The sequence below is a fragment of the Lentzea waywayandensis genome (assembly GCF_900115955.1).
Taxonomy (GTDB): Bacteria; Actinomycetota; Actinomycetes; order Mycobacteriales; family Pseudonocardiaceae; genus Lentzea; species Lentzea waywayandensis.
Map to the genome: position 1 here is coordinate 851,979 of NZ_FOYL01000004.1, position 52,831 is coordinate 904,809.

Genomic DNA, 52,831 nt, shown 5'->3' on the forward strand with positions numbered 1-52,831 from the left:
CGGAGTTCGCGCACCTCGACGAGCGGGCGCTGCTCGACGCCCTCCGTGTAGTCGGGGGCGAGCACCCGGTCGATTCGGCGGCGCCCGCCAGGACGCACCTCGATCACGTGTCCATCCTGCGGTAGATCCTCCTCACCCGCCAACACATCCCATGCACCAAACTTGTCTCAAATGTGCACGCCCAGCAGCTTTCGCGCCTCATCAGGTGTCAAAGCGGGTCGCTGGGCGATCTTGGAGAGACCTGCGGCACGTGCCACGAGCTGTGCGTTGTCCCGCACCGGCACCCCCCGCGAGTAGCTGATGGTGTCCTCCATACCCACTCGGAGGTGGCCACCCGCACCCAAAGCGGTGAACATCACGGGCAGGGTGGTCCGGCCGATCCCGGTGGCGGAGAACGTTGCCCCGTCCGGCAGAGCGTTGACCGCGGCGACCAGCGTCGCCGCGTCACCGGGCATGCCGCCGGGCACGCCCATCACGAAGTCGACGTGCACGTGGCCGCCCGCGGGCAGGCCGTGCTGGTCGAGCAGGCGCTTCAACGACGCGAGCTGCCCGATGTCGAAGATCTCGTACTCCGGGACGATCGAGCGCTCCTGCATGCCCTTGTGCAGGGAGACGATGAACTCCCAGCGGTTCATGAACACGTCGTCACCGAAGTTGACGGTGCCCATCGTGCAGGACGCCGAGTCCGGCATCGCCTCCAGCACGCGCAGCCGGTCCGCCTCGGGGTCGTGCACCGACCCGCCGGTGGAGAGCTGCACGACGAGGCTGGTTTCAGAGCGCAGCGCCTCGACGGTGGCCTTCAACCGGCCGAGGTCCAGCGACGGCTTCGCGTCCTCGCCACGGATGTGGACGTGGATCATCGCCGCGCCGACCTGCTCGCAGCTCTGCGCCGTCGAGACCAGCTCTTCCAGGGTCACCGGAAGCTGCGGGACGTCGGCTTTCGCGTGCTCCGCTCCTGTTGGAGCGACAGTGATCAGCGTGCCCAGGGACATAGGCGCGACTCTAGGGGGTCATCCCCGCAGGTTGCGAACGGCTTCCCGGCCCAGACCGGGCGTGTCCGCGGGCACCGAGTCGGGGTCGATTCGTGCCGGAACCTCCCGTTCGGGGGCACCGGCGATGAGCTCGGCCTCGACCGGTACAGAACGCTTGACCAGCGCCAACGCGATCGCGCCGAGTTCGTGGTGAAGGGTCACGGTGCCCACCCGGCCGACCACGCGCCCGTCCAGCGTCACCGGGTCACCGGTCTCCGGCTGGGCGTCGGCAGAACCATCCAGGTGGAGTAGGAGCATTCGCCTGGGCGGGCGTCCCACGTTGTGGACCTTCGCGACCGTCTCCTGGCCGCGGTAGCACCCCTTGCTCAGGTGCACGGCCGGGTCGATCAGGCCGACCTCGTGCGGGATCGTGCGCTCGTCGGTGTCGATGCCCTGACGGGCCCGCAGCGACTCGACCCGCAGCGCCTCGAACGCGTAGCTGCCGGCCGGGCGCGCGCCCGCGTCCGTGATGCGCTGCCACCAGTCCGCCCGCTCGGAGCGCGGGACCAGCAGGTCGACCGCGTTCTGACCGGGCCACGACGTCCTGCGCACGAAACCCTCGCCGAGCGCGTCCACGTCCGACGGCACCGGGATGCCGAGCTTCTCCAGCAGCGCGGGCGTGTCCGGGCCGACGAGCGTCAGCAGCGCGAACTCCTCGGTGGCGTCACGCGGCTCCACCTTGGACCAGAACACCATCTTCTTCAGGTACGCCAGCAGGTCGTCGACCTTCTCGACGTCGAGGAACACCGTGCCGCCGACGTTCGCGACGACCATGTGGTGCTCCAGGCGGCCCTGGGCGTCGAGGATCAGCGCCTCGGTGGCCGCGCCCTCGCCCAGGTGCTCGAAGTGCTGGCTCGTCAGCTGGTGCAGCCACGTGAGCCGGTCCTCGCCCGGGATCGCGATCACACCGCGGTTCGAGCGGTCGAAGACGACCGCGGAACGGGCGGCGGAGCGTTGCTCGGCGAACGGGTCGCCGTAGTGCCAGGCAACGCCCGCGTCGGTGGAATCGTCGGGCGGCGGGACGGCTCCGGGGAGGGTCACTCGGTCTCCTGCTCCTGCGTCAAACAGTCGCGGCAAGTGCCGGACAGCGCGAGATGGCTTGCATCAAGTTCGAACCCGTCGCGCTCCCGCAATGTTCCGACCAGGGGGTCGAGAAGCTCACACGGGATTTCCTGGATCGAGCCGCAGACGTGGCACACCAGGTGAACGTGCTGGTGGTCGTCGACCGAGTAGCTCGGCGCCCCATGGCCCAGGTGCGTGTGCCGCACGAGCCCGAGCCGGTCGAGCAGGTCGAGCGTGCGGTAGATCGTCGTGATGTTGACCGTCGGCGCCGTCTCCTGGACGCGCTGACAGATCTGCTCCGGCGTCGCGTGTTCGAGCGACCTGACCGCGTCCAGCACGAGCTGACGCTGCGGCGTCATCCTCATGCCGCGGTCGTGCAGGGTTTTGCGCAGCCCTCTTGCGGTCTCCACATCAGTGATGTTAGTAGGCTCGTTCCATGCGCGTGCTGGCACTGCTCGACGGAACCCTCGCTGACCCCGACTCGCCGCAGATCCGCGTCGAGGACCTCGGACTCATGCGCGGTGACGGTGTGTTCGAAACGATCCTCGTGGTCGACGGGAAACCCCGCGAACTCACGCCCCATCTCGACCGGCTCGACCGGTCCGCGGCCATGCTCGACATGCAGCCGCCTCCCCGTGCGGAGTTCGAGCGCGCGGTCGAGCTCGTCATCGGCAACTGGGCCGGTGGCAAGGAGTTCGCCCTCAAGCTCGTCTACACCCGCGGCGTCGAGGGCGGTGACGGCACGCCCACCGGTTTCGCGCTCGGCATGGAGATCGGCGCGAAGGTGCTCAAGCAGCGCGCCGAGGGCCTGTCCGCGGTGACCCTGGACCGCGGCATCGACGCGAACCTCGCCGACCGCGCGCCGTGGCTGCTGCTGGGCGCGAAGTCCCTGTCGTACGCGATCAACATGGCCGCCCTGCGCGAGGCCGAGCGCCGCGGTGCCGCGGAGGTCGTCTTCACCACGTCGGACGGTTCGGTGCTCGAAGGCCCGACCTCGACGCTGATCCTGGTGCGCGGCAAGACCCTGGTCACGCCGCCGTCCAAGCTCGGCATCCTGCCCGGCACCACCCAGTACGCGCTGTTCCGCGCCGCCGAGCGCGCCGGCTGGACCGTGCTCGTGGAGCCGATCCAGACCGGCGAGCTCTACGACGCCGAGGGCGTGTTCCTCGCGTCCAGCGTCCGCAAGATCACGCGGGTGAACGTGCTGGACGGCAAGCAGCTGCCCGACTCGGCGGCCCTGCTGACCGAGCTGCAGGGCCTGTACGAGTCCGAGTACTGATCCTTACCTGAGTTACCCGAGTTACCCGAGTTACCCGAGTTACCCGAGTTACCCGAGTTACCTGAGTCCGGCGTCGACCGCGGCCATCAACGGGCCGCGGTCGCCCGACATCTCCCAGAACATCGCGCCCAGCAGGTTCTTCGACTTGAGCCACGCGGTCTTCTTCTGGATCGACCAGGCGTCGTCGAAGGTCCACCACTGGTTGCCGGTGTAGCAGGACGTCGCCACGGCGACTTCGTCGTGGTAGACGGTGCAGTTCGGCACGGACGCGACGAGGTTGGCGTACCCGCGCGTGCCCGACTCCTCCGGGAACTGCCCCGGCGCCGCACCACCCGCGGTCTGCCACTCCCCGTTCTTGCCGCCGTTGGCCACGTTCTGCCAGCCGCGGCCGTAGAACGCGAGCCCGAGCGTGATCTTGCGGGACGGCACTCCGGCGTCGAGGTAGGCCTGAACCGTGCTCTCCACGCTGAACTTCGTCGTGTAGGGGTCGTCCGGGTCCGGGTAGAGGTTGCCCTGGTGGCCGGTCCGGTTCGGCTCCCACGAGTTGTCGCTGCCGGAGCCGTGGAAGTCGTAGCCCTGGACGTTGAAGATGTCCATCGACTGCGCGACCCGCCCGAGCTCCCAGCCCGCCGCGATCTTGCCGGGGTCGGCCGGAGTGAACGCCGTGAGCTGGTAGCGCTTGCCCGTGGTGGTGCTGTACGCGTCCATCTGCCGGCGGAACTCCTCGATCAACAGGGTGTTGTTGACCTTGTCCTGCGGGCCGAAGTGGTTGCCCGCGTGGCCTTCCGCACCCGGCCACTCCCAGTCGAGGTCGAAGCCGTCGAAGATGCCCGCCGCGGTGCCGGGGCCGCCGGCGCCGTTGTACACAGGCAGGTTTCCCTTGAGGTAGACGTCGATGCACGACGACACGAACTTCTTGCGCGCCGCGTCCGTCGCCGCCACGTCGGAGAAGTACTTGGAGTACGTCCAACCACCGAGCGAGATCAGGACCTTGAGGTTGGGGTAGCGGGCCTTGAGCTTCTTGAGCTGGTTGTAGTTGCCGCGCAACGGTTCCCAGCCGCTGTCCGCGACGCCGTCGACGGACTGCGCCGCGCTCATCGGCCTGCTGTAGTCCGCTTCCGCGTCGCCCGCGCCGTCACCCTGGTTCGGGTCCTGCGGGTTCGGGCTCGTGCCCTTCGTGACGCCGTGCAGACACGTCAGGTTGACCGGGTCGATGTTGCCGAACGCGTAGTTGACGTGCGTCATCTTCGCGGCGTCCATGTCCTTCACGAAGTACTGGCGCCCGTAGATGCCCCACTGCACGAAGTACCCGACACGGGCATATCCGCCGACGATGTCACCAGTGCGCTCGTTCAGCGCGTTGCTCGCCGCGGACACGTTGTCGTAGAGGTCCCGTGCTTTGACGGTGAAGGTGTAGTTGGTGGACGGCGAGAGGCCGCTGACGACCGCTGTGGTGCCGGAGACCGTCTGTTTCACGGTCGAGCCCACGTAGACGTCGTAGTTCGCGATCCCGCTGTTGTCCGTGGAGGCGTTCCACGCCAGTGTGACGCTGCCCGCGTCCTTCGCCGTCGAACGCAGGTTGCCCGGTGCGGTCGGGGGCGTGGTGTCGTTGGCGGGGTTGTTGGTGGTGACGCTCAGCGCGGCGCTGGGGGCGCTTTGCGTTCCCTTGGTGTCCTTGGCCCGCACCGTGAAGGAGTACGCGGTGTTCGGGTTCAGGCCGGTGATGATCGTGGACGTCGTGGTGGAGCTGCCGGCGAGGTTCGAGCCGTTGTAGACGTCGTAGCCGGCGATCGGCAGCGAACCCGGCGTGGAGGCGTTCCACTGCAACGTCACCGTGCGCGTGGTCTTCGTCGGTGCGGCGAGACCCGTTGGCGTGCTCGGCGGAGTGTCCGCGCTGCCGTCGCAGTTCGCGTTGTTGATCCGGCAAGTCACCGGCTCGACGTTCTGGCTGATCGAGAACGTCGGGCTGTACGGCTCGGTGCTACCCCCAGCCGCGACGGTCTTGTTGTAGTGCGCAGGGGTGATCGTGACCTGGTTGCCGTTCTGGGCGACCGTGCCGTTCTGGCCGTTGCTCGCCGTCACGCCGTTGGGCAGCGTGAAGGAGATCGACCAGTCGGAGACTGCGGCGGTGGAGTGGTTGCGGACGACGAACTTCGCCGCGCCACCGGCCACCGAGTACTCGGCGGTCAGCCCGGTCGGCGCCGGCGGCGCGGTGCCGCTGCCGTCGCACGCCATGTTGTTGATCGTGCAGGTGGTCGGGTCGGCCGCGGCGCTCAGCGTGAACGTCGGGCTGTAGGGCTCGGTGTTGCGTCCGGCGGGAAGGTTGTTGATGTAGAAGGCAGGAGTGAGCGTGACTCTCGTGCCGTTCTGGGTGATCGTCGCGTTCTGGGGGCTGCTCGCCGTGACACCGGCGGGCAGGTCGAACTTGACCGACCAGCCGTTGAGCGCGGTCGTGCTCGCGTTGGCGACCACGAACTTGCCGGTCGTACCGGTGCGGGAGAAGGTCGCGGTGATGCCCGTGGCGGCCTGTGCAGGGACCGCCAGAGCTAACGCAGCTATCAGAACTGCTAGGAGGGCAGGGATCCGGCGCATGCGGAACTCCAGTTTGGTAGAGATTCCGCGGCGGCTGGGAGTTACGGTATTTGGTCTGGACCACTTCCGTCAACGGCGTGATCCTCAGTCGATCGGGCGGAACCTGACCTTCGTGCCGGGCCGAGCCTGCCCGAGAAACCGCAGGTAATCGTTGTCCACCACACCGATGACGGGGTAGCCGCCGGTCGTCGGATGGTCGTTGAGGAAGACCACGGGCTGCCCGTCCGGCGGCACCTGAACCGCGCCGGTGATCATTCCCTCGCTGGGAATCTCCCCGTCACGACGATTCAGTGCCGTGCCCTGAAGTCGCGCGCCCACCCGGTTGCTGCGGTCCGACACCGTCCAGGACCCTTGCCGCAGCTGGGTTTCCGCCTGCTCGAACCAGTCGTCGCGCGGCCCGAGCCGGATCGGGATGACCAACGTTTGCAGCGCGCGGATCGGCGGCACGACATCTGCGCCATTGGGCAGGTTCGGCGCCCCAAGATGCAGGACGTCGTTGTCCCGCAACGGATCTGGACCGATTCCGGAGAGCAGGTCGGTGGAGCGGCTGCCGAGTTCCTCCGGTACCGCGATGCCACCGGAGATGGCGAGATAGCTGCGCAGGCCGGTCTGCGGGGTGCCGATCTCCAGAAGTTGGCCGGGGCTGAGGTGGATCGGCTGGTGGGAGTCGGCAAGCCTGCCGTCGACCTTGAGTTCAGTTGACGGCCCGGTGACGGCGATCGTGCAGCTCGTGTCGGCCTTGAGCGCGAGGCCGCCGAGCAGGAGTTCCAGCCCGGCCGCTTCCTCGGCGTTGCCGACGAGGCGGTTGGCGAGCTTGAGCGAGTCCTGGTCCAGCGCGCCGGACGGAGGTACGCCGAGGTGTGCGTTGCCCGGCCGGCCGAGGTCCTGGACCAGTGCCTGCGGGCCGGTTCTGATGATCGTGACGCTGCGGTTCGTGTGGTTCACGCGACCACGAACCTGACCTGGTCGCCCGGCTGCAACAGTGCGGGGGTCTCGGCCTTGGCGTCGAACAGCGTGATCCCGGTGCGGCCGATCAGCCGCCAGCCGCCCGGTGTCGGCCTGGGGTAGGCGGCGGTGAACTCGCCCGCGATGCCGACCGAGCCCTGCGGGACCTTCGTCCGCGGCGAGTCGAGCCTGGGCTGCTGGAGGTTCTGCGGGAGGCCGGTGAGGTAGGCGAAGCCCGGTGCGAAGCCGCAGAACGCGACCTCGTAGGTGGCCTCGGTGTGGAGTTTGATCACCTCGTCCGGGGTGATGCCGGCTGTCTCGGCGACGAGGCTCAGGTCCGGGCCGTCGTAGCTGACGGGGATGGTGATCTCGCGCGGGTGGGTCGCGGGAGCCTTGGTCAGGTCGATGGTCTTCAGCGCGTCCCTGACCTGGTTCAGTGCGCCCTTGACCAGCACCGTCCGGGCGGCCGGGACGAGCTCCTCGATGCCGTCGAGTCGTGCGAGGGCGGCGCGGACGGCCGCGACCTCGCTCAGTGAGTCGACCTCGACCAGGAGCGCGTCGGTTCCGCAGCGCCGCAGAAGCATGCGTCCATGCTACGGGGAATCGTGGGATTGTTGAACAATCCGACACGCGAATCGTTCAACAATCCTGCGATCCAGCAGGCTGGTGGTCGGATTGTTCAACGATCCGACGATGCAGCAACCCGACGATGCAGCAACCCGACGATGCAGCAACCCGACGAGTCGACAATCCGACAATCCAACGATCCGGCCGGATCGTTCAACGATCCTGCGATGCTCCTGACGGATCGTTCAACGATCCTCGCGTTGGATCGTTCAACGATCCAGTCAGCCGACGATGCGCTTGAGGTGCGCCGACGCGTGCGGCTGCATCTCCTGGCCCATCATGGCGCGCTCCTCGACGTACGCGAGGTCGCCGTTCACCACGCCGTACAGCCGCTGCGCGCCCTTGACCTCCTTGGCCGTGGCGGAGCGGATGATCGCGTCCGTCTCGAACTCCCAGGAAGTCTGCGTGCGCACCTGGCCGTAGTACAGCTCCACGATGCCCGTGTTGTGCGTCAGCAGGAGCTCGATCGTGTCGTCTTCCTTCGGGCGCCAGAAACCCTGCTCCCTGGCCGCCGGGCGGATGACCTCGCCTGCCTCGTTGAGCAGCCACGACCGCGCCTCGTAGACGAGGAACGGACGGCCGTCGTGGGCGAAGGTGATCTGCTGGCCGAAGCGGAACGGGCCGTCGATCGTCGGGTAGACGATCTCGCCCTCGCCTCGCCACACGCCCACCAGCGGGAGGACGCCCAGGAGAGCGTCGTTCAGGTCAGCGCCCTCTCTCAGGTTCGCCGTGTCCGCCGGGATCGGCATGTCGGTGAACTGGGGGAGGTTGCGCTGCTTCGTGGCCGCCGCTCGTTCCTCGGCCAGGCGGATGGCCTCGTCGCCGCTGGTCATCGCTGGTCGGAGTAGAGGCGGTAGACGACGTAGCCGGCGAACCACATTACGGCGATCGTCACTAGCACCAGGAGTCCGGTGAAGATGTGTTCCACGGTGGAGAGGATATCTCCCTGGTCGGGACGTGCAGGGTTGTGGTGGTGGAGGACACCGGGGGCCTCGCCTTCGGCCTCGAGGGTGCGCGTTCGTTGCGTAGGTCGTCCCCCTGGTTCGTTGGCGGGTGCCTGTTGCGTCGTCCGTAGGTGGTCACCTTGCGGGCGTGACCTTGCGCTGCTTCCTGGGGCTCCGCCCCAGACCCCGCCAATCTGATCCAAAACCGGGGCCTACGCCATACGCGGGTTGATGGCACGCCTGGTGCGTTGGGCGGAGGCGCGTTGCTTAGTGGGGCGCGTTGGTGGGGTGGCTTCGTCACGAGCCGTACCAAGAGCGGGCCACATCAGGGAAGGGGTGTCAAGCGGGCGAAAAGCGTGCCCGCTTGACACCCCTTCCCTGATGCAGCAAGAGCTATGGCACGACTCGTGACGAAACCACCCCACCCGGACCGCACGGTAAGGACGGCTCGCCTTCGGCTTCGCGGATGATCAGGCGCTTGCCGTGATTACGCGCTCGGGCTGTCCGCCCTCACCCTTCGTCCGTCTAGCCCGCCCCGTCCGCTGCCTCCGCCCGCTGTCCGAGACGTGGAAGGCCCCGGCGGTGTGCACCGCCGGGGCCCTCGTCTTTCCAACCAGGTCTTGCCTGCCTACGCGACCGCGATCTCCACCGCGTGCACGCCCGGACCGGAGGCCGACACGGCCGCCTGGCCGTTGCCGGTGCGGTGCAGGGCTCGGACGGTCCAGCTGCCCGGTGCCGCGAAGAAGCGGAAGTCGCCCTCCGGGGAGGTGACCACCTCGGCGGTGAACTCGCCGGTCGAGTCGAGCAGGCGGACGAACGCGCCGCCTACCGGGGTGCCCTCGGAGAGGACTTTGCCCTCCAGGACGGTTTCCGTCGTCGAAGCGTCGATCGTGCCGCCCTGAGCAGGGGCGCCGCAGCCGTTGGTCATGATGATCAGGCCTCCTTGCCGGAACCGAGCTCGATCGGCACGCCGATCAGCGAGCCGTACTCCGTCCAAGAACCGTCGTAGTTCTTGACGTCTTCGTGGCCGAGCAGTTCGCGCAGGGCGAACCAGGTGTGCGAGGAGCGCTCGCCGATGCGGCAGTACGCGATGGTCTTGCGGCTGCCGTCGAAGCCTGCCTCGGCGTAGAGCTCGCGGAGCTCCTCGTCGGACTTGAACGTGCCGTCCTCGTTGGCCGCCTTGGACCACGGGACGTTCACCGCGGACGGGATGTGGCCGCCGCGCTGGGCCTGCTCCTGCGGGAGGTGGGCCGGGGCGAGGAGCTTGCCGGAGAACTCGTCGGGGGAGCGCACGTCGACGAGGTTCTTGTTGCCGATCGAGTCGACGACCTCGTCGCGGAAGGCGCGGATCGAGAGGTCCTGCTCCTGGGCGGAGTAGGTCGTCGCGTCGCGGGTGACCTCCTCCTTGTCCAGGGGGCGGCCGTCGAGTTCCCACTTCTTGCGGCCGCCGTCGAGGAGCTTGACGTTGGTGTGGCCGTAGAGCTTGAAGTACCAGTACGCGTAGGCCGCGAACCAGTTGTTGTTGCCGCCGTAGAGGACGACGGTGTCGTCGTTGGAGATGCCCTTGGCCGAGAGCAGCTTCTCGAAGCCCTCGCGGTCCACGAAGTCGCGGCGGACCGGGTCCTGGAGGTCGTTCTTCCAGTCGATCTTCACGGCACCGGGGATGTGTCCGCCGTCGTACGCGGTGGTGTCCTCGTCGACCTCCGCGAACACGACGCCGGGCGCCTGGAGGTTTTCCTCGGACCAGGCGGCCGAGACCAGCACGTTCTCACGGCTCATGGGAAGTTGCTCCTGTGTTTTAGTGCGTGTGCTTGTCGTTATTGCGGACGTGCGAGGGCGGGTGCGTACCGGCGCAGCACCAGGTACATCTCGCACCCGAGGCACAGGCCCAGCGCCGCGTTGAGCAGTGCTGCCACCAGTGCGAAGCCGGTTGCCACCATGCCGAGCGTGGTGAGGCCCGTGGCGTAACCGAGGGTGCCGATCAGAGCGAAGATGAAGCCGACTCCTTGCGCGAACCGCAGCGGGGCGGCTTCCTCGCGTTCGGTGGTCGGGGTCAGGCGAGGCTGGATCGCGTAGCGGTAGACGTGACCCCACGGGTTCAACTTCAGCGAGATGAACGCGCACATCGCGAAGAGCACCGTCTGGGCGGCGAGGAGACGCCACCAGCCGGTGAGCAACACGATCGCGAGGATGACCGTGGTCATCCAGGCGGAGAAGCGCGGTCCGCGCGGGTCAACAGGGCGGTCTTTGGGCACGACGACCTCCGGGCAAACGGACGAGGGGATTCAGTCCGGCAGAGGTAGCTGATGGGCGTCAAGCAGCCCAGTTCAGCTCGTCGTGCGACACAGGCTGCTGCGCGTGCGGCACAGGTCAACCGCGCGTCGCTTCGTGAGCAGCAAGGTCATGCCAGCGAGGGTAGCCCTCAATCCCTCGGTGCGGGAGGTATGTCCATCTGGTGGAACAACGCAGGTTCACCCGACCGGATTAGGGCAAATGCGGGCGCAGGGCCTCGATCAACGAGTCGCGTTTCGGCACTCCGCCGACTCGCAGAACCTCGGTTCCGTCGGCCGTGAGGGCGAGCGTCGTCGGGGTGCGCATGACGCCGAGTTTGGTGGCGACGTCCGGGAGGTTCGTGACGTCGAGCTCGGCGTGCGTGAGGCCGTCCGTGCGGTCGGCGAGGTCGCGCAGGATCACCTTCGCGTGCCGGCACGGCGCGCAGAACGTGGTGGAGAGCTGGACCAGCGTCACCCCCGGCGCGAGCAGGTCGCGCACGGGGGCGGGCAGGTCGGCTGAAGCTGCACGACGAGAGATGCGGCCCTCGCGGACCTTGAGCAGCACACCGATCGCGCCGGCCACGGCCAGCGCGCCCAGCAGCGCCCACACACCAGTCATCGTTGGACCAACGGTACATCCGCGATCTGGCCGCTGAGCTTGAACGAACCGCTCTCCACCTCGACGGCGGTGGGCGTGGCGTTGAACGGCAGCGTGCCGGGGTCGATCTTGATCGCGAGCGCCTGGCGCAGCTGCGGGATGATCTGCTTGAGCGAGGCGTCGTCCAGCTCGATGTCATCGATGTTGATCTGGATGGCACCGCTGACCAGCGCGATCTGGCCGTACGCGGTGAGCGTGATGACCTTGCCGGCGACGTTGGTCTGGCCGGAGAGCTTGATCGCGGCGGTCGTCTTGGGCACCTTGGGGTCGACCGGCGTCTGGGTGGCGGCGCGGTTGTCCGGCTCGATCGAGAGCTTGTCGAACGGCGTCACCTGGTTCGCGAGGCGGTTCAGGTCCGGCGCCTTGATCCGGACGCTGCCCTCGACGGTGTCGATGGTCGCCTTGGAGACGTTGCCCGCGAGCAGGTCGGCCAGCTCGACGCGGGTGTGCCGCAGGTCGGCGCCGACGTCGAGGTCGCGCAGGTCGACGCCCTGCTGCTCGTCCTTGATCGGCACGCCGTACGCGTCGATCCGGACGTGCGTGTAGTCACCGCGGATCGCCTGCAGGATGAACGGGAACCCGTTGATGCGCACCGACGGGTCCTCGTTGAGCTGGAGCTTCTCCCTCATCCGCTGGGCGATCTGGTACTCGCCAGCCGCCGCCAGCGCGAAGTCGGCCGCCACGAGCAGCACGCCCAGCACGATCACCGCGATGACGAGGAACTTCCCGCGCCGCGACTTCTTCTTCGGCTTGGCGCGCGCCGGGTTCTGCCCGGAATAGCCTGCAGTCATTCCTCGTCCTCGATCTTGGCGACGATCCATGCCGCCATCCGGTCTACCAGGTCTGGAGTCGCGGCCGATTCGGCGTGCCGCATGCCGGGCTCGATCCACAACTCGGCATGTCCTGAGGACGCGCGGTGCAGCGACCTGGCGTGGTCCACGGAGAAATAGTGGTCCAGGTCACCGTGCACGATCAGCAGTGGGGTGGGCGTGATCCGTCCGACCACCTCCAGCGGACTCTCCGGCGCTTGTACCCAGCTGCCGCCGAGCCGAACCCCGAGCGCCCGTGCCGCGAGCTTGCCGTGCGGCTGCTCCAGCAACCAGTGCACCCGGCGCATGGGAGCGGTCTCTCGTGACCACCACCGGGCCGGTCCGCTGACGGAGACCACGGCGTCCGGCCTGGACTCCCCCAGCACCGCGTGCCGCAGGACGATCGAGGCACCCATCGAGAACCCGACCGTGGCGATCTTCGAGTAACCGAGCTCGCGGGCCTTCAGAACGGCCGCCTCGATGTCGTGGATCTCGTCCGCGCCGACCGTGGAACGGCCTTCCGAACGTCCGTGGCCGCGGAAGTCGAACGCGACGACACCGGCTTTCCTGGCCATTCGGGCAAGTACTCGGGAGACGTACGGCCGCCGCACGTTGTTCGTGAACCCGTGTCCCACAACGAAAGCGAGGTCGCTTTCACTCTTGTAGTGGACGCCGTGCAGACGCACTCCGTCATGTGACATGGATGTAACAGGCATGACGCTTGTGGAAACAAGTGTGAGCACGGCTTCTTGACCTGGGACTTTCTCGGGGTGCACCGGTATTGTCTCCGTCATCCGCAGGCAACGGGGCCCGGTCACCGTACGCCGCTGGTCTGGTCCAGGTGACCGACCACGGCCGATTTGGAGGGCGCCGCGATGAGCATCGACGTGCTTCTGCTGACGACAGACCCGGACCCGGAGGCCGTGCTTCCGGCGCTGGCTCTGCTTCCCCACGCCGTACGCCCCTTGCGTCCCGAGGTCTCCGCGCTTCTCGAAGCCGGACCGCACGACATCGTGCTGATCGACGCTCGCACGGACCTGGTCGGCGCGCGTTCGCTGTGCCGGCTGCTGGACTCGTCCGGTGTGGACGTACCCGTGGTGGCCGTGGTCACCGAGGGAGGACTGGTCGCGGTCAACTCCGACTGGTCGGTCGACGAGATCCTGCTGCCGAACTCCGGTCCCGCCGAGGTCGACGCACGCCTGCGGCTGGTCCGCTCGCGCCGCGGCACGACCCAGCCCGGTGGCGACGGCGCGATCCAGCTCGGCGACCTCGTGATCGACGAGGCCACCTACACCGCGCGCCTCAAGGGCCGCCCGCTCGACCTCACCTACAAGGAGTTCGAGCTGCTCAAGTACCTCGCGCAGCACGCGGGCCGGGTCTTCACCCGCGCCCAGCTGCTGCAGGAGGTCTGGGGCTACGACTTCTTCGGTGGCACGCGCACGGTCGACGTCCACGTGCGACGGCTGCGCGCCAAGCTCGGCCCCGAGCACGAGGCTCTCATCGGCACGGTCCGCAACGTGGGCTACAAGTTCGTCCGCCCGCCGCGTCCCGGATCGTCCCGCCGCCCCGACCTGGCCGAGGTGGAGATCGACGACTCCGCCCACGTCCTGGATGAGCGTTTGATCGCGCGGTAGGTTCGCCTGTGTGGCGCAACTGAGCTGGTTCGAGGAGCTGACGGCCGACCAGGCCGCCGAGGTGACCGGGGTGCTGGAGGCTGCCCAGGGCACCGACGGCGTGGCCCCGGTCGGCGAGGCCGTGCGACTGCGGATGCGCCCAGGCGCGACCGGCAGCAGGCACCTCCTCGCGCGTCTGAACGGCGAGCTGGCCGGGTACGCGCACGTCGACCTGATCGGTGACTCCGGCGGTAACAAGGTCGCCGAACTCGCCGTGCACCCGAAGTACCGCCATCAGGGCGTCGGCGAGGCGCTGGTGAAAGCGCTCCCGCAGGAGTCGCTGCGGATCTGGGCGCACGGCGGCCACCCGGACGCCGAGAAGCTCGCCGAGAAGCTCGGCTTCCGCAAGGTGCGCGAGCTTCTGCGGATGCGGCTGCGCGTCGAGAACGACCTTCCGGAGCCGTCGGTGCCCGAGGGGATCACCATCCGGCCGTTCGTGCCGGGCAGGGACGAGGCCGCGGTCGTCTACGTGAACCACCGCGCGTTCGACTGGCACCCGGAGCAGGGCGCGATGTCGATCGAGGACGTCCGCGCGAAGGAAGAAGAGGACTGGTTCGACCCCGAGGGCTTCCTGCTCGCGTTCGACGCGGACGAGAAGCTGGCGGGCTTCCACTGGACCAAGGTGCACACGCCCGACCTGGGCGAGGTCTACGTCGTGGGCGTCGACCCGGACCGTCAGGGCGGTGGCCTGGGCAAGGTGCTGACCCTGGCCGGCCTGCGTCACCTGCGCGAACAGGGCGTCAAGGAAGTCATGCTCTACGTCGAGTCGGACAACACCGCGGCGGTCCGCGTCTACACGAAGCTCGGATTCACTCTTTGGGACGCCGACGTCCAGTACGCCCGGTAGTCAACGTACCGTCACAAAACGCATACGCGCTGGTCACGCGGTCACTCTTTTGGCCGTGTGACCCGTCACTTCCCGTTCGGTGTTCACCTCCCGTTCACCCTGACTAGGTGGGCTGTCCATTCTGGCTACCTACCTTCCGTAGCGAGCGGCGGCGTCCGTCGCGAACCGCTAATGCTTTCCGCAAGGTGGAGGACCAAGGTGAAGATCCAGCGGCACGGTGCCGTTCTCGGCCTCGTCGCGGCCAGCGCGCTGCTGCTCGGTGCGTGTGGTAGCGACAACAACGCGCCGACGGGTGGCACGAACACTTCGTCGAACGCTGCCTCCGTCCCGGTCGAGTGTGGCGGCAAGACCAAGCTCAACGCTGAGGGCTCCTCCGCGCAGAAGAACGCGGTCGACGCGTTCGTGCAGGCCTACCAGGCTGCCTGCCCCGGTGTGGACCTCGCGTACAACCCCTCCGGCTCCGGTGCGGGCGTGAAGAACTTCAACGCCGGCCAGGTCGACTTCGGTGGCTCCGACTCCGCGCTCAAGGAAGGCGCCGAGACCGAGGCGGCCGCCAAGCGCTGCCAGACCAACCCGGCCTGGAACCTGCCGCTGGTCTTCGGCCCCGTCGCCGTCGGCTACAAGGTCTCCGGTGTGGACAACCTCGTGCTGGACGCCAAGACCACCGCCGCGATCTTCTCCGGTGCGGTCAAGAAGTGGAACGACCCGGCCATCAAGGCGCTGAACGGCTCCGCGACCCTGCCGGACAAGGACATCTCGGTCATCTACCGCTCGGACGAGTCCGGCACGACCGACAACTTCCAGAAGTACCTGAAGGTCGCCGGTGGCTGGACCAAGGGTGACGGCAAGCAGTTCAAGGGTGGTGTCGGCGAGGGCAAGGAGAAGTCCGCCGGTGTCGCGCAGGCCGTCGGCTCCATCGACGGTGCCATCACCTACGTCGAGTGGTCGTTCGCGCAGGACAACAAGCTCTCGATCGCCAAGATCGACTCTGGTGCCGGCGCTGTCGAGCTGACCGCCGAGTCGGCCGGCAAGGCCATCGACGGTGCGAAGATCAAGGGCGAGGGCAACAACCTGGTCCTCGACCTCGACTCGATCTACGGCTCCAAGGCCGCCGGTGCGTACCCGCTGCTGCTCGCGACCTACGAGATCGTGTGCTCGAAGGGCTACGACGCCGACACCGCGAAGGCCGTCAAGGCGTTCCTCACGGTTGCCGCCACCACCGGTCAGGCGCAGCTCGCCGACGCCGGTTACGTGCCGCTGCCCAAGGCGTTCCAGGACAAGCTCCTGACCGCCGTGAAGGCGATCGCCTGAGGTTGATGCGAGACTTCGACAAACGCTGACGCGATGAATGATCCCGTCGTGGCCAAGCGCCCCGCCGGCTCCGGTGCAGCCGGAGCCGAGCGGGGCGTTGCGGCTGCTCCCACCGCCTCGGAGGCTCCGATTCCCCCGACACCGGAAGCTCCAGTAACGACCAAGGCACCTCACGTCCGGCCTGGCGACCGCATCTTCCGTGGCCTGGCGACGGGGTCCGGTGTCTTCATCGTCGTCCTCATCGGCGCGATCGGCCTGTTCCTGATCCTGCAGGCCATCCCGTCGCTCGGGCTGGACAACGTCAACTTCCTGACCAGCCGTGAGTGGAACACCACCGACCCGACGAACCTGCGGTTCGGCATCCTCGACCTGACGCTCGTCACGGTCGTGGTCGCGCTGGTGGCCCTGCTGATCGCCATGCCGATCGCGCTGGGCATCGCGCTGTTCCTCACCCAGTACGCGCCGCGCAACCTCGCCCGGCCGTTCGCCTACGTCATCGACCTGCTCGCGGCCGTGCCGTCGATCGTCTTCGGCCTCTGGGGCCTGTTCGTCCTCGGCCCGGTGCTCTTCCCGTTCTCCGAGTGGGTGATCGAGAACCTCGGCTGGATCCCGATCTTCGCCAAGGGCAACGTGAACGTGCAGCTCGGCGGCACCATCTTCACCGCGGGCATCGTCGTCGCGGTGATGATCCTGCCGATCATCACGGCCGTCAGCCGTGAGGTCTTCGAGCGCACGCCCACGATGCACGTCGAGGGCGCCATCGCGCTCGGCGCGACCAAGTGGGAGGTCGTGCGCACGACCGTCCTGCCGTTCGGCAAGGCCGGTTACGTCAGCGCCTCGATGCTCGGCCTCGGGCGTGCACTCGGTGAGACCATCGCCGTCGCGATCATCCTGAGCACCGCCACCAGTTCGTTCGGCTGGTCGCTCTTCGACGGTGGTTCGACGTTCGCCTCGAAGATCGCGCTGGCCGCGCCCGAGTTCAACGACGCGCGCTCGGCCGGTGCCTACATCGCCGCCGGTCTGGTGCTGTTCGTGCTGACCTTCGTCGTGAACGCCATCGCGCGCTCGATCGTCGCCGGCCACAAGGAGTACGAGTGAGCACGAATCTCGCGGATCCTCAGCGCCTCGCGACGCCGCCGACGTTCCAGGCGGTCAGCCTCTCCCGCAGGATCAAGAACGGCATCGCCACCGGACTGGTCTGGGGCGCGTTCCTGATCGCGATCATCCCGCTGGTGTGGGTGCTCTACACCGTGATCCAGCGCGGCTTCCCGGTCATCCTCGACGGTGACTGGTGGCAGAAGTCGATGTCGGGTCTGCTGGCCCGTCAGCAGGGCGGCGGCGCGTACCACGCGATCTACGGCACCCTGGTCCAGGGCCTCGTCTGCGCCGTGATCTCCGTGCCCATCGGCATCATGATCGCGATCTACCTCGTCGAGTACGGCGGCCGTTCGAAGCTCTCGAAGGCCACGACGTTCATGGTCGACATCCTGACCGGTGTCCCGTCGATCGTCGCGGCGCTGTTCGTCTACACGGTCTGGATCACGACCTTCGGTCTCGGCCGCAGCGCGTTCGCCGTGTCGCTCGCGCTGGTGCTGCTGATGGTGCCGGTCATCGTGCGCACCACCGAGGAAATGCTCAAGATCGTCCCGGACGAGCTGCGCGAGGCCTCCTACGCGCTGGGCATCCCGAAGTGGAAGACGATCGTCAAGATCGTCATCCCGACCGCGCTGTCCGGCATCCTGACCGGCATCATGCTGGCGCTCGCCCGCGTCATGGGTGAGACCGCTCCGGTGCTGGTGCTCGCGGCGTACGCCCCGTTCATCAACTACAACCTGTTCGACGGCCCCATGGCCTCGCTGCCGTTGATGATGGTGAACGAGCGCAACAACCCGACGGCGGCGGGCTTCGACCGCATCTGGGGAGCGGCGATCACGCTCGTCGTCCTCATCACCCTGTTCAACCTCCTGGCGACCGTGATCTCGCGGGCGCTGGCGCCGAAGACGAAGTGAGCGGGCGGACATGGCCAAGCGACTCGACATCAAGGACCTGAACCTCTTCTACGGCAAGTTCCACGCCGTCGAGAACGTCTCGCTCGCGGTGCCGCCGAAGAACGTGACCGCGTTCATCGGCCCCTCCGGTTGCGGCAAGTCGACCGTGCTGCGGTCGCTCAACCGCATGCACGAGGTCGCCCCCGGCGCGCGCGTCGAAGGCAAGGTGCTGCTCGACGGCGAGGACATCTACACGTCCACTGTGGACCCGGTCGAGGTGCGCCGCACCATCGGCATGGTGTTCCAGCGGCCGAACCCGTTCCCCACGATGTCCATTCGCGACAACGTGGTGGCCGGCCTGCGGCTCTCGGGCATGAAGGACAAGAAGAAGCTCGACGAGGTGGCGGAGCGCTCGCTGCGCGGCGCCAACCTCTGGAACGAGGTCAAGGACCGCCTCGACAAGCCCGGCGGCGGCCTCTCCGGTGGTCAGCAGCAGCGTCTGTGCATCGCGCGTGCCATCGCGGTGCAGCCCGACGTGCTGCTCATGGACGAGCCCTGCTCGGCCCTGGACCCGATCTCCACGCTGGCGATCGAGGACCTGATCACGGAGCTGAAGAAGGAGTACACGATCGTCATCGTGACTCACAACATGCAGCAGGCCGCGCGCGTGTCCGACCAGACCGCGTTCTTCAACCTGCTGGGTGTCGGTCAGCCCGGACAGCTGATCGAGGTGGACGACACGGAGAAGATCTTCTCCAACCCCAGCCAGAAGGCGACCGAGGACTACATCTCCGGCCGGTTCGGCTAAATCCGAGGGTTGGACTATCTTGCTGGCGTGAGCCCGCAAAGCAAGCCCCGCAAGAAGAAGCAAGGCAAGGCACCCGGCCGCAGGCCCGAGCAGCAGTCCCCGTACGGGGCGTTGCTCGAGTCGGCGGCCGCGTTGCGTTCGGAGTCCTGGTTGCTCGCGGACGCCTGGGCGAGCGAGCTCTACGCGACGCTCTGGCTCGCCGGCTCCGGCACCGACCCGTTGGTCGAGGCGCTGCAGAAGATGAACGACCCCGCGGCGCTCACCGCGTTGCGCGCGCTGACCGGCGTGGGCTCGGAGGAGAACAGGGCCGCCGCGTTCGCCGCCGCGGAAACCGTTGCGGCACGCGGTGTCGCCGAGCCGTCCTGGTACGTCGCCGGCACCGTTCCCGACTTCCGCGACGCCTTCCTCGTCACGAACCTGTTGGGGGACGTGGAGGTCATCGCGATCACCCAGGAACGCGCGGGTGTCGGCGAAACCGTCCTGTTCATGCGCCAGCCGGTGCTCGGGGCCACCGCGATCGAGCTGTTCGCGACGCCGGACGAGGGCACCGTGGCGTTGCTGGAGGACATGATCGCCTCCACGCCCGAGGCGTTCCGCGACGAGATCACGCCGTTGAGCGCCGGCGACGTCTACGACCGCGTGTGGCCGGACGTCGAGCAGTTCTGGGAGGACGGCCCGGACGAGGAGGCCGAGGAGGGCCTGATGGGCGAGGAGGACGTGCGGCACCCGGTGCAGCTCATCGCCCTCGCCGACGCTCGCGTGAGTGCCTTGGTGCCCAAGGAGTACGTGATCCCCGCCGTCAGTCCGGAAAGGACGGACGAGGTCGTCGGCGCGTTCCTGGCTTCAGAGCACGGGATCGCGGACGTCGAGGCCGCGCGGGCGTTCGCACGGATCGTCGTTTCCGCCGCGGTGGAACAGAACCGCGACCCCGTCGTCTACGGGCCCGCGTCGCTCACCGCGGTGCTGATCCTGAACGTCGCGGCCAGGTTGCACGTGAGCGACGAGGATCTGGCTCTGCTGCCGGAGATCGTGCGGGCGTGGGCCTACTTCACCGTGGACGCACGGGATCTGCCGCGCGACGAGGCACGGGCGGTGTGGGACGAAGAACTGCCCACCGTGCTCGCCGAGTTCTCCGAGGCCTACGCCGATCCGGAGCTGGTGGCAGAGCGCGATGGGCAGTTTCGCTAAGAGGGACTAGAGGTTCTCGTCGTCGCCGTAGCCGGGCATCCGGCCGGTGACGACGAAGACCGTGCGCTTGGCGACCGAAACGGCGTGGTCGCCGTAGCGCTCGTAGAAGCGGCCCAGCAGCGTCACGTCGACCGCCGCGGGGACGCCGTGCTGCCACTCCTTGTCCATGATCACGGAGAACAGGTGGCGGTGGATGTCGTCCATCGCGTCGTCCTCGTCCTCGAGGCTGCGCGCGCGGTCGACGTCCTTCTCGCGGATGATCGACGCGGCCTCGTTCGCGAGCTTGACCGCGATCCGGCCCATCTCGGCGAAGTACGGCTGCACGTCCTCCGGCAGCGCCGACGCGGGGTGCCGGCGGCGCGCGGCCTTGGCCACGTGCAGCGCCAGATCGCCCATGCGCTCAACGCTTTCGGCGGCGTGGATCACCGCGAGCACGGTGCGCAGGTCGGTCGCGACCGGTGCCTGCAGTGCGAGCAGTGCGTACGACTGCTCCTCGATGCTGGAGCGGACGTCGTCGACCTTCTGGTCGCCGCTGATGACCTGCTCGGCCAGGCCGAGGTCGGCCTGCAGCAGTGCCGTGGTCGCGTTCTGCATCGCCTCGGCGACCATGCCGGTCATGTCGGCCAGCTGGTCGGCGAGCTGTTCAAGCTGGTCGTGGTAGGCCTCGCGCATGGCGCTCAGCCTACGTCCCGACCGTCGCGGCAGCGACATGCCAGCATGAACCGGAGGTGAACCCCAGGCGAATCACTTCGCCGCGCAGGGGTCCTCCGCCGCGTTCACAATGGACAGACCATCGCCCGGCTGACCAGCGGCCTGACCCTGCGGAGTGCCCTGCTGGGTACCCGCCTTGGGTGCCTGGATCTTCTCGTCGAAGTTCGCGCCGATCGTCAGCTGGATCGCCCCGCCCATCTCCGGTGCCTCGACCAGTTCCGCGCTGGGCACGGCGGCCCTGAGCGTCGCGGCCTTGTTCTCGTTGCCCTTCGCGAACTTGATGATCGTCTTGGGTGCGTTCTCCGTCGCGTTGCCCCGCTGGGCGATCTTGAACCCCTGCTGCTCCAACGCGTTCGACGTCCTGGCGACCGCGCCGCCGTTGGTCGGGTCCCCGTTGAGCACCTGGATGGTGACGTCCTTCGGGTCGATCAGCGTGCCGGGCTGCTGCACGGGAGCGTTGGTGTCGCCGGGCTTGCCGTCGACGGGCTTCTCCTGCGGCAGCGGCGTTCCGTCGATGATCGTCTGGAACAGCGCCTTGACGTCGTCGTCCTTGAGCCGCTCGATGTTGTCGTTGTTCGACTTCGTCGGGCCCTCGTCGGTCCAGTGCGGCATCGTCACGAACGAGACGCGGCCGGCGTCGAGGCTCTGCAAGGAGTTCGCGAGCTCCAGCAACTGCGCCACACCGACGTTGTCGCCGACGGTGGACTTGGTGAGCGCGTTGATGAAGTTGTTGAGCTTCGTCGGGCTCAGCAGGACCTCGTTCGACAGCGCCTGACGCAGCATCGCCGACAGGAAACCCTGCTGCCGCTTGATCCGGTCGAAGTCCGTGCCGCCGTCGCCCTGGGCCTGGACCTTGCGAGCGCGCACGTACTGGAGTGCCTGGTCGCCCTTGAGCGTGTACTTGCCCGGCTTCTCGAGGATGACGCCGAGCTCGTCGTCCTTGATCGCGGTCGGCGAGCAGATCTCCACGCCGCCGATCGCGGTCGACATCTCGCGGAAGCCGACGAAGTCGATGCTGACGAAGTGGTTGATCTTGAGGCCGGTCAGCTGGGTCATCAGGTTGGCGACGCACTCGGGTCCACCGTCGTTGTAGACGGAGTTCGCCATGACCTCTTTCTCCGGCGCCAACGGGCCCGCGTACTGCGCGTTGTCCGGGTTGTAGCTGCGGCAGGCAGGCCGGTCGACGCGCACGTCACGCGGCAGCGACACGATGACCATGCGCTTCCGGTCCGCGGGGATGTGCGCGAGCATGATCACGTCCGACCGCGCGCCACCCTCCTGCGCCTGGGTGCCGACGTTGTCGCCCGCCTTCGCGCCGGCCCTGGTGTCCGAGCCGACCAGCAGGAAGTTCTCGTCACCGAGCTGCTTCTCGGCCTGTTGCACGGCCTGCGAGTTGCCGCCCAGCGCGTCGATCTTCTGGATCTTGGAGTCGGCCCACTGCATCGCGGCCCAGCCGATGCCCGTCGACGCGAACACGACGGCCGCGGCGGCGATCGCGCCGATCCGCCCGGCGCGCATGAGCTTGCGCTGCTGGGGCGTGCGACCTGGAGCCCGCTGCTCGCCGGCTTCCTCACCGAGGACGACCGGCTCGGCGAACTGGGTCGCCTCGTCGACGAGGTCGTCCTCGTCGCCGTCCTTGACCCACGGCATGAGCTTGGCGCGCCGTTCCTTGCGCTGGCGCTCCTGCTCGAGCAGTTCGTCGTGCACCGCGGAGAACCGCGCGAGAGTGTGGTCGACCTCGCGACGCTTCTTCACGTCGTCGCCGATGGCCTCCATCTCGGTGGTGAGGCACAACGGGTCCATGTCTTCGCGCTTCTCGACCTTGGCCACACCCGCCGCCGAGGCGATCTGGGTGGCCTCGGGGCCCGGCGCGTCGGCCTTCGGCTCGTCCACGGGCTCGGCGCCGAGCCGGTTGGCGAGGCCACCGGGAATCGGTCGCGGGCCACTGGACTCCGCCCTGGGGGGCATCGGCCGGGGACCGCTCGACTCCGCGCGCGACGGCATCGGCTGCCTGCCGGTCACGTCCCCGTTCGGGGGCATGGGACGACGGCCGGTGTTCTCCGGCCCCTCGCCGGGGGCGGGAGGACGCGGAACGGCGGTGGGAGACGGTGCCTCGCCCGCCAGGAGGCGGCGCGGGGCGGGGCCGTCCGGCGTCCCACCTGGAGCAGGCGGGCGCTGGAGGCCGGTGGGTTCGCCGGGCGCGGGCGGGCGCGGGACGCCGTTCGAGCCGGCGTCGCCGGGTGCCTGCGGGCGCTTCAGACCGCTGGGCTGGGAGATCTCGCCGGGTACGGGCGGGCGCGGGATGCCGTTGGACGACGGCGCGTCGCCCGGCGCGAACCTGCGCGGCGGTGCCCCGTTGACCTCGGGTCCCGGTCGGCGGACCGTGCCGGCGGGCATGCCGTTCGCCTCGGGCACGCCTGGCGCGGGACGCCGTGGAATGCCGTTCGACGAAGGCGCGTCGCCAGGAGGTATGCGCCGCGGGTCGCCGGGAGCCGGCGGCCTGGGCATGCCGTTCGAGGTGGCGTCGGGGACAGGCGGGCGCGGGATGCCGTTGGACGACGGAACGTCGCCGGGGGCGAGCCTGCGCTGCGGAGTGCCGTTGGGCGGCATCTCGCCTGGCACGGGACGCCGGATCTGGCCGCTCGGCGGCTCGCCGGGGACCGGGCGGCGCTGCATGCCCGTCGCGTCGGGCCTCGGGCGCTGCCCGGTCTGCTCGACCCGGTAGGTACCGCTCTGTTCCGGGTTCGGGACCGGATTCTGGGCAGGCCTCGGCCGTGGACCGCTCTGCTCACCAGGCGCGGGACGCGGGCGCGCCGGAGCCTGCTGAACGCCGTTCGGCTCGGGTGCGACGTCGGCCCTGCGCCGCCTGCCGGTCTGGTCGCCGGTGAAGTTCTGCGGGGCAGCCTGGTCAGGCCGCGGGCGCGTACCCGTCTGCTCACCAGGACGGTGAGCCGCGGGTGGCTGCTGCCGCGGTGCCTGTGGAGGCTGTGGAGGCTGGTGCACCGGGGGATCAGGCAGAGCACGCCTGCCGGTGGCCGCGGGTGGATCCGGCAGGGCACGCCTGCCTGTTGTGGATGCATCGGGCGAGCCTGGCGGGACGGGTCGGGGGATGTTCGTCCTGCTGTGCTGCTCGATGAGGTCCGAGACGCTCAGGCCCCCAGAGCCTTCCATCGAGCGACGTCTACGGCCGGTCGGCTGGTCGTGCTGGGGATCCTGATCACCACGGGAAGAGGGGCCGCCACGTCGGGGGTCGTCGGGCACCCAATCTCCCTTCTGGGTCAGAAGCAAAAGCGGTTCGTCATTACGAAGTGACGACGACCGGGACACAAGGGTTGCATCACCGGCGTGTCAGTTGCGCCCGCGATACTACGGATGTAGGCGACTTCTGACGACCACTCCGGGTGATACAGCTGCGATCTGTACGCGATTACGAGCAGTCCGCTTGCCCTGAACGGGTGAGCCAGGTCACTCAGTAGTAACCGAGAACACGTGTCTCAGTGATCGCACGCCTGCCAGCGGCAGCACCTGCGAGGCGAACCCGTCCATCGGCACGGTACGCCACCGCGTTGCGTCCCGACTGCTTAGCTGTGTACAGGAGGCTGTCGGCGCGGAGCAACTGCTGCTCGGCGCTGACCGCCGGACGCTCCGGCGCCTCGTCCGCCGGCGGTTCGTACGCGAGGCCCGCGCTGACGGTCACGCGCAGCCCCGGCGCGATCTCCTGCCACGGGTGACGCTCGACACGTTCCCGGGCCGCCTCGGCGATCTCCACGGCGCTGGAGGCGTCGACGCGGGGCAGCACGAGCACGAACTCCTCGCCGCCGTAGCGGGCGCAGAAGGCACCCTCCGGCAGGCCCTGCTGAAGCATCTCGACCACGCGTTGCAGCACCCGGTCGCCCAGGATGTGGCCGAAGGTGTCGTTGACCTGCTTGAACCAGTCGAGGTCGATCAACGCGATGGCGAGCCCGTGCCGGCACGCTCCGTGCTCGGTCAGCAGGTCCATCAGCCGTTGGTCGAGGTAACGGCGGTTGTAGGAGTCGGTGAGGCTGTCGCGCAGGCTCTGCTCGCGTGCCTCGGCGTGTTCCCGGCGCAGCAGTTCGACCTCGCGGCGCAGCTGTTCCGGAACGTGCGGCTCCTCGACCTGGTCCGCCTGGACGAGGTCGAGCGCGGAACGCAGGTGCTGGTACGCCTGGCGCCACTGGCCGCGGGAGGCGAGCAACGTCGCGATGGACTCGTGCAGCCCCACAAGGCCAGGGCCCTGCCTGCCGACTGGGGCGTCGGCCTGCTGGGTCTCTGCGGTTTCGGGTCGCAGCGCGGTCATCGCGGTCACCTCCTTACTTGGCAGGTGTCGTCCCCAAGTAGGCGGCGCTTGAGCAAGAAGGACACGTGGGGGCGGGATTTCCCCCGTCCGGTTGACCGTCAGCTGCTCCGATCCAGTGAGCTTGGAAGATCAACAACCCGCTCAGCCACCGAGGCAGGGCGCGAACCCGTACACCTCGTCGTCCAGGAGCACGACGTGCAGCGACCCGATCTGGCTGCCGATCGCCTGATCCTCCTGGCGCAGCGTGATCGTGACGGCGACGACGTACACGTCCCCCCGCGGATGGGCCTTCTCGCCCGGTGGCGCCCAGTCGGCGTCCATCCGCAGCGTGGTCCAGGTCGGCTCGACCTTGATCGTCGCGCCGCGCAGGTCGCACGTCTTCTGCTTGAAGTCCGGGTGCTGCGTGTCCTTCAGGAGCTGTGCCTGTTTGGACGCGCCCTCGTCGCCCGCCTTGTTGACCTGGGCGTAGTACTCCTTGAACTTGGCGCGGTCGCCATCGCTGAGCCGGACCGGTTTCGCCGAGCCCGCGACCGGACCGCCACAGCCCGCGACCAGCGCGAGCGAAGCCAGGAGGACCGCGACGCGTTCAGCCACCGGAGTGCATCACGTCCGCACCGGACGGCACGGTGGCGTCCTCGGGGTCGTCCAGCCAGCCCTCGGGCAGCACGACCTTCGCCGACGAGCCCTGCCTGCCGCGCGGCCCCTCGGCGTTCTCGGGGAACGGCACCGACCGGTCGAGCGTGCCGATGAGATCGTCCAGCTCCTGAAGGCTCGACACCATGGCGAACGCCCGCCGCGTGTCGCCGCCGACCGGGAAACCGTGCCAGTACCAGGCCATGTGCTTGCGCAGGTCGCGCAGCCCCTTGTGCTCGCCGTCGTGCGCCGCGAGCAGTTCGGCGTGCCTGCGCAGGACGTCCGCGACCTCACCGAGCGACGGACCGTCGGGGATCGGTTCACCCCGGAACGCCGCCTGCAGGTCCCGGAACAGCCACGGCCTGCCGAGACAGCCGCGCCCGACGACCACGCCGTCGCAGCCGGTCTCGGCGACCATGTCGAGCGCGTCCTGAGCACTGAAGATGTCGCCGTTGCCCAGCACCGGAATGCTGGTCACGGCCTCCTTGAGCCGCGCGATGGCCGTCCAGTCGGCCTTGCCGGAGTACCGCTGCGACGCCGTGCGCGCGTGCAGTGCCACGGCCTGTGCACCCTCGTCCTGCGCGATACGTCCCGCGTCGAGGTACGTCAGGTGGTCGTCGTCGATGCCGATGCGGAACTTCACGGTCACCGGCATGTCCCCGGCGTTGCGCACCGCGGCCCGCACGATCTGCCGGAACAGCTCGCGCTTGTACGGCAGCGCCGCACCGCCACCCTTGCGCGTCACCTTGGGCACCGGGCACCCAAAATTGAGATCTGTGTGATCGGCAAGATCTTCGTCAGCGATCATCTTGATGGCCTCGCCGACGTTCTTCGGATCGACGCCGTACAGCTGCATGGAGCGCGGGTACTCGGTCTCTGCGAACGTGATCATGTGCATCGTCATCTCGTCTCGCTCGACGAGTGCGCGGGCCGTGATCATCTCGCAGACATAGAGGCCTGCCCCGTACTGACGGCAGAGCTGCCGGAAGGCCACATTGGTGATGCCTGCCATAGGAGCAAGCACAACAGGCGGATCTACGGCGTACGGGCCGATCTTGAGGGTTGGGGCGGGCACGCCCCTCAGGTTACGGCACTGACCAGCTGCGATCTGCACCCCAGCGTCGACGCCAGGTCGGTTGCTGATCTGCGAACCTTCTTCGTGTGTAGCTGTGGCCTTGGCAACGGCTAGTAGCTTGACCTCATTTATCGCCGATTGATGTTACGCATGCGACTGGAGTCCACCCTTATGGACCCATTGTGGCACTCTTGTGGTCTAGCTATTCATGATCCAATCGTTCGTTGTCGCACTCGACTGGGCGTTTCTGTCTGAACTCTTCACCTGAATAGACCACTGATTGGTGATCTTTGTTGGCGCATCGCGATGGCATACTTCTGGGCGAATTCATTGAAGAGCTTGCGGGAGCCGCATGGTTGGTCAACTTTCGATCCTTGTCCGCTCTTGGTATTCGTCGGCATCCACCGTGGGGGCCAGCATTGTCTGCAGAATTAGTGCCTACGATCGAGTCAGCGCTTAAAGAAGTCTATCCGAGTCTTACTCCTGAGGACTGCCAGCAGGTCGCATCTATTGTTTATAACAAAGTCGTGCAAGGGTTGTCGGAAGGTAAGCTACTTGCCTTGGTGGAGAGAAATTCCAACGGCAAGTATTTGGTGCGCGCGCTGCAGATTGAAAAGTATGTTGAAGAACACCAGAAGCGCCAGGGGTGGGCATGACCATCTTTGATCTGATGCTTAGACTGCGTGGTGTCGATCGTGAATTGGTGAGCAGAGTGGGTGACGACCACGCTCTCATCGAGTACACGTTTGAGATCGACGATGATCGCGCGATACTAAAAGCTGGTAGTGGAGACGAGAAGCCTCAGTTGTCGGCAGATTCGGCAAGGCGGTCAGGTGAGGTAGGCAAGGACACTCGCTCTCCGGAAGAGAAGAAAAAATAGCGATGCTTCAAAACGCTCGCGATAGCGCTGGCGATGAAGATCGCACGGGAGATTTCGATGCTTCTGATGGATCTTCGGTACTGAACGGCCGTGGTGACGCCAGGTACTTCACGCCACTTGTGTCGATCCCTGAGCTCCATCTCGAAGGAGTGGAGATCGGTGGCCCAGTGCAAGCAGGTCGGCGCAGGGTGACTCTGTCTTTGATGGTGTCGCTGGTTGCCTTCGGGGTTGGCCTAATTCTCTACTTCGAGAATGAGCGGTTCGGGCTGGGGTTGGTGCCAGCTGCGTGGATTGGCTTGTCGGTTGCTGTTGTGTCTTTGATTTTCCCTATAGTTACTCTCTATCGCGCCTCTGCGGGTGGCGGCCAAGTGAAGTCAGTGCCGGCTGTGTCTGCAGAAGAGTACGAAGATCTGTCCAGATATGAAGGGATCGTTAGCAGTAATCAGCGACTGATCCTTCAGTATCATGCTATGACAACGCGCCAGGCGACGAGTGCCTATCGAAATACGCAGATTGCGATGGCTGCTTGCTTGGCGGTGCTCTTGTTTGGTGGAGTCACCGTGATTCAGTTGCAAGATGGCATCACGAGAGCAATCGTGGGAGCTTTGGCCGCATTGGGTACCGGAGTTGCATCCTATCTCGGTGCGACCTTCATCGCTACTTATAATCGCACACTTGGTCAGCTTAATTTCTTCTTTGGCCAACCGCTGGTGAATAGTTACCTTCTTGCGGCTGAGAGGCTTTCGGATAAGCTGAGTGCAGAAGCGCATGATCGCGCCGTAAGTAAGATTGTGGATCAGCTTTTGAAGAATGCAGCGACGAACTCTGATATTTTGCTCGGAATCAAGGCGCGTTCTGCGAATTCCGGGAAACAGCGGCAGTCTGCGGTTGCAGTCGACAGGACCGGCGCAGCGTGAAGTAGAAGGTGGAAGTATCAAGCCTCCCTTGAGATGTGAGTGATCACTGGTTCTCAGTGTGTTGACTTCGAGCATCCCTAGTTCTGATCGATGTGGTCTGCGAGGCCTTCTCCCCGCGATGATCTTCACCGCCTCGGCCATCGTCTTCGGGTCGTCGACGCCGTAGAGCTGCATCGACAGCAGGTGTTCGTCCGCACCGAAGGTGATCATGTGAATGGGTTTCCGGATCGCGTTCGACGATCGCGCGGGCGGTGATCATCTCGCAGAGAGCGATGTGGGGTTGCCGAACTCCCGGTAGAGCTGGCGGAAGGCCACATTGGTGATGCCCGCCATCCGGGCCAGCGCCACCGCGGGGTCGACAGCGTACTGGCCGATCTTGGGTGAGGGAGTCGAGGAGCCACGAAATAGGCTAGCTGACCAGCCCAAATGATCACTTTGGTGGATCTCTTGCGTTACCGTCGTCGCCTTCCACCCAACAGTCCGGCCGTCGCGCCGACCAACACGGAGCCCAGTAGGACGTCGAGCACTTCTACGAGGGGATGTTGGTTGGCTTTGACGAGTCGATCAGACACGGTTTCCGCCACCACGTCGGTATCGACGAGCGTACTGACCAATTCGGGGTGAGGGTTGCCCGATACCAAGACTTCAACGACCCAAGTGTCCTTCCGCTTGAAGAGCAGCGGCGTCAACTCGACGACCGCGTCCGCGGTGCCCATAGCCGGGCCAACAGTGTGTTCGGGCTGTGTCGCGCTCAGCATCCCGTACAACGTGCTATTAAGGCGTACCTGAACCGGCTTGCCGGAATCGAAGTGGTTGCTCGCAATATCCGATGGTCCGACGTTCTCTAGCCGGATTGTCAGGAGATGCGGATCATCGACTGGGATGTCGTGGTAAGTGATCTTCAACGCGTTTGCGGCGGAGCCTTTGATCTCGGGCATCAGGGAGGTCGCCTCGAACAGGAAGAGCAGCTTCTTACGGCGCGTTCCGTACTGCCGAGTTGTCCACACCGCGATCGGTATGGCGACAACCGCGACGATCAGCGCAGCGAGGGCCAACTTGGCTTCGAGGCTCACGGCGCACAGTCTGCCGGATCACATGTGCGACGGCGCGCAAGCTGCGATTCCGCGTGTTTATGCAGGTTACGCGGCCAGAAGACTTTGTTGTAAGTGTGTTGACTTCGGGCAGCCGAAGTTCATGTCCATGTGGTCGGCGAGGTTCTCGTCCACGATCATCTTCGTGGCCTCGCCGACGTTGCGCGGATCCACGCCGTAGAGCTGCATCGACCGGGGGCTCTCCCCCTCGTCGAACGTGATCATGTGCATGGTCATCGCGTCGCGCTCGACCAGTGCCCGCGCGGTGATCATCTCGCAGACGTAGAGCCCGGCCCCGTACTGACGGCACAGCTGCCGGAACGCCACGTTGGTGATGCCGGCCATGGGTGCCAGCACAACGGGCGGGTCGACGGCGAACGGGCCGATCTTCAGCGTGGAGGGAACGGACACGCCCCTCAGGTTACGGCACTGACCTGCCGCGATCTTCACCGAGAGTGACCACGATCGCCTCGTAGGTCTCCCGATCGAACGCCACCAACAGGATCCGGTCGACGATCGGCAACGAGCGGACCGTCCGGGTCGCGATCTGCGCGGCACGTTCCAGCGGGAACCCGTAGATCCCCGTCGCGATGGCCGGGAACGCGATGCTCTCCGCCCCGAGCCGCTCGGCCAGCCGGAGCGACTCGACGTAGCAACTGGTGAGCACCTCGTCCTCGCCCTGCTCACCGTCCTCCCAGACCGGCCCCACCGTGTGGATCACGTGCTTGACCGGCGCGAGGCCGAACGCGGGCGTGGCGACCGCCTTGCCCGGTTCGCACGGAGCCAGCCTGGACCCCGCCTCCGCGAGCCTCGGCCCGGCCGCGCGGTGGATCGCGCCGTCGACCCCGCCTCCGCCGAGCAACGACTCGTTGGCCGCCGTGACGATGACGTCAACTTCTTGTTGCGTGATGTCGCCGAGCACCACGTCGATCGTCCCCATGCTGACCAGCGTGGCAGCAGATTCCTTGCGGTATCGCAGACTTCACCGAACGCGAACACCCCCGGTGCCCCGATCGGGTGTCGGACCCTTCTGCCAACATGCCCTTGGAGGTGGCCTACGCGTGGGGGCGGTTGAACTGATCAGGTCCGGGTTCGAACGGTTCTTCGTCGACGGACCGGTCGGCAAGCCGACCGGCGGCGGCGAACAGCAGGTCATTGCCGTTCAGCAGGTGGGTGAGCTGGCCCTGCCGACGGGCAGACTCGTGGCGGCGGACCCGTTCGTCGTGTGGCCGGAGGATGCCGAGGCGTTCACCGACACCGTCGAGCCGGGCAGCTACCCGGTGTCGGTCTCGCTGGTCTCGTACATCGACGGCGACGGGTTGCCGGACGAGCGGCAGGGCTACCGCGTCGCGGCCGCCAGGGTGACCGTGAAGGACGAGCCCGCCTACTCGTGGCGGCCCGCGGTGGTGCCGGGCGAGCACGTGCCGATGCTCCCGGTGATGCCGGAGTTCGGCTACGAGGTGAAGTCGAGCACCGGCGCGTTCTTCGATCTCGGCGCCGCTTCGGCGCTGGACCGCCTGGCCGGCGACGACGAGCTGGGCAACTGCGACCTGATCGACGCTCTCGGCGCGGTCGGTGGCGGCCGTGGCCCGGCCAACGTGACCGACACCCGGTCCGGTCTGAACGTCGTGGCGTTCTCGACCGGCTGGGGCGACGGCGTCTACCCGACCTGGGTCGGCCGCAACACCGCGGGCGACCCGGTCGCATTTGTGACTGACTTTTTCGTGATCAACCGCGTCTAGAAGTCGACGTTCACGCACGCCAGTCGTGGCCCGGCGGTGCCTGCCTCGCCGGGCTTGGTGTGCGTGTGTTCGTTGTGCAGCACCACGGACTGTGCGTGCCGTTCGGTGAACTGCCAGTCCACAGTGGACTGCGTGTGGGCGAACCCGTTGCCGTCGGTGTGCACGTCGAGCCAGATCTCGTTGCGGGGGTTGGCATAGGCCGGGTCGACGGACGGCTGCACCGGGTCGACGACGTTCTGGAAGTGCGGCCCTGAATCGGCTGGAGCCGCACCGCACTTCTTCACGTGGACGTGCGCGCCGTAGGCCCGATGCGGCTGCAATCCTTTGAGCACCAACAACACTGTCGTGCCGCCCCGGACCGTCAGTACCCCGACCACGGTGACCTTGGCTCCGGCCGGGACCTTGGCGTCGTACGTGACGGCCTTCGCCGTGGCGCTGTAACTCTCGAACTTTGCGGACGTGTGGGCCACCTTCGCGGGTTCGGCGTGCGCGGTTCCGGTGAACACGAGCGCGGCGGCGGCCGCGACTGCAAGCATCTTCATGGATCACCTGCTTAGTGCCAACGGCCCAGCTCCGCCATTTGGCGTTTCGTCCGTTCAGCGGCGGGTACGCGAAAGTGGTGAGCGAAGCCGAGGAATCTCACCAGCGCAGACTCGCCCGCAACATCAACGAGCTGCTGCAGGAGCTCCGCGTGGCGCAAGCCGGTGTGCAGATCCTGTTCGGCTTCCTGCTCTCCATCGCGTTCACCGACAAGTACGCCACCGTCGGCGGCTACATCCGCGTCACCCACCTCGTCACGGTGCTGTGCGCGGCGGTGGCCGTCGCCTTCCTCACCGCTCCCGCCGCGTGGCACCGCGTCCTGTTCCGCCAGGGCCGCCGCGAGGACGTGGTCCGCTACGGCAACACGTTCGCCCTGGTCGGCCTGGCCTTCCTGGCCCTGGCGATGACCGGCACCGTTCTGCTGCTCGCCGAGGTGATCCTGGGCGGCCGGCCCGCGGTCGTGGTCGGCGTGCTGGCGTTCATCGTCTTCGCCGGCCTCTGGTTCGCGGTGCCGTTCGCCTCATCCGAGCGTGCTCAGGACGGCGAGCGCACCTAGCCCGAGCGCCACCGGCACCGCCGTCAGCACGTTCTTCCGCGTCGGCCGAGGCAGTTCCCGGAGCACCTGAATCCCCAACGGCACCAACGCGAGGCATAACCCGGCCGTGCCGACGATCGACATCACCTCGGTGCCCTTCAGGACCCCCAGCGGCAACAACCCCATGGTCGCCAGCGCCACCGACCGGATCTTGCCGAGCGCCCCGGACCGGTACGCCCCGAAGGCCAGCACGAACCAGCCGAACATGATCGTGAAGGACAGGAAGCTGAACAGGTGCAGCTCTCCGTAGCCCTTCGCCACCAGCTCCGTCGCCCCGTCGACCCCGAGTTGCCGAGTGGCGCTGAACGCCGCCTGATCGACCCCGGCGTGAAAGGTCCGCTCGAACAACCCGATCGTCACCAGCATCCCGCCCCAAGCCGCCCACCTGGGGTTCTTGGCGCCGATCCGCTGGACCAGGAAGGCGACCGCCGCCCACATCACGACGTTCCCCGCCAGGAACGCCGTGTAGGCCGCCCGCATCAGATCCGGATGCTCGACCACCGCCCGCAACTGGTCGGGGAAGAAGAAGTTGAAGGGCGACCGCAACAGCGTCCCCACCAGCAACAGCACCGGCCCGACCACGAGAGCCGTGCCACCAACCCACCCGTTCGGAAACCTCATGGTCGTTGACGCTGCCAGCGCCGTGACCGCTTGTGATCGGCCCGCGGTCCGACCTCGCCCTCAGCCCGTGGTCTGAGGAGCCCCGTCGTGCAGGACCTCGGTGAAGACCCTGTGCGCCAACGGCTCGGCGAGCACGCTGTTGGTCAGCACGGCCACCGCGACCCCGTCATCCGGTGCGACGCGAAGAAAAGCCTTCTGTCCCTTCGAAACCCCGGTGTGCCCGACAACGCCGTCCCGGTGGAGCATCCACCCGAGCCCCCAGCCGACGACACCGATCCCGAGGTCCGGCACGGACTCGACCTGCGTCTCCCGCAACACCGCGAGCTTCGGGTCGTCGAGGTGCAGCCGCACGAACTCCAGCAGCTCACGCGCACTCATCGCGAAGTGCGACCCGCTCGGCGCCGTGCCGTAAGCGACCGCCCACGCGGTGGCCGGCGATCCGTCCTCACGGTGCCCGACCGCTGTCCGGTGCAGGATCGCCTCGTCCGCGTCGGTGACAACGGTCCGCAATCCCAGCGGCGTCACCAGCCGTTCGCGCAGCACGTCGTGGAACAGCCGGCCGCGCAACACCTCCACCAGCCTGCCCAGCACCACGAACCCGCTGTTGGAGTACGAGAACGCGGTGCCGGGCGGAACGGGGTGCTCCTCCGCCGCGATCGCCTCGACGAACCTCTCGATCGCGTCGCCATTGCGTCCGGTGTCGAAGAAGTGGTTGGCGTCGATCCCGCCCGTGTGCGTGAGGAGATGACGAGCCGTGAGCGAAGGTGTGAACCCAGGCAGGTAGCGGCAAACCGGACTGTCGAGATCCAGCAACCCGTCGTCCACGAGTTGCTGCACGAGTGTGGCGGTCCAGATCTTGGTGATCGAACCGACCTTGAACACGGAGTCGTTCGTCACCTCGACCCGAGTGTGCGCGCTCAGCACGCCCGCGGCCTCGTCCCGTATCTCCCCACACGCCAGCACGGCCACCTGAGCACCCGGAACGTCGTACTCGTTGATCAACTCACCCAGCCTCGGCCCCATCCGGAAAAACCTACGGACCGACATGTCGATTCGCGGTCTGGCCGTTCGACGCATGAGTAGACGGACGAGAAACCGGGTGAGACCGGAGCGGCGATGAGGAAGACTCGGGCGTACCGATGAGTTCCTACAGCGTTGCAGGTCTCCTCCGGTGTCTCGAAGAACCTGATGCCAGCAACCTAGTGAGGGCCCTGACATGCCTGCTGCGATCCAAGACCGGCCGACCGCACAAGCGGGCAAGACACCGCTGGTGGTGCGCCTGCTGGTGCTGGCCACGTTCGTGGTGATCCTCAACGAGACGCTCATGATCAACGCGATTCCGCGCCTGATGGAGTCGATGCACGTCACCGAACAGGCCGCGCAGTGGGTCTCCACCGCGTTCATGCTCACCATGGCCGCCGTGATCCCGGTCACCGGCTGGTTCCTCCAGCGCGTCACCACCCGCCAGGGCTACGCGATCGCGATGGGCGTCTTCCTCGCCGGAACCGCCATCTCCGCCGCCGCGCCGTCGTTCACGATCCTGTTGCTGGGCCGCATCGTGCAGGCCGCGGGCACGGCCGTGATGATGCCGCTGCTGATGACCACGCTGATGACCGTCGTGCCGGAACAGGACCGAGGCCGCGTGATGGGCAACGTGACCCTGGCGATCTCAGTGGCACCGGCCCTCGGCCCGGCCATCTCCGGCGTGATCCTCCAACTGGGCTCCTGGCGCCTGCTGTTCGTCGCCGTCCTCCCGATCGCCGGCGCCGTGACGTACTTCGGCCTCCGCCACCTCGACAACATCGGCGAGCCCCAGGTCAGCACCCTCGACTGGGCGAGCGCGGTCATGGCGACGCTGGGCTTCGGCGGCCTGGTCTACGGCCTGAGCCTCTTCGGCGAGGGCGAATCCAACCTGGGCCCGAGCATCGGCATCGTGATCGCGGGCGCCGCCACCATCGCGTTCTTCGTGCTCCGCCAGCTCAAACTGCAGCGCACCGGCGCCCCGCTCATGGACCTGCGCACCCTCACCCACCGCACCTTCGCACTGGCGCTGGCCCTGATGTGCATCGCGTTCCTGGCGATGATGGGCTCGATGATCCTGCTGCCCCTCTACCTGCAGAACCTGCGAGGCCTCACCCCGCTGCAGACCGGCCTGCTCCTCATGCCGGGCGGTCTGGCCATGGGCCTGCTGGGCCCGACCGTCGGCCGCCTGTACGACCGCCTCGGCAGCCGCCCGCTGGTCCTGCCGGGCTCGATCGGCATCGTGCTCTCCCTGGCCGGCTTCACCCAGGTGTCCATGACCATGCCGTACTGGCAGGTTCTCGCCCTGCACGCACTCCTGATGGTCAGCCTGGCAGCGACGTTCACCCCGATCTTCACCCTCGGCATGGGCGCCCTGCCGCCGAACATGTACCCGCACGGCAGCTCGATCCTCGGCACCCTCCAGCAGGTAGCGGCAGCCCTGGGCACCGCCCTGGTGGTGACCGTGATGTCCGCCCGTACCAGCCAACTGGTCGCAGACGGCACCACCGCCGCGCTGGCGCAGCTGAGCGGCATGAAGCTGGCGTTCGTGATCGCCACCGCCCTGGCCGCGGCCACGATCGTCGTGGCGGCCCTGCTGCCGAGCCGGACCACGACGTCCGGCGAAGTGACGGCTCACTGAGTTCTTGGACATCGTCGAGCAGGAGATCACCGGTGCAGTGCAGGGCGTGCTCGTGCGCCCTCTTGCCGGAAGCCGTGCGGGAGTGCTGGTCCTGCACGGCTCCTACGGCCCCGGCACGCTCGACCGCTGCCGGCCCCTGGCCGCACCTGAACGCGGATGGGGCCCCGGACATGTCCAGTCCAGGGCCCCGTTTGGCCGCCCATTTGCGCACACCAGCGACGTTTAAGAGTCGGATCAGTCCTTAGGTCGCCGCGCTCTTCCGTTGAGCTACGGCCGCACGGGTAGAGCGGCCAGCAGGATTCGAACCTGCACCTCGGCGAGTCTTGTCCGTTCTCGGGTGATCTGGCGTTCGGCGGTAATGCTGAATCTGGAGCGAGAGTCTGAGTTTGATCCCGGCTGCCTCTACCGATTGGGCTACCCCGGCGTGATGGTGCCGGGAGCAGGATTCGAACCTGCACTGTGACCGAGTGGTTCAGGCTGACGTTTCAGTTTCAGCTTTCACGCTCCCAATGAGAGCGCACCCCCGCGCTCCAGCGGGGGAGTCTGTGGACGCTACCGGAACAGGTAGTCGAAGACGACCTCACCGACACGCTGGTCGGTGATCTCCATGTTGTTGGCTTCCTCGCGGGCGAACTTCACCGCGTGCTGAAGCTTCTCCACCCGGTCGACGAGCTCGTTCACCCGACGGGCAGGCAGCGCACCGGAGAACTTCACCGTGGTCCAGTACCCCACCGGAATGTCCTCGTAGTACACCTCGACCTGTGCCGGGTGCTTCTCCGTGGCCTCGGCCTTGACGTGGTTGCGCGGCACCTTCTTGGTACGGATGGTCCGGACCTGCTCAGTGCGCCAGTAGTCGGCGGACTCGTCGAAGTTCCAGTCCTCGGCCGCGTCCAGCAAGGGGAGCTTCTTCACGAAGGTGTGCAGGTCGGTCAGCTGCTTCTCGAGAAAGAGCAGGTACGACACAGGCACGTCGCGAAGCAACGTCTGCCCGTCCACCACCACATCAGCCTTCGCGACGCAGTTGGCCCAGTCCTTGGTCGCAGTGACGTCGAAGAGCCGGGTCATCACGCCGGCGGTCTTCCGCAGCACGTCCTCGGCCTTGATCTGCACGCGAGTGGACTCCGGCGGCAACACCTCGCCGTCCTCGTCCTTCGGCTGGTACGTCCGGGAGATACCGGCCAGCAGCGCGGGCTTCTGCAGCCCGTGATGCGCGTCGGTGAGGTCCCGAAGCGTGCCCCCTTTGACACTCTTCTCCACCGCGATGATCTGGTTCAGCTTCGTCATGCCGCACCCCCCTTTGGTCTCGCGCACCCTACTTGCCGGAAAGCCGTGCCTGCACGCGATTTCAGTTGGCCGCGCGACGGGCCCGGGGCCTCGCACTGCGCGGGTCGCATCAGCTCTGTCGTTGTCCACCGTCGAAGTTCACGACAGAGCGCGATAGCGCTCAAAGGCTTCGCGGGCGTCGGGAACGAACGCCTGATCGCGAACCAGATCAACCAGTTCCGACTCAGTCAGCCAGTCATGCCAAGCGATCTCCGAGGGGTCAGGCCGAACACTCCCGGTGATCACAACCTCATGCAAACCCAGCCAATACGGGCTGATCGCGCCAGCACACAGGAACTTGAACACGAACCGAGGGCGAGCACGCACACCGAGCTCCTCCTCCAACTCCCGCGCGGCGGCGTCTTCGTACGACTCGGCCACTCCGACGGCGCCTCCGAACATCCAGTTCAGTTGGCCTGGGAACAGGTGGACGTCATCTGGGCGGCGGTGAACGAGTATCCGCCCGTCAGCATCGCGACACACGATCGTCGCGATCCGATGCAGCCACTCGCGACGGATCGCCTCACTCCTGTCCACGACGCCAAGAACCTGGTCGTGTTCGTCAACCCGCTCTACAACTTCGCTCACGTGGCACACGTTGGCAGAGCAGTGCAGACGGCTACCCAGGAACTCAGCTGCTTCCTTCGCGAAGCCAGGCAGGAGTCGGCACCAGGCTTCTGTGTGGGGCAAGTGTGGGGCTGCCCGAGCAAACGAAACCCCCAGGCCTGTGACCTGGGGGTTTGGTGGGCCGCCAGGGACTCGAACCCTGAACCCGAAGATTAAAAGACCAAAGTTCACTCGGTCAGACCAGGCTTACCAGCGACTTTAGGTGTTCGTGGGCGTCCTGGACAGGCACCAGGTGCACCTTCCCGACCTGGGTTACAGGACAGACGCCAGGACAAGATCCACTCAGTCTGACCTTGGGCTTGTCCCCCTCAACATGCGGGTCTGCTAGCGCGGCAGAGTGGTGCGTGGCCGCCGCCACAGCCCGAGACGGGACCACCCTGGACAACTCGGATGCAGGGGTCGGTAGTCTGTCCCCAAGGGCTGCTAGCTCAATTGGCAGAGCAGGTGACTTTTAATCATCGGGTTCAGGGTTCGAGTCCCTGGCGGCCCACTCAGCTAGGCGGGGGCATCACGCCTTCGGACGGCCGATCGTGAGCGTTGCGGTTTGGATGCTCCGTTCGGGGTGAACTCTGCGCGAGAGCCAGCGTGCTGCGCTTAGATGGTGCGATGTCGCTCGAAGCCGCACTTATCCAGCTCGGCACCGTGGCAGTTCGGACTGCCGCCAAGCTTTGGCTAGGTGATCAGAAGGTCGCTGCAGAAGTGACCGCAAGCGCAGTCGACGTCGCATCTGCGCGGCTGACTAAGCACCGCGACAAACGCAAGTTCAGCCGGCTAATGGATGACTTTGCCGAAGCTATTGCAGAGCGCCTAGAGCCGCTGGTGGAGGTGGAATTTCGCAGCCTGTCAAATAATGAGAAGCTTGCCGCGATTGAGGCCGTGCGTGCGACCTTTGAGGAAGCGCCCATAGTTGACAGTGATCTTTTCGCTGCAGATTTGGATGCCGGTCATCTGGATCGGGCAATTCGCAAACGCGCTGGCAGCCAGACGGATCTTCTCTCGGCCGACGGCGCCAGCTTCTACAACTTGCTGCTGAGAGAAAGTTGCGGATATGTTATCGAGATATCCCGAGGCCTTCCGCAATTTTCTTCTAGTGCTCTGACTGAGCTCCTGCGTCGCGACCGCGAGATAATAGATGGAATTCGGGAGGTGCTGTCCAGGCTGCCGCAAAGAGATCGCTCTTTCGGCTTCGATTACGACTACCGTCAGCTGGTCGCCCGGAAACTCGACAATATCGAGATGTTTGGGGTAACACTGACGGATGCGAGCCGGAGGTATCCACTTACGGTCGCCTATATTAGCCTTACGGCTTCAAGAAGTGACGTAGACGAAGGATCGAATCCAAGCACGCGAGTTGATGAGATTCTTGTAGATAACAAGCGGCTCTTTATTCGCGGTGAAGCTGGGCTCGGCAAGACTACCTTGCTCTATTGGATCGCCGTCCGCAGCTCTCTGCGGGATTTTCCTGACGAACTTGCTCCGTGGAACAGTACTATTCCGTTCCTTATACCGCTTAGGCGATATGTTGACAAGGAATTTCCGGCGCCAGAGCGATTCCTTGACGAAGTTGGCAGGCACATCGCTGACGAGATGCCGAAAGGGTGGGTTCAGGGACTGCTTCGCCGCGGTGACGCCATCGTACTAATTGATGGCGTCGATGAGCTCCCCTCAAGCAGGAGGATCGAAGTCCGAAACTGGCTTAACGATATTGTCGAGCAGTTTCCCGACGCTCGATATATCGTGACGTCTCGCCCAGGCGCCGCAGCTCCTGAGTGGCTGAGCGAGCAAGATTTCAGCGTGGTCGATCTTGAGCCCATGGCGGTCCGAGATGTCCGTGTATTTGTCGAGCGTTGGCATGACGCTATGCGCTCACTTAGCGTGGATGAAGAGTATAAATCTGAGATTGAAGTCTACAAAGATGGGCTGCTGGAAAAGCTTGAAACAAACAGTCACTTAAGAAGGTTGGCAGGTTATCCCCTGCTATGTGCGCTTCTCTGTGCGTTGCATAAAGATCGGCGAGCGGTCCTGCCCGAAAACCGGATCGAGCTCTATGACGTTGCAATGCAGATGATGCTTGAGCGTCGGGATCTTGAGCGGCAAATATCTGGTCTTGAGGGATTTAGCAGGACTGCGAAGACGCTCCTGTTGGGGCATCTCGCGTACTGGCTTATCCGAAACAGTCGTAGTGATATTGAGACCGAGCGAGCCATTGAGCAGCTGAAGCGGCAGCTGGTCCTGATGCCACAGGTCAGGCACAATGCCCGCAGCGTTTACCGGAATCTTCTGGAGAGATCTGGACTTCTCAGGGAACCGGTCTATGGAAGAGTTGATTTCATTCACCGTACGTTCCAGGAATACCTATGTGCTCGCACTGCGGTGCTAGATTCCGATGATGTTGGAACGCTTGTAGCCAATGCACATGTTGATCAGTGGCATGAGGTAGTCGTTATGGCTGTCGGACATGCTTCCAGCCAGCAGAGGGAGGAGCTGCTCTCTGGACTTCTGAAGCGGGCTGATACGGAATCCGATAAGCATGACACTTTGGTGTTGCTCGCATTGGCATGTTTGGAAACCGCGCCAACCCTGAGTGCAGAGCTTAGATCAATCATTCATGAGAGGGCAGCGACGCTGCTGCCGCCGAAGACGCTTACTGCAGCGAAATCTTTCGCCTCTGCAGGCACTTTTGTTCTTGATCTTCTGGCGAAATCGCGACCTGGAAATGCAAAGGAGACCGTAAATACAATTCGGGCTATCGTTGAAACAGGGTCCGACGAGGCTATTCCTCTGATCAAAAGATTTGTTCACGATACGCGAAAAAGTGTTCAAGATGAACTATTTCGCTCGTGGAGAAGGTTTGACGAGGAAATCTATGCGGAAGCGATTATCTCTGAAATGACGCCAGGCTGGCTCTATGTCGATGATCCGGTTAAGGCGCACGCACTGACTAGAATGCGGAACATCCGCAGTATCACCCTTTCTCTTGACGCAAACGTAATGTTCTCGATGGGGCTCTTGCCGTCATGTCTGGAGGAGCTTTCTCTCTGGTTGCTTCATCGAAACGGCCCGTGGGTGCTTAATGCGAATGCGTTGATGGGTTTGGCGAACCTAAAATCTTTGGAGTTTTTCGGGTTTGTTGAAGTCGAGAACTTTGCTTCACTTAGAGCGCTGTCAAACCTGTCTTCAATTGGTGTTGTTCGAGGAGTGGATGCTGCGGAATTCGCTCAGATAGAACCGGGCTGGCGTCTAAATTCGTTGCGCCTCGAAGAGATAAGCAGTCTGCGAAGTGTGGACCAGCTCAACTTTCTCGACGGGCCGACTTCGGTAATGCTGAAGAACTGCCCTGAACTAAGGGATCTTTCTGGATTGGCCCGCTGGTCTGAAACCCTAGGGTCGCTGTCTATCACCAACTTCGATGAACTGGATCTAGCTCCGTTGAGGTCGCTGTCCAACCTGAGCTCGTTGGTGATTGATGGAAGTCCACTAAGGGATATTAGCTTTCTTCGGGAAATGCCAAAACTGAGGTCACTTGCAATTCCGATCGGCACTCCTATTCCTTACGCAAAGATTGTCGAGGGGCTGCCAAAACTTCATGTCACCCTGGTGTCGCATGCGTCCCAGCTTTCTTTCTTTCCAGATGATGAGTAGTCATCTTGCGGCGCGCCTCGTATGCTGCTCGTGTGACGGAGTATCCGGAGGAATTGAAGTGGCAGGTGCACGGCAGGAGGACGGTTTATGACAATCGCTGGGTAAAAGTGGACCTTGTTGAGGTTGAGCCGCCCGACGGCAGTCGGTTCGAGCACCACGTCGTAAGGCTTGACCACGTGGCTGTGGCGCTGCTCGTAAACGACAGCGAAGAGGTGCTAACGCTGTGGCGCTACAGGTTCGCAGTAGACCAGTGGGGCTATGAGCTGATCGGCGGCCTGGTCGAGGACGGCGAGGAGCCAGCGGTCACGGCCGCGCGTGAAGCGGAGGAAGAGACAGGCTGGCGTCCGATCGGCGAGCCGGAGCACATCGGTACCTTCCAGCCACTTCCCGGCATTATCGACGCGCCTGTGAACGCATACGTGTGGAGGGCAGCGGAGAAGGTAGGAGAGCCTACTGACGCGGAGGAAGCCGCTCGGATCGAGTGGATTCCAGTCAGCCGCGTTCTCGAACTGGTGCAACGCGGCGAAGTCCTTGGCTCCGGCGCGATCGTGCCATTGCTGTACTACTTGGCTTCACGCAACGTCGCCACCGCCCCTGGGGAGAGGTAGCTCCAGGTTCGCAAGTCGCTGCCGCTGGCGGTCCGAGCCGATACGCGTTGCGAGTTGCCGCGCTTTGCGCGCGTACTCGATCGCTCCTCGGCCGTCGCCGGCGGCGGCGTACGCGAACGCGAGATCGACGTAGGTGTTCGTCAGGCCGCGTACCGCTGATCGCTCCGGTCGGACGAGGTCGGCAACCGCGACTTCAAGCTGCGTGATCGCGTCCGGGTCTCCGAGTCGGAGAAGGGCGTTGCCGCGCCATCGCACGAGTTGGCCATCGTTGAGGAGCAGGAACGGCATCTCAGGGTGGACAGGATTCGTTGGCAGCAAAGAGCTTGCGTCATCGAAGGCGCGTAGTGAGGCGTCACGGTCGCCAGCAGCTGCAAGGCCTTCGCCGTGTGCAGCTGCAAGCCAACTCCGTAGAAGTGACGGCGCCCGGTGCTCCGCCACGTAGCGTGCGTACTCCAGCAGTTCGACTGCTGCCGCTGGCTCTCCGATGTCGAGCAGGATCACGGCCTGCTGTGCGGCGGCGTGTGCGAGCAGTTGCGGCGAATCCGCTTCTCTCGCAGAGACTTTCGCGTCCTCGTGGTACTGCCACGCTTGGAGCTGCGAGCCCCGATCGAGTGCCGTCCACCCGGCAAGTGTTCGCGCGTCGGTGAGGATCGCGGCGAGGCGCTCGCGATGCTTGGAACTGACGCTGAACACCCGCACGTCTTCGATCTGCCGGACGAGGTTGTTCAGTTGGTCGAGGACGACCTGCGCGCCGAACTGGCGGTCTGAGCTGCGTAGGTCGTTCACCTGACGTTGGAACAGATCGAGCATCGCCGTGTCGATGTTGCGCGCCACCACAAGGCGATCACGCAGCTCCTCGGCAGACTGGCTCGTCATCTCGGGAGGGAATCCAAGCTCTTCGTTTGAGCGGCCGTAGACCTCACGGAACAGTCGCTGGTAGCTGGGCTCCGTGACTTCGACGTGGCCGTTCTCCCAGCGCGAGATCATGATGCCCAGCGCTGACGCAGACGCCACTGCAACGCCTATCTGAGGGCCACGCTTGAGGAAGTACCTAGCTACGTGGTCCTGCGTGTGTCCCAGCTCTTCGCGAACCGCCTGCAACCGCGTTCGCGGCGGTTCGCCGCGTTTTCTCCTCGTCACGTTCCCCCGTTCCTAACGGCCGTGACCTGCGAACTTAACTCCTCCTAACAGCCCGCTTGCTAACCGCGGGCAATTATCTTCACCCTTCTCTAAGCGGTCTGCTGTTCCCATGACAGGAACACCGAATCCGACTAGTGAATTCCGGCTAGTCCTTTTGACGGCTCCCATCGTCAATGCGACTTGCCAGCGTTCCGACTTGGGCGCGAAGTCCCCGAAGCTCGCGAATGATCGTCTGCAACAGCGGGACGACCGGGTCGAAGGTCTCGGCAGGGGGACCGATCTCAGGCGGTCGCTTCCCTTGCAGCACAGCCGACAGGTGCTCCGGGTGCCAGTCGAGCCCGATCGACAGCGCTTCGAGGGTGCGTGGGCTCCGTCGGCGCTGAATCCGGCCCTGCTGAATCTCGCGAACGATCGCGAGGGACACGCCGGATCTTTCGGCGATTTCCCTTTGTTTCAGAGTCAGCTCGTTCGCACGGGCATTGATTGCCTCCGCGACCGCCGACCAATCCTCCGTCACGTGTGCCTCCGTGCTCCGCCTCAGCGCCGACATTAGCGCGGCTTGCAGGCAGAGAAGGGATCTAGCGCGGACATCAGCGGATAATCGACAGTTATTGACGCCGATGTCAGCGCCTTCGAAGAAGAAATCAGTCTTCCGAAAGGCACACTCTGATGAGTACAGCAACGCGTACGGGGGCTTCCCCGCCCACCTTCTACACAGTGCCCGAAGCGGCACAGATCTTGCGAGTGGATGCAGCGACCATCTACCGGGCCATCAGGGAGAACTCGTTCCCTGCGATCCGGTTGCGGACGCGATACGTGGTGCCTGCCCGAGCAGTGGAGGAGCTGGCCAAGCAGGCATCCGACACCGGCGGCGTGGTCGACGTCGCGAAGTGGGCCGCCGACCAGCGCGAGTTCCGCGAGTACCAGCAGCGGATCGGCGGTGTGTGGTGAACCAGGAGAACTACTACGAACTCGTGGCGGCGGAGCTCGACCGCTACGCGAAGGTGCCGGATGGGGTCCTGCTGGAGATCGTGACGCGGGACGGTGCGTGCATGTGGTTGTGGGCCAACGAGGACGGCCCTGAGTGGGAGAAAGAGGAGATCACCGACAGCGAGGCTGCCGCGCGGCTGTGCGCGGACTGCCCGATCCGGAGCGTGTGCTTGGAGCTGGAGTTGCGCACGGCCGGTGAGGACACCGTGGGTGTGTGGGGTGGCCTCTCGCAAGAGGACCGCCGTCAGGTGTACCGGGCGTGGCGTGCCCGCCGTGAAGGAGGTGGGTCGTCATGACGATCAACCTGACTCCGACGCAGATCCTCGCTGTGGTGGGTGTGGTCGTGGTGCTGCTGTGGGTCTGGCGGGCAAGCGTCCGCCGGGCGAAGGCGACGGCGAACGCGGCTCGTGCTGGTGCTCGACTGCTGTCGCTGACCGGTCGAGTGCTGGTGATAGCCGGAGTGATCGTGGGCGTGCAGTGGCTGGTGATCGCGCATCGGGGCGACACGGTGTTGTTGCTCGTGGTCCTCGGGCTGCCGGCGTTGTTCGCGGCATACACGCTGACGAAGGCACTCACGATCACCTCGTACGAGAGTTCTCGTAGCCGGGGTGACCGGCGATGAGGACGGCACTCGAGAAGGTTCGGGAAGGGGCGGCCACCTTCGGGCGGCCGCCCGGCCCGGCGGCGAAGCTTGCCGCTGATGCGGCGGAGGCCGCGGAGCTGCGGGCGTACGCGACGCATCCGGACGTGATCGCGTTGCGGGTCGAGCGGGTGCGCGCTCAGGTGGACCGTTTGTGTTGGGCAGGGATCGTGCTGGGTCTCGGGTTCACGATGACCAACGTGCAGTCGTTCGCGGCGGCGGGTACGTCGGTGTGGTCGTTGCCGTGGCTGGCAGCGTGGTTGCTCGATCCCACGGTGTCGCTGGTGCTGCTGGCCATCCTGCGAGCCGAGCAGGTGACTGCGCGGTATCAGGTGCGCACGGGTGCGTGGACGCGTCGGGCGAAGTGGTTCACGCTCGCGGCCACGTACGTGATGAACACGTGGCACTCGTGGGCGGCCGGGTCGGTGTCGGGCGTGGTGCTGCACTCGGTTCCGCCGCTGGTGGTGTTCGTCGCCGCTGAAGCGGTCACGGATCTGCGCGACAAGCTGACCGAGGCGGTTGCAGCGGCGTTCACGGAAGCGTCCATGCGCACGGTGCCAGTCGCCGCGGACTTGCCCACGAAGGCCGTTCATGAACCTGTGAAACCCAAGCAGCGCAACAACAAGCGTCCGCAGAATCGGGTGTCGTTCTCGGAGTATCTGACGATGGCACGTGAAGCGTGGTCGCCTGGTGTCGTGGTGAGTCCGGCGTGGGTGCGCGGTGTCACCGGCTGCTCGCGCGGGCTGTCGTCGCGGTTGGCGACCACCCTCGCGGCCGAGGTGCAGGGAGGTGACGGCGATGAGTGATCGCGATGGAGAACTCGTCGGCGTGGACTCCTCCCTGCCTGTGAGTGCGGTGCTCGAAGGCGAGTTCGTGAACGACGTCCCGCCGGTCGAGCGGACATCGTGGCGTGGGCGGGCCGTGAACTGGTGGCGGCGGTCACCGCGTGTGCCGTTGTGGGCGAAGAATCGCATTCACGCGGTGCAGGCCGTGAAGGATCTCGTGGTGGCCGTGTTGCGTTCACCGTTCCGGTTCATGGGTGCGGTCGTGCGCGGCCTGGTGGTCGCGGTCCGGTGGTGGCGTTCGTGGGTCACTGTGCGGGACTACCGGGAGGCTGCCGAGCAGTCGGAGAAGCTCGCGGACAAGTTTACCGACATTCGTGAGTTGACGTTGTTCAGGTGGAAGGTCACCGGGCCCGCGGTGGTCATGGTGGTGGTCGTGCTCGCGGTGCTCGATCTCGTGTACGGGCACCGGGTGCTGTGGATCGCCGGCGTTGTAGTCGCCGTGGCGCTGGCGATCCTCGGCAGGCGCAAGGACGGCAGCCCTGGACGTAAGGCGGTGCTTGCGGGTCCCCGCACGCTCACGTGGACGATGGATCCTCAGGTGCTCGTGGACGCGTTCAGGGACGCGAAGCTCATCGGGAAGGACGAGACGCTGCGCCTGGTCGACCGGGCCACGCGCAGGGGTGAGGGATGGGCGGTCACGGTCGATCTCCCAGCCACCCGTAAGGCGGCCGATGTCGTCAAGCACCGGGAAGCGCTCGCCTCCGCGCTCGCGGTGGATGAGATCCAGCTCAGTGTGGAGCGGGTGCGCGGCAACGGCGGGCACGCTGGACGGGTGGCCATGTGGGTGGCCGATGAGGACCCCTACGCCAAGCCACCCATCCGGACACCATTGCTGGCGGTGCATCGGTGGGATGCGTGGCGGCCGGTGCCGTTCGGCGCCGACGCACGCGGACGCCGGATCGACCTGCCGTTGGTGTGGACGTCGGTCCTGATCGGCGCGATTCCCAGGCAGGGCAAGACAATGGCCGAACGGTTGGCGGCCGCGGGCTTGATCTTGGACCCGCACACCAGGCTGTACGTGGCGGACTTCAAGAGCGGCAAGGACTGGAAGGCAGCCGAGCAAGTCGCGCACCGGTTCATGTCTGGCGACGACAGCGGACACGTGCTCGGGTTCCTGGACTGGCTCGTGGAACTGGTCGCCGATGTCCAGGGCCGCTACCGGCGGATGCAGGATCTCGATGACCTGACGTGCCCGGAGTCGAAGGTGACACCGGAAATGTCCCGTGATCCAGCGCTGGACATGCCGATCACGGCCCTGGTCGTGGATGAGGTTCAGATTCCGTTGGAGGACCGTACTCCTGTTGAGGTGCAAGGAAAGAAGCTCACCGCTGGCGAGTACATCGGAGAGTTGCTGACCTGGCTGGCGAAGAAGGCGCCGGCCGCCGGGGTGATCCTGGTGCTCGCGACGCAACGGCCGGACAGCAAGACCATCCCGTCCAGTCTGCGCGCCGTGCTCGGGTCGCGGTTCGCATTGCGAGTGATGGACTGGAGGGACAGCAACATCATCCTGGGCGAGCAGATGAACACACGCGGGTACGACTCCAGCCGTCTCCTGCCCTCCCACAAGGGTGTAGGCATCCTGCGGCCGGACGGCGAGACTCAGGCCGGCGCCGATGTGCTCGCGCTGACCGTGCGCACGTTCTACATGCCCAACGAGGACTGGAGGGAGATCTGCCAACGCGGGCGAGCCTTGCGCGAGGCGGAAGGCACGCTCACCGGACACGCCGCCGGACAGGCATCCCAACCGGTGCTCGACCACGCGGCCGTGGCGAAGGCCATCGGTGGCGGTACACCCGCACCCGCCGATGCCGAGCGCGTGGACGAGATCGAGCTACCGGAACCGCTGGCGTCCGTTGTGGACTACCTCGCTGATGATCTCGGCAGCGATGACGGACGGGGCTTCGTACCCACGGCCGAACTTGTGGACGCGTTGGGAGTCGAGCCCAAGGGATTCGGGCTCGACATGGCCGAGTTCGGCTGTAGCCCCACCCGCGACCGCGTGCCCACCGAGGACGGCGTAAAGCAGGTACGCGGCTACGCCGTCGCCGACATCCGCGCGGCGATCCAGCGTGCCCGCGCCGCCGCAGTGATCGAGGCAGAGGTGATCGACTATGACCGCTGACCCGTCACAACCCGTCCCAGCGGACCTGTCACGCGTCACACGCCCTGTGACGGATGCAAAACCGGTGTTCACCAGCGGAAACGGGCCGCCGTGACGGGTGTGACGCGTGACGGATGAACCATCACAACCACGGGAAAACGGCCGCGTGCCGCGCCATCCCGACACCGGCGCCGCACACGGCCGACCCGTCACAAGCGGCTTCTCTGATGTCTCACTCGATCATGTTCGATCGAGATTCACGATTGGACACGTCGGATGACGATGGTACGTCCTCCGACCAACGTATCTTGTTCTGATGGCACGGAAACCAAGCGGCTTCGCCTGGCAGGGGTTCACTGAGGAGCAGGCCGAACTGCTGGACTTCCTCGATCATCTCGGCAACAACGCCTGGTCGCGGAACTCTCAGAGTGAGTCGCTCATGCCCAAGGTGATGGGCGAACTTCGCGGGGCTGGCCTCGACGTGGACCGTGTCAAGGAAGCCATGAGGTCGATCGGCTACAGCAAGGATGCTCTGCATCAACTCGACCGATGGGAATCGAAGCGCACCACTGGAAAGTTCGGCCCTTAGACGGCGAGTCATGCCCTGTTGGACACCTGCGGTAACAGGGCACAAGACGCGTCACGACAGTTGGTCGGCCTTGTCCTTGAGGGACTGTGCAGCTTCGATCAGTCGCTCGGCGGTGGCGTCGGCCGGAAGCGCCCCGGTCACCAATCGCTCGAAGGTTTCGGCGTACGGTCGCCGCTCGCGCTCCGCTTCGAGCCACGTCCCGCTGTGCAGGCTGTCGAGGTACACCACGTCCTCGAACTCGTCCTCACGGAACGACAACAGGGTGAACGACGTCATCCCCGCGAAGGCTCCCAGCTCATCCGGCACCAGCCACACCCGCACGCCCGGAAGCTCCGCGAACGCGGCCAGTCGCAGCAACTGATCCGCCATCACCAGTGCACCACCAACTGGCCGCCGCAGAACCGACGCTCCCACGACGAGATCCAGCCGCAGCGACGGCCCCTCACTGAGGTGCCGCATCACTCGCGCGCGGTGAGCATCGCCGTAGTGGCGATGCCCCTGCTCGGACACCGCGTCCACCTGGACACCCCGCAAGGCAGACTCGTACTCCGGCGTCCGGATGACCGGGGGCAGCACGTCGAGCGCGACCACCTGCGCGTAGCTCGCTTCGGCCTCAACCTCGGCGTACGTCCACCCGACGCAGGACGAGGCATCGCCGTTCAGCAGGTCGAACCGCAGAGGATCGCGTGCGCGCTGCGCTCCCAGCAACACGGGCTTCCGTCGCTCGCCGCTGACCCTGTACACCAGGGCAAGCGCGACAACGTCAACGTCAACGATCGGGACAAGCGCGTTCTGCATCATGGACGTCTTGGCTGACGACCAACCCACACGCTCGCCTACCTCCGCCAGGCTCAAGCCGCTTTCCCTGCGCCACAACGCAAGCGCTCGACCAATCGCGCGGTTCAGAAGGCTGGATTTGAAGTTCTTGGGCATGTTCGGCTCGCTACGGTACGTAGGTGAAGCTGACGCGGTGCCGCACACCGCGTCAGCTCCCCATGCCAACCCCGGTTGTGTGAGACGGAGTCCGGAGGCTGGCGGCTCTTGTGTCCTCAACAGACAGACTTGCGCCTTGCCGCTTCGTCGCCGGGAGGACATATGGCGTCGTAGAGACGGACAATCAGCGCTTTGGAAGCGGCCTCGTCCAAGCTCTTCGCGTCGAGCGCGCGAATGACCTTCTCGTAGCCCGCGATCGCGTCCTTTGCCTCAGCGATCAGGCTGGAGTTCTCGGTATCCACCCACACCAGCGGTTGGTGCTTCGCAAACGTCAGGAGGGTGAACGGCCCTGCGAGGCCAGGATGCGCGCCAAGTGCAGCAGGCACGATCCGGATGGAGACGTTCGCCCACCTCGCCATGAGCAGGAGGTGCAACAACTGCCCGGCGTGGACCTCCGCACCACCGACATTCAGGTGCAGGGCCAACTCGTGGATGAAGAAGTTGCACTTCTTGCCACCGCGTAGCAGCTCCTGCATCGCGAACTGCGCCTTCATCCGAGCGTCCAACTCGGACGCTGGCACCGTCGCGGACGCGAGCAGCACCTCACGCGTGTAATCGGCCATCTGGAGGAACAATGGCACTGCGTGCGTGTGCCAGCTCGTCAGCGACTCGGCCACGGCCAGGTTCTCAGCGAACGTGCGAAGCCAGATAGGTGCACACGTGCCGTGTTGCTGCCACCAGCCCCTGATGTGCGTCTCCGGGTACAGCGACAACAGGTGGGCGACTTCAGTGGCCTTGGCTCGACAGGCGCCTAACAGCGTCGCGATTTCGAGCTGACTGGCTCCACCTTTGCCGGTCACCACATCAGACAGCTTGGCCTCGTCCCAGTCCACGATCTCGGCAGCTGCACGCGACGTCAGGCCCGCACCCGCAATGGCTGCGCGGACGCCGGCGCCGAACTCCCGTCCGCGCGCGGTGGAGGTCCTTTTTGGCATGTCTAGTTCCTCGTACTCGTTCGAAGACTGGCCCGGACGCCTTCGAGGGCTTCCCGTAGCTCTTCACGCGCCCACACGGCCCTCTGCGCGGCGTCAACGCAGCGACGGAGGTAGTGCCTGCCGAGCAACACGACGTAGAGAGGAGGCAGCACCAGCCAGAGGAGGAACAGCAAGATCCCCGTCTCGTCCCACACCATGCCCGTCACCGCCTCCGTAGACCTCAGATCCGCCAACATCAGCTTCTTTGACGGCAGGTCGGGTGTAAATGACCAGGCAGAGACCTAAGGCGACCTCTCGCGACCTACACTCATCAGCGCTGACATTAGCGAGATGGAGAGGTCAGCCCATGAATCCGCGGCATCAGAATGGGCAGCCAGGGACGTTGTTCGGAGCGCTGCTTCGGCGGCGGCGGCAAACCGCCGAGGAGTTCAGCGAGGCGGCCGAGAAGTTCGCACGTGAACGGGGGATGGATGCCACGCTGAGTGCTCGTCACGTGCAACGGTTCGCGTCGGGCGTTCGAGCTGACGGCAAGCCGCTGGGACCCGTGCGCCAGTCAACGAGGCGCCTGCTTGAGGAAATGCTCAGCGTGCCGGTGGAGCGGCTGCTAGCACCGGTCAGGGAGGCCGAGCCAGCCTATACAGATGCTGATCTTGGTCTACGCGCGAGGATCGCAGCCGGGCGAAAGCTCGACATGCACACCGTCTCACTGCTGAGGCAGAAGCTTGACATCACTCGCGTGATTGATCGTCGACTGGGCGCGTCCGCGTTGCTCGGCGAGCTGCGTGCGCAGATCGCTCAGATGGAACGCGCACTCCGCGACGTCCTGAGTCAGTCGATCCGATCGAGCCTCGCCGAGGTACTTGTTGACTCGTCCGCGCTCGCCGGTTGGCAGTCGTTGGATCAGGGCGACGTCAGTGATTCGTGGGACCACTATGACGTGGCGCGAATGGCCGCGCGGGAGGCGCGTTCGTGCGAGCTTGAGGCGTACGCGTGTGCTGGCCAAGCAGTCGTGTTGCTCGACATCGGCGAGACGCACGCCGCGGTCGAGTTGACGGACTATGCGTGCACAATCTCCAAAGGGCGAGCCCCGAGGCTGCTCTACTCGTGGTTGACCGCTGGTCATGGCGAGGCTTGCGCGGCGAATGGCGACCATCGGGCGAGCATGCGTGCATTTGATGAGGCCTTGCGCTCGATGCCCGGTCACATGGACCGCCCGGAGGTCCCATACCTCGTCTTCGACTCGACACATCTCGCACGCTGGCGGGGCTGGGGCTGCCCCGTTTTGACGGACAGGGTCGATGAGGTGTGGTCACGCTACCTGATCGGCAGGCTGGTATCGGGTGGCTTCGTAGGTGGCGGGGCTGAGGTAGCCGAGGCTGGAATGCCGTCGGCGGGTGTTGTACCAACCTTCGATGTATTCGAAGATTGCCTTGTGTGCCTTGGCTTTCGTGGGCCAGGGCTGCCGGTCGAGCAGCTCGGTCTTGATGGTGGCGAAGAACGATTCGGCGACCGCGTTGTCCCAGCATTGGCCCTTGCGGCCGACGGATAGCCGCACTCCGGCGTCGGTGGCCGCGCGGGCGTACTGACTGGAGGTGTATTGACAGCCCCTGTCGGAGTGGAAGATCACTCCTGGCTCGGGTCGGCGCTGGGTGACGGCGTTGTGCAGGGCCTGCTCGACCAGGTCGGTGCGCAGGTGATCGGCGGTGGCCCAGCCGACGACGCGCCGGGAGCCGAGGTCGATCACGGTCGCGAGGTAGAGCCAGCCTTCCCAGGTGTTGATGTAGGTGATGTCGCCGCACCACCTGCTGTTGATTTCTCTTGCGCTGCAAGAGAAATCCCGCTTGATCAGGTCGGCCGGGGTGGTCGCGGCCGGGTCGGGGATCGTGGTGGTGCGCCAGCGTTTCGGCGCCCGCCCGGCTCGGCCGGCTTCGCGCAGGAGCCGGGCGACGCGCTTGCGGGAGTGCCGATGCCCCTGGTCGGCGAGCTCGGCGTGGATCCGCGGCGTCCCGTAGGTGCCGTTCGACTCGTCGTGCACCGCGATGATCTTCTCGGTCAGCGCGGCGTCGACGCGGTCACGGGCGGACGGGCCGTTGGCACGGCGGGTGTAGTAGGCGGCACGGGAGACCTTGAGCAACTCGCAGGCACGCTTGACGTTGCCGCTGCCGGCGTTCTCCGCCTCGATGAACGGATACACGTTCACCGGGTCTCCTTCGCGAAGAAAGCCGTGGCCCGCTTGAGGATCTCCACGTCCTCACGCAGCCGCCGGTTCTCCCGCCGCAACGCGGCCAGCTCGGCCTTCTCATCGCTGCTCAGCCCGCCGTCCTCGCGGGTCCCGGCGTCACGTTCGGCCTGGCGGACCCACTCGCGCACGGCGGTCTCGGTCAGGTCGAAGTCCTTCGCGACCTGGGCGATCGAGCGGTCACCACGCTGGCACTGCTCGACGATCTCCGCCTTGAACTCCGGGGTGAACGCACGACGAGGACGCCGGGGCTTGTTCGAGCCCGTGGTCTTCATAAGGACATCCTTCCAGGGGCAGAACCCCTGATCTCAGATGTCCGTCAAAACGGGTCAGGCCCAG

At 65.8% G+C, this 52,831-nt stretch carries 56 protein-coding genes, 1 tRNA gene and 2 pseudogenes (1 of these 59 running past the window's edge); 23 read left to right on the forward strand and 36 right to left on the reverse strand.

All coding sequences use genetic code 11. The features are described from left to right. The 4 genes in view from BM417_RS19840 to BM417_RS19855 are tightly spaced (at most 60 nt apart) and all read right to left on the reverse strand, a layout consistent with a single transcriptional unit that may run on beyond the window. Positions 1 to 107, reverse strand: the beginning of a protein-coding gene (locus BM417_RS19840; RefSeq protein ID WP_093595856.1) for an RsiG family protein. Its footprint begins 463 nt before the window's first position; 107 of the gene's 570 nt are visible here — the first part of the coding sequence; its start codon is at positions 105 to 107; its stop codon lies off the left edge, out of view. Between the two features lie 60 nt (positions 108 to 167). Then, positions 168 to 992 (reverse strand): BKACE family enzyme, encoded by an 825-nt coding sequence (locus BM417_RS19845; protein WP_093595859.1) that lies wholly within the window; start codon positions 990 to 992, stop codon positions 168 to 170. Positions 993 to 1,010: 18 nt separating this feature from the next. Next, positions 1,011 to 2,072 carry a CAF17-like 4Fe-4S cluster assembly/insertion protein YgfZ gene (gene ygfZ / locus BM417_RS19850; protein WP_093595862.1) on the reverse strand — a complete coding sequence of 354 codons (1,062 nt, stop codon included), beginning with the start codon at positions 2,070 to 2,072 and terminating at the stop codon, positions 1,011 to 1,013. Further along, complete coding sequence (locus BM417_RS19855; RefSeq protein ID WP_177320500.1) at positions 2,069 to 2,458, reverse strand: Fur family transcriptional regulator; 390 nt, start codon at positions 2,456 to 2,458, stop codon at positions 2,069 to 2,071. Before BM417_RS19855 ends, ygfZ begins: the two co-directional genes overlap by 4 nt. A gap of 71 nt (positions 2,459 to 2,529) precedes the next feature. Between BM417_RS19855 and BM417_RS19860 the strand changes: the two genes are divergently transcribed. Continuing rightward, positions 2,530 to 3,372, forward strand: coding sequence for an aminodeoxychorismate lyase (locus BM417_RS19860; protein ID WP_093595868.1), 843 nt, complete (start codon positions 2,530 to 2,532; stop codon positions 3,370 to 3,372). 57 nt (positions 3,373 to 3,429) lie between these two features. On the opposite strand, the gene BM417_RS19865 is transcribed toward BM417_RS19860, so the two are convergent. The 11 genes from BM417_RS19865 to BM417_RS19910 form a co-directional block, all read right to left on the reverse strand. Further along, positions 3,430 to 5,964, reverse strand: coding sequence for a glycosyl hydrolase family 18 protein (locus tag BM417_RS19865; protein WP_093595871.1), 2,535 nt, complete (start codon positions 5,962 to 5,964; stop codon positions 3,430 to 3,432). 84 nt (positions 5,965 to 6,048) lie between these two features. Then, positions 6,049 to 6,882, reverse strand: coding sequence for a 5-oxoprolinase subunit C family protein (locus BM417_RS19870; protein ID WP_177320501.1), 834 nt, complete (start codon positions 6,880 to 6,882; stop codon positions 6,049 to 6,051). A gap of 23 nt (positions 6,883 to 6,905) precedes the next feature. After that, positions 6,906 to 7,493, reverse strand: coding sequence for a 5-oxoprolinase subunit PxpB (pxpB, locus tag BM417_RS19875; protein ID WP_093595877.1), 588 nt, complete (start codon positions 7,491 to 7,493; stop codon positions 6,906 to 6,908). Positions 7,494 to 7,757: 264 nt separating this feature from the next. Next, positions 7,758 to 8,369 (reverse strand): FABP family protein, encoded by a 612-nt coding sequence (locus BM417_RS19880; RefSeq protein ID WP_093595880.1) that lies wholly within the window; start codon positions 8,367 to 8,369, stop codon positions 7,758 to 7,760. Between the two features lie 739 nt (positions 8,370 to 9,108). Continuing rightward, on the reverse strand, positions 9,109 to 9,408 hold the full coding sequence (locus BM417_RS19885; protein WP_093595883.1) for a DUF1416 domain-containing protein: 300 nt from the start codon (positions 9,406 to 9,408) through the stop codon (positions 9,109 to 9,111). A gap of 5 nt (positions 9,409 to 9,413) precedes the next feature. Next, positions 9,414 to 10,259 carry a sulfurtransferase gene (locus BM417_RS19890; RefSeq protein WP_093595886.1) on the reverse strand — a complete coding sequence of 282 codons (846 nt, stop codon included), beginning with the start codon at positions 10,257 to 10,259 and terminating at the stop codon, positions 9,414 to 9,416. A gap of 38 nt (positions 10,260 to 10,297) precedes the next feature. Further along, positions 10,298 to 10,735, reverse strand: coding sequence for a DUF4395 domain-containing protein (locus BM417_RS19895; protein ID WP_093595889.1), 438 nt, complete (start codon positions 10,733 to 10,735; stop codon positions 10,298 to 10,300). Between the two features lie 72 nt (positions 10,736 to 10,807). Further along, positions 10,808 to 10,885 carry a putative leader peptide gene (locus BM417_RS50305; protein ID WP_360045477.1) on the reverse strand — a complete coding sequence of 26 codons (78 nt, stop codon included), beginning with the start codon at positions 10,883 to 10,885 and terminating at the stop codon, positions 10,808 to 10,810. Between the two features lie 79 nt (positions 10,886 to 10,964). Further along, positions 10,965 to 11,372: a thioredoxin family protein gene (locus BM417_RS19900; protein WP_093595892.1), complete on the reverse strand. Its 408-nt coding sequence runs from the start codon at positions 11,370 to 11,372 to the stop codon at positions 10,965 to 10,967. Next, positions 11,369 to 12,202: an LmeA family phospholipid-binding protein gene (locus tag BM417_RS19905; RefSeq protein ID WP_093595895.1), complete on the reverse strand. Its 834-nt coding sequence runs from the start codon at positions 12,200 to 12,202 to the stop codon at positions 11,369 to 11,371. Before BM417_RS19905 ends, BM417_RS19900 begins: the two co-directional genes overlap by 4 nt. Further along, entirely contained in the window at positions 12,199 to 12,921 is a 723-nt protein-coding gene (locus BM417_RS19910) for an alpha/beta hydrolase (RefSeq protein WP_245822011.1), read from the reverse strand. Before BM417_RS19910 ends, BM417_RS19905 begins: the two co-directional genes overlap by 4 nt. Before the next feature lie 174 nt (positions 12,922 to 13,095). Between BM417_RS19910 and BM417_RS19915 the strand changes: the two genes are divergently transcribed. The 7 genes from BM417_RS19915 to BM417_RS19945 all read left to right on the forward strand — a co-directional run bounded on the left by BM417_RS19915 (position 13,096) and on the right by BM417_RS19945 (position 20,035). Then, positions 13,096 to 13,854 (forward strand): response regulator transcription factor, encoded by a 759-nt coding sequence (locus BM417_RS19915; protein WP_218164508.1) that lies wholly within the window; start codon positions 13,096 to 13,098, stop codon positions 13,852 to 13,854. A gap of 10 nt (positions 13,855 to 13,864) precedes the next feature. Next, complete coding sequence (mshD, locus tag BM417_RS19920; RefSeq protein ID WP_093595901.1) at positions 13,865 to 14,740, forward strand: mycothiol synthase; 876 nt, start codon at positions 13,865 to 13,867, stop codon at positions 14,738 to 14,740. Between the two features lie 198 nt (positions 14,741 to 14,938). Continuing rightward, complete coding sequence (gene pstS, locus BM417_RS19925; protein WP_218164509.1) at positions 14,939 to 16,051, forward strand: phosphate ABC transporter substrate-binding protein PstS; 1,113 nt, start codon at positions 14,939 to 14,941, stop codon at positions 16,049 to 16,051. Between the two features lie 33 nt (positions 16,052 to 16,084). Further along, on the forward strand, positions 16,085 to 17,149 hold the full coding sequence (pstC, locus tag BM417_RS19930; RefSeq protein WP_093595907.1) for a phosphate ABC transporter permease subunit PstC: 1,065 nt from the start codon (positions 16,085 to 16,087) through the stop codon (positions 17,147 to 17,149). Continuing rightward, positions 17,146 to 18,060 carry a phosphate ABC transporter permease PstA gene (pstA, locus tag BM417_RS19935; protein ID WP_093595910.1) on the forward strand — a complete coding sequence of 305 codons (915 nt, stop codon included), beginning with the start codon at positions 17,146 to 17,148 and terminating at the stop codon, positions 18,058 to 18,060. The genes pstC and pstA overlap by 4 nt, the downstream gene beginning before the upstream one ends. A 10-nt stretch (positions 18,061 to 18,070) precedes the next feature. Next, positions 18,071 to 18,847, forward strand: coding sequence for a phosphate ABC transporter ATP-binding protein PstB (gene pstB, locus BM417_RS19940; protein WP_093595913.1), 777 nt, complete (start codon positions 18,071 to 18,073; stop codon positions 18,845 to 18,847). Positions 18,848 to 18,874: 27 nt separating this feature from the next. Beyond that, on the forward strand, positions 18,875 to 20,035 hold the full coding sequence (locus BM417_RS19945; RefSeq protein WP_093595916.1) for a hypothetical protein: 1,161 nt from the start codon (positions 18,875 to 18,877) through the stop codon (positions 20,033 to 20,035). Positions 20,036 to 20,041: 6 nt separating this feature from the next. Here BM417_RS19945 and phoU read toward each other — a convergent pair whose 3' ends face one another. The 5 genes from phoU to dusB form a co-directional block, all read right to left on the reverse strand. Continuing rightward, the gene (phoU, locus tag BM417_RS19950; RefSeq protein WP_093595919.1) at positions 20,042 to 20,707 is read right to left on the reverse strand and encodes a phosphate signaling complex protein PhoU; all 666 of its coding nucleotides are present in this window, start codon (positions 20,705 to 20,707) and stop codon (positions 20,042 to 20,044) included. A gap of 72 nt (positions 20,708 to 20,779) precedes the next feature. Then, positions 20,780 to 23,749, reverse strand: coding sequence for an LCP family protein (locus tag BM417_RS19955; RefSeq protein ID WP_177320493.1), 2,970 nt, complete (start codon positions 23,747 to 23,749; stop codon positions 20,780 to 20,782). Positions 23,750 to 24,215: 466 nt separating this feature from the next. Beyond that, positions 24,216 to 25,064, reverse strand: a complete 849-nt coding sequence (locus BM417_RS19960; protein WP_093596311.1) for a GGDEF domain-containing protein — start codon at positions 25,062 to 25,064, stop codon at positions 24,216 to 24,218. A 141-nt stretch (positions 25,065 to 25,205) separates the two neighbouring features. Next, positions 25,206 to 25,658, reverse strand: a complete 453-nt coding sequence (locus BM417_RS19965) for a hypothetical protein (protein ID WP_093595925.1) — start codon at positions 25,656 to 25,658, stop codon at positions 25,206 to 25,208. Next, positions 25,651 to 26,781, reverse strand: a complete 1,131-nt coding sequence (gene dusB / locus BM417_RS19970) for a tRNA dihydrouridine synthase DusB (RefSeq protein ID WP_093596415.1) — start codon at positions 26,779 to 26,781, stop codon at positions 25,651 to 25,653. The genes BM417_RS19965 and dusB overlap by 8 nt, the downstream gene beginning before the upstream one ends. 284 nt (positions 26,782 to 27,065) lie before the next feature. Between dusB and BM417_RS46855 the strand changes: the two genes are divergently transcribed. The 3 genes from BM417_RS46855 to BM417_RS46865 are packed head-to-tail and all read left to right on the forward strand — an operon-like array spanning position 27,066 to position 28,569. Then, positions 27,066 to 27,428, forward strand: coding sequence for a hypothetical protein (locus BM417_RS46855; RefSeq protein ID WP_143138714.1), 363 nt, complete (start codon positions 27,066 to 27,068; stop codon positions 27,426 to 27,428). Continuing rightward, positions 27,425 to 27,652: a hypothetical protein gene (locus BM417_RS46860; RefSeq protein WP_143138715.1), complete on the forward strand. Its 228-nt coding sequence runs from the start codon at positions 27,425 to 27,427 to the stop codon at positions 27,650 to 27,652. The genes BM417_RS46855 and BM417_RS46860 overlap by 4 nt, the downstream gene beginning before the upstream one ends. 2 nt (positions 27,653 to 27,654) lie before the next feature. Further along, positions 27,655 to 28,569 (forward strand): hypothetical protein, encoded by a 915-nt coding sequence (locus tag BM417_RS46865; protein WP_143138716.1) that lies wholly within the window; start codon positions 27,655 to 27,657, stop codon positions 28,567 to 28,569. 80 nt (positions 28,570 to 28,649) lie between these two features. Here the strand turns inward: BM417_RS46865 and BM417_RS49255 are convergent. From BM417_RS49255 to BM417_RS19990, 4 genes and pseudogenes are all read right to left on the reverse strand, one after another. Further along, positions 28,650 to 28,902: pseudogene (locus tag BM417_RS49255) on the reverse strand (tRNA-dihydrouridine synthase); the annotation flags it as partial. Between the two features lie 119 nt (positions 28,903 to 29,021). After that, a complete protein-coding gene (locus BM417_RS19980; RefSeq protein WP_093595928.1) occupies positions 29,022 to 29,642 on the reverse strand; it encodes a hypothetical protein in 621 nt (206 codons plus the stop codon). 105 nt (positions 29,643 to 29,747) lie between these two features. Continuing rightward, a pseudogene (locus BM417_RS19985) lies at positions 29,748 to 30,005 on the reverse strand (tRNA-dihydrouridine synthase); the annotation flags it as partial. A 76-nt stretch (positions 30,006 to 30,081) separates the two neighbouring features. Next, positions 30,082 to 30,600, reverse strand: coding sequence for a macro domain-containing protein (locus BM417_RS19990; RefSeq protein ID WP_093596418.1), 519 nt, complete (start codon positions 30,598 to 30,600; stop codon positions 30,082 to 30,084). A gap of 121 nt (positions 30,601 to 30,721) precedes the next feature. Between BM417_RS19990 and BM417_RS19995 the strand changes: the two genes are divergently transcribed. After that, a complete protein-coding gene (locus tag BM417_RS19995; RefSeq protein WP_177320494.1) occupies positions 30,722 to 31,402 on the forward strand; it encodes a DUF4241 domain-containing protein in 681 nt (226 codons plus the stop codon). Here the strand turns inward: BM417_RS19995 and BM417_RS20000 are convergent. Beyond that, positions 31,399 to 31,944 (reverse strand): superoxide dismutase family protein, encoded by a 546-nt coding sequence (locus BM417_RS20000; protein ID WP_093595935.1) that lies wholly within the window; start codon positions 31,942 to 31,944, stop codon positions 31,399 to 31,401. The two genes, BM417_RS19995 and BM417_RS20000, sit on opposite strands and share 4 nt — an antisense overlap. A 77-nt stretch (positions 31,945 to 32,021) precedes the next feature. Here BM417_RS20000 and BM417_RS20005 point away from each other — a divergent pair, with 77 nt between their 5' ends. Further along, on the forward strand, positions 32,022 to 32,498 hold the full coding sequence (locus BM417_RS20005) for a DUF6328 family protein (RefSeq protein ID WP_093596421.1): 477 nt from the start codon (positions 32,022 to 32,024) through the stop codon (positions 32,496 to 32,498). On the opposite strand, the gene BM417_RS20010 is transcribed toward BM417_RS20005, so the two are convergent. Beyond that, positions 32,463 to 33,158, reverse strand: a complete 696-nt coding sequence (locus BM417_RS20010) for a hypothetical protein (RefSeq protein WP_093595938.1) — start codon at positions 33,156 to 33,158, stop codon at positions 32,463 to 32,465. The genes BM417_RS20005 and BM417_RS20010 overlap by 36 nt on opposite strands. 60 nt (positions 33,159 to 33,218) lie before the next feature. Continuing rightward, on the reverse strand, positions 33,219 to 34,181 hold the full coding sequence (locus BM417_RS20015; RefSeq protein WP_093595940.1) for a serine hydrolase domain-containing protein: 963 nt from the start codon (positions 34,179 to 34,181) through the stop codon (positions 33,219 to 33,221). Positions 34,182 to 34,374: 193 nt separating this feature from the next. Between BM417_RS20015 and BM417_RS20020 the strand changes: the two genes are divergently transcribed. Next, positions 34,375 to 35,820 carry an MDR family MFS transporter gene (locus BM417_RS20020; protein WP_093595943.1) on the forward strand — a complete coding sequence of 482 codons (1,446 nt, stop codon included), beginning with the start codon at positions 34,375 to 34,377 and terminating at the stop codon, positions 35,818 to 35,820. A gap of 552 nt (positions 35,821 to 36,372) precedes the next feature. Here BM417_RS20020 and BM417_RS20030 read toward each other — a convergent pair. Together BM417_RS20030 and BM417_RS20035 are read right to left on the reverse strand one after the other, a co-directional pair. Then, on the reverse strand, positions 36,373 to 37,104 hold the full coding sequence (locus BM417_RS20030) for a DUF7873 family protein (protein WP_093595949.1): 732 nt from the start codon (positions 37,102 to 37,104) through the stop codon (positions 36,373 to 36,375). Positions 37,105 to 37,242: 138 nt separating this feature from the next. After that, positions 37,243 to 37,731 (reverse strand): NUDIX hydrolase, encoded by a 489-nt coding sequence (locus BM417_RS20035; protein ID WP_093596424.1) that lies wholly within the window; start codon positions 37,729 to 37,731, stop codon positions 37,243 to 37,245. Between the two features lie 456 nt (positions 37,732 to 38,187). Here BM417_RS20035 and BM417_RS20040 point away from each other — a divergent pair. From BM417_RS20040 to BM417_RS20050, 3 genes are all read left to right on the forward strand, one after another. Then, positions 38,188 to 38,260, forward strand: a tRNA-Lys gene (locus BM417_RS20040). 116 nt (positions 38,261 to 38,376) lie between these two features. Continuing rightward, entirely contained in the window at positions 38,377 to 41,412 is a 3,036-nt protein-coding gene (locus tag BM417_RS20045; RefSeq protein WP_143138718.1) for an NACHT domain-containing protein, read from the forward strand. A 32-nt stretch (positions 41,413 to 41,444) separates the two neighbouring features. Continuing rightward, positions 41,445 to 42,020 (forward strand): NUDIX hydrolase, encoded by a 576-nt coding sequence (locus BM417_RS20050; protein WP_245822013.1) that lies wholly within the window; start codon positions 41,445 to 41,447, stop codon positions 42,018 to 42,020. Here BM417_RS20050 and BM417_RS20055 read toward each other — a convergent pair. Further along, positions 41,985 to 43,160 carry a helix-turn-helix domain-containing protein gene (locus BM417_RS20055; protein WP_093595954.1) on the reverse strand — a complete coding sequence of 392 codons (1,176 nt, stop codon included), beginning with the start codon at positions 43,158 to 43,160 and terminating at the stop codon, positions 41,985 to 41,987. The genes BM417_RS20050 and BM417_RS20055 overlap by 36 nt on opposite strands. Positions 43,161 to 43,305: 145 nt before the next feature. Beyond that, positions 43,306 to 43,677: a hypothetical protein gene (locus BM417_RS20060; RefSeq protein ID WP_093596430.1), complete on the reverse strand. Its 372-nt coding sequence runs from the start codon at positions 43,675 to 43,677 to the stop codon at positions 43,306 to 43,308. A 152-nt stretch (positions 43,678 to 43,829) separates the two neighbouring features. On the opposite strand from BM417_RS20060, the gene BM417_RS20065 reads away from it, so the two are divergent. From BM417_RS20065 to BM417_RS20090, 6 genes are all read left to right on the forward strand, one after another. Then, positions 43,830 to 44,111, forward strand: coding sequence for a helix-turn-helix domain-containing protein (locus tag BM417_RS20065; protein ID WP_093595957.1), 282 nt, complete (start codon positions 43,830 to 43,832; stop codon positions 44,109 to 44,111). Beyond that, positions 44,108 to 44,446 (forward strand): WhiB family transcriptional regulator, encoded by a 339-nt coding sequence (locus BM417_RS20070; protein WP_322788974.1) that lies wholly within the window; start codon positions 44,108 to 44,110, stop codon positions 44,444 to 44,446. Before BM417_RS20065 ends, BM417_RS20070 begins: the two co-directional genes overlap by 4 nt. Continuing rightward, entirely contained in the window at positions 44,443 to 44,772 is a 330-nt protein-coding gene (locus tag BM417_RS20075) for a hypothetical protein (RefSeq protein ID WP_093595960.1), read from the forward strand. The genes BM417_RS20070 and BM417_RS20075 overlap by 4 nt, the downstream gene beginning before the upstream one ends. Next, positions 44,769 to 45,596, forward strand: a complete 828-nt coding sequence (locus tag BM417_RS20080; RefSeq protein ID WP_245822015.1) for a hypothetical protein — start codon at positions 44,769 to 44,771, stop codon at positions 45,594 to 45,596. The genes BM417_RS20075 and BM417_RS20080 overlap by 4 nt, the downstream gene beginning before the upstream one ends. After that, positions 45,589 to 47,757 carry an FtsK/SpoIIIE domain-containing protein gene (locus BM417_RS20085; protein WP_143138719.1) on the forward strand — a complete coding sequence of 723 codons (2,169 nt, stop codon included), beginning with the start codon at positions 45,589 to 45,591 and terminating at the stop codon, positions 47,755 to 47,757. Before BM417_RS20080 ends, BM417_RS20085 begins: the two co-directional genes overlap by 8 nt. A gap of 295 nt (positions 47,758 to 48,052) precedes the next feature. Next, positions 48,053 to 48,325 (forward strand): hypothetical protein, encoded by a 273-nt coding sequence (locus tag BM417_RS20090; RefSeq protein ID WP_093595963.1) that lies wholly within the window; start codon positions 48,053 to 48,055, stop codon positions 48,323 to 48,325. A gap of 51 nt (positions 48,326 to 48,376) precedes the next feature. Here BM417_RS20090 and BM417_RS20095 read toward each other — a convergent pair whose 3' ends face one another. From BM417_RS20095 to BM417_RS20120, 5 genes are all read right to left on the reverse strand, one after another. Next, complete coding sequence (locus BM417_RS20095; protein WP_177320496.1) at positions 48,377 to 49,258, reverse strand: helix-turn-helix domain-containing protein; 882 nt, start codon at positions 49,256 to 49,258, stop codon at positions 48,377 to 48,379. Between the two features lie 116 nt (positions 49,259 to 49,374). Continuing rightward, complete coding sequence (locus tag BM417_RS20100) at positions 49,375 to 50,253, reverse strand: DUF5753 domain-containing protein (protein ID WP_093595968.1); 879 nt, start codon at positions 50,251 to 50,253, stop codon at positions 49,375 to 49,377. 703 nt (positions 50,254 to 50,956) lie between these two features. After that, positions 50,957 to 51,406, reverse strand: coding sequence for a hypothetical protein (locus BM417_RS48690; protein ID WP_143138721.1), 450 nt, complete (start codon positions 51,404 to 51,406; stop codon positions 50,957 to 50,959). A gap of 156 nt (positions 51,407 to 51,562) precedes the next feature. Then, on the reverse strand, positions 51,563 to 52,453 hold the full coding sequence (locus BM417_RS20115) for an IS3 family transposase (protein ID WP_093595977.1): 891 nt from the start codon (positions 52,451 to 52,453) through the stop codon (positions 51,563 to 51,565). Next, positions 52,450 to 52,767 (reverse strand): transposase, encoded by a 318-nt coding sequence (locus BM417_RS20120; protein WP_093595980.1) that lies wholly within the window; start codon positions 52,765 to 52,767, stop codon positions 52,450 to 52,452. The genes BM417_RS20115 and BM417_RS20120 overlap by 4 nt, the downstream gene beginning before the upstream one ends. Between the last annotated feature and the right edge of the window lie 64 nt (positions 52,768 to 52,831).

Coding starts and splice junctions, on each gene's coding strand:
- BM417_RS19885 (WP_093595883.1), bottom strand. CDS start 9,408: ATGACCAACGGCTGCGGCGCCCCTGCTCAGGGCGGCACGATCGACGCT.
- BM417_RS20095 (WP_177320496.1), bottom strand. CDS start 49,258: ATGCCCAAGAACTTCAAATCCAGCCTTCTGAACCGCGCGATTGGTCGA.
- BM417_RS19865 (WP_093595871.1), bottom strand. CDS start 5,964: ATGCGCCGGATCCCTGCCCTCCTAGCAGTTCTGATAGCTGCGTTAGCT.
- BM417_RS20075 (WP_093595960.1), top strand. CDS start 44,443: ATGACGATCAACCTGACTCCGACGCAGATCCTCGCTGTGGTGGGTGTG.
- pstB (WP_093595913.1), top strand. CDS start 18,071: ATGGCCAAGCGACTCGACATCAAGGACCTGAACCTCTTCTACGGCAAG.
- BM417_RS20030 (WP_093595949.1), bottom strand. CDS start 37,104: ATGACGAAGCTGAACCAGATCATCGCGGTGGAGAAGAGTGTCAAAGGG.
- BM417_RS19990 (WP_093596418.1), bottom strand. CDS start 30,600: ATGGGGACGATCGACGTGGTGCTCGGCGACATCACGCAACAAGAAGTT.
- BM417_RS19845 (WP_093595859.1), bottom strand. CDS start 992: ATGTCCCTGGGCACGCTGATCACTGTCGCTCCAACAGGAGCGGAGCAC.
- BM417_RS20065 (WP_093595957.1), top strand. CDS start 43,830: ATGAGTACAGCAACGCGTACGGGGGCTTCCCCGCCCACCTTCTACACA.
- BM417_RS19880 (WP_093595880.1), bottom strand. CDS start 8,369: ATGACCAGCGGCGACGAGGCCATCCGCCTGGCCGAGGAACGAGCGGCG.
- BM417_RS20000 (WP_093595935.1), bottom strand. CDS start 31,944: ATGAAGATGCTTGCAGTCGCGGCCGCCGCCGCGCTCGTGTTCACCGGA.
- BM417_RS19910 (WP_245822011.1), bottom strand. CDS start 12,921: ATGTCACATGACGGAGTGCGTCTGCACGGCGTCCACTACAAGAGTGAA.
- BM417_RS19960 (WP_093596311.1), bottom strand. CDS start 25,064: ATGACCGCGCTGCGACCCGAAACCGCAGAGACCCAGCAGGCCGACGCC.
- BM417_RS19890 (WP_093595886.1), bottom strand. CDS start 10,259: ATGAGCCGTGAGAACGTGCTGGTCTCGGCCGCCTGGTCCGAGGAAAAC.
- BM417_RS19915 (WP_218164508.1), top strand. CDS start 13,096: ATGAGCATCGACGTGCTTCTGCTGACGACAGACCCGGACCCGGAGGCC.
- BM417_RS20045 (WP_143138718.1), top strand. CDS start 38,377: ATGTCGCTCGAAGCCGCACTTATCCAGCTCGGCACCGTGGCAGTTCGG.
- BM417_RS19905 (WP_093595895.1), bottom strand. CDS start 12,202: ATGACTGCAGGCTATTCCGGGCAGAACCCGGCGCGCGCCAAGCCGAAG.
- BM417_RS48690 (WP_143138721.1), bottom strand. CDS start 51,406: ATGGTCGCCATTCGCCGCGCAAGCCTCGCCATGACCAGCGGTCAACCA.
- BM417_RS20080 (WP_245822015.1), top strand. CDS start 44,769: ATGAGGACGGCACTCGAGAAGGTTCGGGAAGGGGCGGCCACCTTCGGG.
- BM417_RS20010 (WP_093595938.1), bottom strand. CDS start 33,158: ATGAGGTTTCCGAACGGGTGGGTTGGTGGCACGGCTCTCGTGGTCGGG.
- BM417_RS20020 (WP_093595943.1), top strand. CDS start 34,375: ATGCCTGCTGCGATCCAAGACCGGCCGACCGCACAAGCGGGCAAGACA.
- BM417_RS20100 (WP_093595968.1), bottom strand. CDS start 50,253: ATGCCAAAAAGGACCTCCACCGCGCGCGGACGGGAGTTCGGCGCCGGC.
- BM417_RS46865 (WP_143138716.1), top strand. CDS start 27,655: ATGCTTCAAAACGCTCGCGATAGCGCTGGCGATGAAGATCGCACGGGA.
- BM417_RS20120 (WP_093595980.1), bottom strand. CDS start 52,767: ATGAAGACCACGGGCTCGAACAAGCCCCGGCGTCCTCGTCGTGCGTTC.
- BM417_RS20015 (WP_093595940.1), bottom strand. CDS start 34,181: ATGGGGCCGAGGCTGGGTGAGTTGATCAACGAGTACGACGTTCCGGGT.
- BM417_RS19855 (WP_177320500.1), bottom strand. CDS start 2,458: ATGAGGATGACGCCGCAGCGTCAGCTCGTGCTGGACGCGGTCAGGTCG.
- BM417_RS50305 (WP_360045477.1), bottom strand. CDS start 10,885: ATGACCTTGCTGCTCACGAAGCGACGCGCGGTTGACCTGTGCCGCACG.
- BM417_RS20090 (WP_093595963.1), top strand. CDS start 48,053: ATGGCACGGAAACCAAGCGGCTTCGCCTGGCAGGGGTTCACTGAGGAG.
- BM417_RS46860 (WP_143138715.1), top strand. CDS start 27,425: ATGACCATCTTTGATCTGATGCTTAGACTGCGTGGTGTCGATCGTGAA.
- pxpB (WP_093595877.1), bottom strand. CDS start 7,493: ATGCTTCTGCGGCGCTGCGGAACCGACGCGCTCCTGGTCGAGGTCGAC.
- pstC (WP_093595907.1), top strand. CDS start 16,085: ATGAATGATCCCGTCGTGGCCAAGCGCCCCGCCGGCTCCGGTGCAGCC.
- phoU (WP_093595919.1), bottom strand. CDS start 20,707: ATGCGCGAGGCCTACCACGACCAGCTTGAACAGCTCGCCGACCAGCTG.
- BM417_RS19860 (WP_093595868.1), top strand. CDS start 2,530: ATGCGCGTGCTGGCACTGCTCGACGGAACCCTCGCTGACCCCGACTCG.
- BM417_RS20085 (WP_143138719.1), top strand. CDS start 45,589: ATGAGTGATCGCGATGGAGAACTCGTCGGCGTGGACTCCTCCCTGCCT.
- BM417_RS19900 (WP_093595892.1), bottom strand. CDS start 11,372: ATGACTGGTGTGTGGGCGCTGCTGGGCGCGCTGGCCGTGGCCGGCGCG.